Raw genomic sequence first — 50,968 nt, forward strand, 5'->3', positions numbered from 1 at the left:
GGCGTCGGCGACTTCGGGCAGGGGCGTCCAACCCTTGTCGGCGGGCAGCGGTTCGAAGATCGCGTCGATCATCGCGTCGCTCACCTCTTCGAGCGTCGCCGGGTTCCAACGCGGCGCATTGTCCTTGTCGACGATCACCGCCCGCACGCCCTCGACGAAATCGGGGCGGCGGATGACGGCGCAGGCGATGCCATATTCCATCGCCATATTGTCGGCGAAGCTGGACTTGGCCGCGCCTTCGACCAACTGGCGCAGCGCGACCTTGATCGTCTGGGGCGATTTGGTGCGCAGGGTCGATAGCTGCTTTTGCGCCCATTCGCCGCCGTCGGCTTCCAGTGCCGCGACGATCTCCTCGGCGGTGTCGGACGCGAACAGCCGGTCGATGTCGGCGCGCGACGCGACGAGCTTTGACGCTGGCGGCTGGGCGCTGGCGGCATCGAGCACGAGCGTCAGGTCCCACGGATTGGTGAGGATACGCGCCTTGACCGCGTCCAGCGCTTCGGACGGCATATAATGGGTGGCGATGCCTACAGCGGCGCAATCGGCGCCATCGATCCGCGCCCCGGTCGCGGCGAGCCAGGCGCCGACGCGCCCCGGCAGCCGGGGCAGATACCAGCCGCCGCCCACATCGGGGAACAGGCCGATGCCTGTTTCGGGCATGGCGAAGGTCGTGCGTTCGGTCGCCACGCGATAGCGCGCGGGCAGGGACAGGCCAACGCCGCCGCCCATGACGATGCCGTCCATGAAGGCGACGATCGGCTTTTCATAGACGAACAACAGATGGTTCATCCGATATTCGATGCTGAAGAAGCGTTCGGCCTCCACGCAATCCGTCTTCGCGCTGTTGGCGATGAGGGCGATGTCGCCCCCGGCGCAGAAGCCGCGCGACAATTTGGGATCGCCATCGGGCGCGGGCAGATGGTCGATCATGACCGCGACCACGCTGTCGTCCTTCGCCCAGCCGAGCAGCGCGTCGATGATGGCGACGCACATTTCGGGCGTGAGCGCGTGGATCGCCCTGGGCCGGTTCAGCCGGATGCGGCCGACGCCATTTTCGATGAAGGTCAGCACCGGGTCCGTCATGTCGATCTCCTGCTGGTGGGGCGTTGCAGCCATCATCCCTGCCGCAGCATGTCGCGCGCAACGATCATGCGCATCACTTGGTTGGTGCCCTCCAGAATCGAATGGACGCGCAGGTCGCGCCAGAAGCGTTCGACCGGATAGTCCATCAGATAGCCATAGCCGCCATGCAGCTGGAGCGCGCGGTCGACCACCGACGATCCGGTGTCGGTCGCCAGCCGCTTGGCCATGGCGGCAAAGCGCGTCTTGTCGGGCGCATTTTCCGTCACCTTGACGGCAGCCGCATAGAGGAGGGTCCGCGCGGCCTCCAACTCGGTCAGCATGTCGGCCAGCATGAATTGCGTATTCTGGAAATCGGCGATCGCCTGGCCGAACTGCTTGCGTTCCTTGGTATAGCGCACGGCTTCGTCGATGCAGCGCTGCGCCCCGCCCAGCGAGCAGGCGCCGATATTGAGCCGTCCGCCATCCAGCCCCATCATGGCGATGCGAAAACCTTCGCCCTCCGCACCGACGAGATTGTCGACCGGCACGCGCACGCTGTCGAAATTCACCTGCGCCGTGGGTTGCGAATGCCAGCCAAGCTTGCGTTCCTGCGCGCCGAAGCTGACGCCCTCCATATCCTTTTCGATGACGAGGCAACTGATCCCCTTGGGGCCATCCTCACCCGTCCGCACCATGACGACATAGAGTTCGTTCTCGCCGCCGCCCGAAATAAACTGCTTGGACCCGGTGACGACATAATGATCGCCATCGCGCACGGCCTGCGTCTTGAGCGCGGCGGCGTCCGATCCCGATCCCGCTTCGGTCAGGCAATAGCTGCCGATGCGATCCATCGGGATCATCGAGGGCAGATATTTGTCCTTGACCGTCTGGCTGCCGAAGCGGTCGATCATCCACGCCGCCATGTTGTGGATCGAGATGAAGGCGCTGGTCGACGGGCAGCCATAGGCCATCGCTTCCATGATGAGCGCGGCCTCCAGCCGGCCAAGGCCGATGCCGCCCGACGCTTCCGACACATAGATGCCGCCAAAGCCAAGCTCTGCGGCGGATCTGATCGTATCGCGCGGGAAGATATGTTTGTCGTCCCATTCGGCGGCGAAGGGGGTGATGGCGTCGGCCGTGAAGCGCTGCGCCATGTCCTGGATCGCGCGCTGGTCTTCGGTCAGATCAAATTGGGTCATGCTCTCCTAGCTCCGCGCCTGTTCCGTCATGTCGGTCTGCGCGCCATGATCTTCGTCTTTGCCGCCTGTAGCAATGCCGCATCCTTGCCAGCAATGGGGAAGTTGTGCATCAATATGCTGCAAATTTGCCGGGAGTGTCGATGTTCGACTGGGACGATCTGCGCGTGTTCTTGGCGGTCGCCCGTGCGCGCAAGATCGCGCCTGCCGCACGCGCGCTGGGCATCGACGCGACCACGATCGCGCGGCGGCTGTCACGGCTGGAAAAGGCGCTGGGTGCGGACCTGTTCGAAATGGGCGGGGGGGAACGGACGTTGACGGCCAGCGGGCAGGCGTTGCTGCGCCATGCCGAAGGGGCCGAAAGCGCGGCGCTGGCGGCGATGGAGGAGGTGAAGGGGCAGGAACATCGCCTGAGCGGGCAGGTGCGCCTGTCGGTTGCCGAAGGGTTCGGAACATGGGTGCTGGCGCCGGGCATGGGCGCGTTCAACCGGCGGCATCCCGGCATAAGGCTGGACCTGGTGACGGCATCGGGTTTCCTAAACCCATCGAACCGGGAAGCCGACATGGCGGTCATGCTGGCGCGCCCGCAGCGCGGCCGGCTGACGGTGCGGCGGCTGGGCGATTATCGCCTGCACCTTTATGCCGCGCCCGCCTATCTGGACCGGATGGGTTATCCGGCCGCATCGAGCGACCTGCGCCGGCATGTGCTGGTGGGTTATGTGCCCGAATTCATTTTCTCGCCCGAACTGGATTATCTGGACGAGGTGGAGGCGGGGCTGGAGGCGCAATTGCGCGCGACCAGCATCAACATGCAGCAGCGGATGATCGCGGAAGGGGCGGGCATCGGCGTGCTGCCCGATTTCATCGGTCGGCGCGATCCGGCGCTGACCGCGATCATGACCGACACGGTGGAAATCACGCGCAGCTTCTGGCTGGTCATGCATGGCGACCTGCGCCATCTGGCGCGGATCGGCGCGGTCGCCGACTGGTTGCAGGAACGGGTCGACCTGCTGAGCGGGCAGCGTCCTGCGTCATGATCCATCGCCAGCACGGCGAAAGCTGATCGACGCGGGCGCACGACCCCGCTAAGGGAGTCGCGATGGATAGAGAGCGGTCGCATTTCGCCCATGCAGCATAGGTCCAAGCGCAGCCGGGCGATCGCCTTGCCCAACAGCGAGTTGCGTACGCGCGCCACCGAATATCTGGATTTCCTGGCCGCCTGGGTGAAGAAGCCCCGGCAGACCGCCTCGGTCGTGCCGTCCAGCCGCTATCTGGCGCGGCTGATGGTCGAACAGATCGACCCTGCCGGTGGGCGAGTGCTGGAACTGGGCGGCGGAACGGGCGTGTTCACGCGCGCCATATTGGAAACCGGACTGCCGGCGGATCATCTGGAAGTGGTGGAGATCAACCCGGCGTTCGCAAGCGGGTTGCGGCGTCATTTTCCCTCGGTTTCGGTGCTGGAAACGCCAGCGCAGATCGTGTCCACGGCGACGGCCGGCGAGCCGGGCGACTATCAGGTCGTGGTAAGCGGCCTGCCGCTGCTGGCGATGGACCGCCATGTCCATGCCGATATCCTGTCCGAAGCGTTCCGCATGCTGCGGCCGGGCGGCTGTTTCGTGCAGTTCACCTATTCGATGCGCCCGCCGGTCAACCGCGAGATACTCGATACGCTGGGGCTGGATGTGGTGCGCGACGGGCATACCGTCCGTAACTTCCCGCCCGCGACCGTTTTCCGGTTCTTCCGCCGCTGACAATAGGTTGCATAAGGCCATCGGCCTCCTATCTTCGCCGCAACGCGAAAAGGGGGACCGCCTGTCATGGCATCCATTATCGACATAAGCGGCCTGACCAAACGCTATGCGTCGGGCTTCGAGGCGCTCAAGGGCGTCGATCTTTCGATCGAGGAAGGCGAGATTTTCGCGCTGCTCGGCCCCAATGGAGCGGGCAAGACGACGATGATTTCGATCATCTGCGGCATCGCGCGGCCGACCGGCGGGACGGTGCAGGTCGCCGGGCACGACATCGTGCGGGATTATCGCGGCGCGCGCAGTGCGATCGGACTGGTGCCGCAGGAATTGAGCACCGACCAGTTCGAACGGGTGATCGACACCGTGACGTTCAGCCGCGGGCTGTTCGGCAAGCCGCGCAACGACGCCTATGTCGAAAAAATCCTGCGCGACCTGTCCCTGTGGGACAAGCGCCATGCGAAGATATTGGAGTTGTCGGGCGGCATGAAGCGCCGCGTCATGATCGCCAAGGCGCTGAGCCATGAGCCGCGCGTCCTGTTCCTGGACGAACCGACGGCGGGCGTCGATGTCGAATTGCGGCGCGACATGTGGAAGCTGATCGGCGAATTGCGCCAGACCGGCGTCACCATCATCCTGACGACCCATTATATCGAGGAGGCCGAGGAAATGGCCGACCGGGTGGGCGTCATCAACCGGGGCGAATTGATGCTGGTCGAGGAAAAGACCACGCTCATGAAGAAGCTGGGCAAGAAGACGCTGACGATCGTGCTGGTCGATCCCATCGCCGCGCTGCCGCCGGAGCTTTCGGACTGGGACCTCAGCCTCCATGCCGAAGGGCAGGAGATCGAATATGTGTTCGACGCGCAGGCGGAGCGGACGGGCGTGTCGTCGCTGTTGCGGCGTCTGGGCGACCTGGGCCTGGGATACAAGGACCTCAACACGCGCCAGAGCAGTCTGGAGGATATTTTCGTCAGCCTGGTCCATCAGGAGAAGGCCGCATGAGCATCCATAATCTGCGCGCCATCGCCGCCATCTACAAGTTCGAGCTTCACCGGTTCCGCCGCACGCTGCTGACGGGCCTGCTGGTGCCGGTTATCACCACCTCGCTCTATTTCGTGGTGTTCGGCGGGGCGATCGGGTCGCGCATGAACGAGATTGACGGCATCCCCTATGCCGCCTTCATCGTGCCCGGCCTCATCATGATGTCGATGTTCACCGAAAGCATCTTCAACGCCAGTTTCGGCATCTACATGCCCAAATTCACCGGCACCATCTATGAACTCCTGTCCGCGCCGGTGTCCGCCGCCGAAACGATCATCGCCTATGTCGGCGCGGCGGCAACCAAGTCGCTGATCGTGGGAGGGATCATATTCCTGACCGCGCATCTGTTCGTCGACATACAGGTCATGCACCCGCTGGCGATGGTCGCCTTCATGATGCTCATCGCGGTCAGCTTCTGCCTGTTCGGCTTCATCCTTGGGATATGGGCGCAAAGTTTCGAGCAGTTGCAGGTCATTCCACTGCTGCTGATCATGCCGATGACGTTTTTGGGCGGCGCTTTCTATTCGGTCCACATGCTGGCCGAACCATGGCGCACGATCACGCTGTTCAACCCGATCGTCTATCTGATCTCGGGCTTTCGCTGGACCTTTTTCGGCAAGGGCGACGTGGCCATCGAGTTCAGCCTGATCTTCGTCGCGGGGATGCTGGCGCTGTGCCTGGGCATCATCGGCTGGATGTTCCGGTCAGGCTACCGGCTGAAGAAATAAGGGCTGGGGGAGGGGAGCGGCCAATCGCTCCCCTTCGTCGATCGGATCAGGCGGCGGCGCTTTCCGGCGCGACGGCGAACAGGGTGACGCCCTTATATTTGTCATCACCGTCATTATAGAGGCCATACATCGCCTCGAACGTCTCATCGAGCACCTGGATATCCGACAGACCCGCCAACTTGAACGTGCCAAGCTTCAGCTCGCGCGGCGGGCGGCCGTCGCGGTCGGTCGTCACGGCGTCGATATACATCTCGTCATGACGGGTATAAAGAATGTGCGGGGCGAGGGTGACGACCATCTTGTTATAGGTCACCTTCAGGCACTTCTGGAGCGCGATCGCTTCAAAAATCTCGGTCGGGGCTTGCATGATGGGCATTCCCTGACGGATTTTCGCGATTCTTTCAATTGCTTTGTGCGCCGCACCATTTCCTTCCGTGCAATCGTCGCGGCGAACCGTTCAATTCCGGGGCAGGAGGTTCAGCCGTTCGCGCAGGCTCCAGCGCGCGACCAGCAGCACCGCCGCAGCGCAAAGGCCGCTCGCAAGGCCGAGCCAGATGCCGACGCCTTCCATCTTGAAGGGAAAGGCGAGCAGCGTTCCAACGCCAATCCCGACCACCCAATATCCGATCAGCGCAAAGACCATCGGCACGCGCGTGTCCTGCACCCCGCGCAGGACGCCCGCGCCGACAGCCTGCGCCGCGTCGGCCAGCTGAAACAGGGCCGCGATGGCCAGGAAGCTGACGGCCAGGCCTATGGTGCGGGCATTGGCCGGGTCCGACAGGTCGAGGAAGGCGGATACCAGCGTGCGGGGCATCAGGATTAGCAAAGCGGCCGCGCCAAAGGCGAAACCGGTGCCGATCGCCAGCGCCAGCCAGCCCGATCGCCCGACGCCGGCCCGGTCGCCACGTCCATAAGCGATGCCGACGCGCACGGTCGCGGCCTGGCCAATGCCCATCGGCACCATGAAGACGAGCGCGGCGATCTGGATCGCGACCGCATGGGCGGCCAGCGAATCCCGGCCGATCAGTCCCATAAGGAAAGCCGACGCGTTGAACACGCTCGTTTCAAAGCCCAGCGTGATGGCGATGGGCAGCCCCAGCGCCCAGACCTGGCGATGCCGCTCCCGATCCGCGGACCAGAAACGGCCCATCAGCCGATAGCGCCGGAAGCGCCGATCGATCAGGATCACAGCGAGTAGTCCGAGGAACAGGAAGCTGGACGACAGGGTGCTGGCCAGCCCGGCCCCGAACAGGCCAAGCGCCGGCAAGCCCAGATGGCCGAAGATCAGCGCCCAGCCCGCCGCGACATTGAACGGGATCGCCGCCAGCATGATGACAAGGCCCCACACCGGTCGTTCCAGCGCGGCGATGAAGTTGCGCAGCGTGGTGAAGCCCAGGAAGGGAAGCAGCGCCCATTGCAGGCCGCGCATCAAGTCGCCCGCGCCGCGCGCCAGATCCGGCTGCTGCCCCAGCGCCAGCAATATGGCCTCGCAATGCCAGAGGATGACCCAGGAGGGGATCACGAAGAAAAGGGCGGCGCGCAGCGTCTGGTGCACGGTGCGGCGCACGTCGCGCACGCTGTGGCGGCGGCGGCCCCGTTCGCTGGCGATCAGCGGGGAGGCGGCGGTGACAAGGCCCATGCCGAAGATCAGCAGGGCATGGAACAGGTTGATGGCGAGCGCGCCTGCCGCGACGCTTTCCGCACCCCGGCGACCGAGCAGCAGCAGGTCACTGGCGGCGATGGCGGACCAGGCGATATTGCCCGCGATCATCGGCAGGGCCAGCAGGATCAGGGCGCGGGCTTCGGCGCGCCAAGGTTGGGCGGATGTCATGGCGATGTCTGGCGAAGATGCGGGTTTGTCCGCTCAACCCCTCAAAAATATGGCGTCAATGCTTCTTGAACAGGTGCAGCACGGCGACGATGATGCCGCCGACCACAAGCCCGACGATCGCGCCGCCGATGGCGTTGACGATCCAGTCGGCGGCGGCGCCCACGGCGGGAAGCGCATGCGCCGCCGCCTCGGCCAGATGATGGATGGCGCCGGGCACCATATCCAGGTGGAATTCGTGCAGACCATGGACGATCAATCCGCCGCCGACCCATAGCATAGCGGCGGTGCCGACGACGCCGAGCACCGACATGAGCACCGGCATCGCCCGGACAAGGCCCCGGCCCAGCGCCTGCGTGGCGGCCGATGTCCGTTGCGCCAGATGAAGGCCGATATCGTCCATCTTCACGATCAGCCCGACCACGCCATAGACGCCCGCCGTGATGAGCAATGCGACGACGACAAGGACAACAGCCTGCTCCCAGATCGGCTCGCTCGCCACCGTGCCGAGCGAGATGGCCATGATCTCACCCGATAGGATGAAATCGGTGCGAATGGCGCTCGATACCTTCTGCTGTTCCAGTTCGGCGGAACTGTGCGTCTGGATCGCCTCCTGCGCCACGTCATGGCCCTTGCCCATGGCCTCGATCAGCTTTTCGACCGCCTCGAAGCAGAGGAACGCGCCGCCCGCCATCAGAAGCGGGGGCAGCAGCCAGGGCGCAAAAGCCGACAGCAGCAGCGCGGCCGGCAGCAGGAACAGCAATTTGTTACGCAGCGATCCCTTGGCGATCTGCCAGATGATCGGCAGTTCACGATCGGGGCTGAGGCCCATCACATAATTGGGGGTGACGGCGGTGTCGTCGATGACGACACCTGCGGCCTTGGAGCCGGCGCGGCCCGCTGCGCCCGCCACGTCGTCAAGCGAGGTCGCCGCCAGTTTGGCGATGCCCGCCACGTCATCGAGCAGCGCGATCAGACCCGAAGGCATGATGGAAAATCCCCTGTTGCAGGTGGCAAAGTCGCCGCCTGTCCGGCCGCTTCCTTACTGGGCGGCGCGCAGGGGGGCAATGGGCCTCATCGCTTGAGCAGCCGGGTCAGAAATTGCCCGGCGGATCGCTGGCCGGGAAGCTTTCGTCGACTTGCTCGTCGACCTTGTCCCAGCCCGGTTCGCCGCCCTGCGGTCCAGCGTCGCGCACGACGCCCGAGGAGCCGACTGGCCCCCGGTCATCGGCCTCTCCGCCACCCATCCAGTCGCGCCAGCCCTTGACCGCGAAATAGCCCAAGCCCGTGACGATCCCCAGTTTCAACAGCCCCTTCATGATCGTGTCTCCTTTTCGTTATGGACATGAACCCAGTCCGCGCGGTCATGGCTGACGGCATCGGGCGTCAGGCGCATGTCGCCTTCCTCGTCGGTTCCCAGCGGTGGTTCGGTCTCGGACGCCGTCTGCTCCAGCGACCAGCGCTCGCGCAGCGCGGCGTCGATCATCGCCGCCCAGGCCGACCCGTCGCCCGCTTCGCGCATCGTCGCGTCGGGTTCCTTGAGGATCGCGAGGATGCTCGCGGCGTCCTCCACGCGGGCAGGCCAGTTTTCGGGCTGATCCGCCGCCAGATGGCGCGCGAGCCGTTCGATGAGGGGGCGGTTTTCCATGCCTGTCGAACGTCCGGTCGCGGGGGCTGTTCCGAAAGTCGTTTCGCCTGCGCGCACAAATGGGCGCGGAACGCCATGGGGATTAACCTGTCTTGTTGTCATGATGAGCGGCGGCAGGGCCGAACAACAAAAAAGCCGCCCGTCGCCGGGCGGCTCTCTCATTTCGATCCTGTAAGGAAACTCAGGCTTCGGTTTCGGCCGGGGCTTCTTCTTCGGTGTCCGCGGCGATTTCGCCGGGCTCGGCATTGGGATCATAATCTTCGGTGAAGCCGGTTTCGTCCTTTTCGAACATTTCGGCCATCACGTCGACGCCCTGCGCCTGCAACTCGGCCTCTTCGGGCGAGCGCGCGACGTTCACGGTGATCGTCACCGCGACTTCGGGGTGCAGCGCGACCTTGACGTCGAACACGCCCAGCGTCTTGATCGGGCGTTCCAGCACGACCATCGCCTTGGTGACGTTGGTGATGCCGTCGGCATGCAGCGCGTCCACCACGTCACGGACTGCGACCGAGCCGTAGAGCTGGCCCGAGTTGGACGACTGGCGGATGAGCACGATCTGCTTGCCATTGACGCCTTCGGCCGCCTTTTCAGCGTCACTGCGACGGGCGGCGTTTTCAGCTTCGATGCGGGCGCGGTTGGCTTCGAACACGGCCTTGTTGGCGTTGTTCGAGCGCAGGGCCTTCTTGTTGGGCAGCAGGAAGTTACGCGCATAACCGTCCTTGACGGTCACGACGTCGCCGATCGCGCCCAGCTTCTCGATGCGTTCGAGGAGAATGATTTCCATGGGTCTTTCTCCCTTACTTCACGATGTAGGGCAGCAGGCCCAGATGACGGGCGCGCTTGATGGCCGAAGCCAGCTCGCGCTGCTTCTTGGCCGAAACGGCGGTGATGCGGCTGGGGACGATCTTGCCGCGCTCGGACACGAAGCCCTGGAGCAGACGGACGTCCTTGTAATCGATCTTCGGCGCATCCTTGGCGGCGAAGGGGCAGCTCTTGCGGCGGCGGAAAAACGGGCGTGCCATGATCTAGATCTCCTTATTCGCCAGCGTTCGCGTCTTCGCGCTCGCGGCGCGGGCCACGATCGCCATCACGGCCGCCGCGGTCGCCACGCGATCCACGATCGCCACGATCGGAACGTTCCTGCTTGCGCATCATCACCGACGGGCCGGTTTCCAGCTCGTCGACCTTGACGGTCATGTAGCGGATGATGTCTTCGTTGATCTGGGTCTGGCGCTCCAGTTCCGCGACGACGCCGGCAGGGGCGTCGATGTTCAGCATCACATAATGCGCCTTGCGGTTCTTGGCGATCTTGTAGGCCAGGCTGCGCAGGCCCCAGGTTTCTACCTTGGTAACCTTGCCGTCCATGTCCTCGACGATCTTGGTGGCGGTTTCCGCCAAAGCGTCGACCTGCGCTTGTGCCAGATCCTGGCGCGCAAGGAAGACGTGCTCATAAAGAGCCATGTCATTGCCTCATCTGTTGGCCGATCGCTGACGCCCACCCCATGTGGAACGCCCCTCCGGCTGTCGTCTCAAATGCATTCAATCCCGCAGGGCCGAGTCACCCCGGTCCTGTTGGAAGCGGCGCCTATGACGCAAAGGCCGGGGAAAGGCAAGGTGCGTTTATGCAGCCTAACCCTGCCGATATCCGTTCGTCCTGAGTAGCCACTGAGCTTGTCGAAGTGGCGTATCGAAGGATAGATTGGCGCGCGACCCTTCGATACGGGTCTTCGACAGGCTCAGCCCCTACTCAGGGCGAACGGCGTGAGAGTGGGGGAGAGGAAATGCCAATCGCGATCGCAGCCCTGTCACTGATCCTGCTGATGATCGCGGCCTATCGCGGCATGAGCGTCATCGTCATGGCGCCGCTGCTCGCCATGCTGGCGGTGTTGCTGACGGACCCGGCGGCGGTGCCGGCGGCCTTTTCGGGGCTGTTCATGCAGAAGGCGGCAAGTTTCCTGAAACTCTATTTTCCCGTTTTCCTGCTTGGCGCCTTGTTCGGCAAGCTGGTGGAGATTTCGGGCTTTTCCCGCGCCATCGTGACGGCGGTGATCGGGTTCATCGGCGCGGGGCGCGCCATCCCGGCGATCATGATCGTCACGGCCCTGCTGACCTATGGCGGCGTGTCCGTCTTCGTCGCGGTGTTCGCGGTCTACCCGTTCGCTGCGGAAATGTTTCGGCGGGCCGATATCCCCAAGCGCCTGATCCCCGCCACCATCGGCCTTGGCGCGCTGACCTTCACCATGGATGCGCTGCCGGGCACGCCGCAGATCCAGAACATCATTCCGGCCAGCTTCTTTGGTACCACGGCCTGGGCCGCGCCGATATTGGGGCTGATCGGGTCCGCCTGCATCGTCGCGACCGGCCTTGCCTATCTTGGCTGGCGGCGGCGCAGCCTGATGGCGGCGGGGGAGGGCTATGGCGCGCCGGAGCAGCTGGTCAACGAACCCGACCAGCAGGAAGGGGGCGCGAGCGTGCACCCGATGATCGCCCTGCTGCCGCTGCTGGTCGTGGGTGTGGGCAATTTGCTGCTCACCATGGCGATCCCGCGCTGGGCAGGGGGAGACGCGGTGACGCTGGCGCTCCCCGGCATGGCTGATCCGGTATCAGTGCAAGTGGCGCAGATGGCGGCGCTGTGGGCGGTGGAGGGTGCGCTCTTGCTGGGGATCGGCACCATATTGCTCTTCGCCTTCGCTCCGGTGGCGCGCCGTTTTGCCGAAGGATCGAAAGCGGCCGTCGGCGGCGCGCTGCTCGCGGGCATGAACACGGCGGTGGAATATGGATTCGGCGCGGTGATCGCGGCGCTGCCCGGCTTCCTGATGGTCAAGGAAGCGCTGCGCGCGATCCCCAACCCGTTGGTCAACGAAGCCATCACGGTGACGTCGCTGGCAGGTATCACGGGGTCGGCATCGGGCGGCCTGTCGATCGCGCTGGCGGCGATGGCGGATCAGTTCGCCGCAGCCGGGGACGCCGCCGGCATCCCGCGCGAAGTGCTGCACCGGATTGCGTCCATGGCGTCGGGCGGGATGGACAGCCTGCCGCATAATGGCGCGGTCATCACCCTGCTGGCCGTCACCGGCCTGACCCATCGTCAGGCCTATAAGGATATTTTTGCGCTAACGCTCATCAAGACGATGACCGTCTTCGTCGTGATCGCCGTCTATTATCTGACCGGGCTGGTCTAGCCCCGGTGCATTTCGGCCGACCCGATGAAATGCGCGCGGGTCGATGGCCCGGCATGGTCCAGCAGCTTGGCGACCTTGTCCTTCAGCGCTGATGCGGGCTGGAAAGGGTCGTCATAGGCCATGCCCCATTCGCCGAACTCGCGCGCCTCGATCGGCATGTCGCGCAATTTGACGATCGCATTATGCCGCCCGTCACGCGCGACCCGCTGGTAGATGCGCTCGACGGCATCCCTAGGACCTTCCAGAACCTGAAGGAAGCGCTTGCTGTTGAACAGCAGCAGCCCGGTGACGCCGTCGACGCGATTGCGATCCTCGGCATCCTTGGCGATGGCGGCGCATTGCGTGGCCGAAACCGGCCCGGTCGCACTGCTGATATACATGATCTGATGCAAGGACATGATCCTATCTCAAGCAAATGGCCCCCCGACCATCATCCATTTACCGGGAAAACCCTTAAAATTAGGTGTTTGATTTCGATCAGCAAAAAGCCCGGAGGCGGCGACCTCCGGGCCTTCCAAAAAGGGGAAATGGGGGCGAGGGGTTAGCGGATGGCGCCGCCGACAACCGCGCCGATGATGCCGCTGGTGATCGCGATCAGGACGGCGTCATTGCCCGAGCGGACCCACTGATAGCCGCGTGGCGGTGCGCTCAGCCGATAATCGCGATAATTGTTCACGACGCGATAGTTGCTGGCGTAACGGCGATCGAAGCGCTGGCCCTTTGCCCAGCGACGGGCTGGCGTCGCCTTGCGGACCGTCGTCTTCTGTTTGACGACAGTGCGGCCGTTCGGCTTTTGCTTGACGACTTTGCGCGTCACTTCCTGCCGGTGGGGCGCGGCCTGCGCCTGGGCGGTGACGATGGGGCTGGCGACCAGCGTGGTGGTGGCCAGGGCCATGATGATCTTCTTGAACATAGTCTGCTCCTTTGCCTGCAATCGGGCGCCGCGTTCCGGCGTCGAAAACAGATTTAGGAGGCGGTTGTCGCGAAGGTGTGTCGTTGGGCGGGCAACTTTGTCGACAAATGTAACAGCATGAGAAGTAAGCTGAATATCGGTTCATCTGGCGCCATCGACGCCGCTGCGCCTATTCGTGGCGCAGCGCGTCGATGGGGTTGAGCGCGGCGGCCCGGCGGGCGGGGAAATAGCCGAACACCACGCCGATCGCGGCCGAAAAGAGGAAGGCGATAAGGTTCACCTTGACGTCGAAGAGGAAGGGCACCTGCATCAACGGCGCGATGGCGATGGATGCGATCAGCGCCAGCAATAGGCCGATGAGGCCGCCGAGGCACGACAGCACGATCGCTTCGACCAGAAACTGCATCAGCACTTCGCGCGCGACCGCGCCGATGGCGAGGCGAATGCCGATTTCGCGCGTCCGTTCCGTCACTGACACGAGCATGATGTTCATGATGCCGATGCCCCCGACCAGCAGCGAGATGGCCGCCACCGCGCCCACGATCTGCGTCAGGATGGTGGTGGTGCCGGTCAGCGTATCGCTGATCTGCTTGGTGTCGAAGACGTTGAAATTATCCTCCGTGCCCGGTTTGATCTTGCGCCGCTCGCGCATCAGTTCCTCCAGGCTGGCCTGCACGGTCGCCGTGTCATAGGCGTCATCGACCGCGACCATGATCTGGCTGACGTCGCGGTCGCCAGTGAAGCGCCGCTGGACGAAGCGGATCGGCATGACGACGACGTCATCCTGATCGCCAAAGCCGCCCTGGCCGCGCGTCGACAGGACGCCGATCACCTGGCAGGACACGCCCTTGATGCGCATGCGCTTGCCCAGCGGATCATTATTCTGGAACAGGTTGGTGCGTACGGTATTGCCGATGATGCAGACGGGCTTTCCGGCCTCTTCCTCCTCCGGCATGAACAGCCGCCCGTCGGCGACCTTCCATTGCTGGACCTCGGAATAGGCCGATGTCGTGCCATAGACGGTGGTCGACCAGTTATTTCCTTCATAAATGGCGGTGCCGCTCGACTGGACCAGCGGGGCGACTGCGCGCACGCCGGTCAGCTGGTTCTGGATCGCGGTCAGGTCCGCTTCCTTGAAGTCGGGCGGGCGCGGCCCGCCGCCGCCACGGCCAAAGCCCTGACCGGGGCGCAGTTGCAGCACATTGGCGCCCAGCGAGCTGATCTGTTCGCGCACCGCCGCCGTCGCGCCATTGCCCAGCGTCACCATGGTCACGACCGCCGCGACGCCGATGATGATGCCCAGCGTCGTCAGGAAACTGCGCAGCTTGTGCCGGTTGATCGCGCGGAAGGCGAGGATGATGGTGGTGCCCAGCATTATGCGCTTGCTCCTGCGTCCACCCGTTCGACCAGCCCGTCCTTGAAATGAACGATGGTGCGGGCAAAGGCCGCCATGTCCGGCTCGTGCGTCACCATCAGCACGGTGATGCCGCTGATGCGGTTGAGGTCGGTCAGCAATTCCATGATCTCGATCGATCGTTCGGAATCAAGATTGCCGGTCGGTTCGTCCGCCAGCAGTACATCCGGCTGGGTGACGATCGCGCGGGCGATGGCGACGCGCTGCTGCTGGCCGCCGGACAGTTCGGCGGGCGTATGGTCCCACCAGGGTTTGAGGCCCACCTTGTCCAGCGCCGCCATGCCCATGTCATAGCGCGTCTTCTTGTCCTCGCCGCGATAGAGCAGGGGCAGTTCCACATTTTCCAGCGCGGTCGTGCGCGAGAGGAGGTTAAAGCCCTGGAACACGAAGCCGAGATAGCGGCGGCGCAGCAGCGCGCGCTGGTCGCGGTCGAGCGCTTCGACATGGCGGCCCTTGAACAGGAAGGCGCCGCCCGACGGCACGTCCAGGCACCCCAATATGTTCATCGTGGTGGACTTGCCGGACCCCGAAGGCCCCATGACCGCGACGAAATCCCCCTGTTCGATGTCCAGGTCGATGCCCTTGAGCGCCTGAAAGGCAGTTGGCCCTTCGCCATAGATTTTGGTGACGCCGCGCAGCGAGATGATGGGATTGTCCGCCATGACGGGTCAGGTTCCGCTCTGCCGCCCGGTGCCGCGCGTTGCGGCGGGTTCGCTTTGGCCTTGCGCAGGCGCGACCGGTGCGGTTTCGGGCGCGGCATCGCCTGAATTGCCGAGCTTGCCCATGGTCGCCGGGCTGCCATCGGTCGATGGATTGCGCCCTCCTTGGCCCGTCGCCTTGTCCTGTGCGCCTGCGGCGTCGGTCTTCTGGTCTTCGGCCGGCGCTTCCTGGCCCGCCGCCAGTTGCCCGGTAATGACCTTCATCCCCGGTTTCAGGTCGCCGCCGGTGATGACGGTGCGTGATCCGTCGCTGGCGCCGACGACCACCTGGACCGGCTTGGGATTGCCGTCCTCGCCCAGAATATAGACGGTCTGGCTGCTGCCCGCGCCGAAATTGACCTGGCGGCTGCCGCCGCGGCGGAAGCGGCGCGGGCCGGGCAGCACGCTGGTGATGCCGCCGCCGTCCGACGCGCCGCTGCTGGGCTTGAAGCGCAGCGCGCTGTTGGGGACGAGCAGCACGTTGCGCAATTCCTGCGTCACAATGTCCGCCGTCGCGGTCATACCGGGACGCAGGATTTCGTCCTTGTTGTCGACGGATAGGACGGCCGTGTAGGCGACGACGGTGCCGGTGCTGCTGCTGCTCGAACTGCTGGAGGAGGACGATGAGGAGCTGGAACTGCTCGATGCGTTCGACCCGACATTCACGCGCGTGACCGTGGCCGGGAAGCTGCGGCCGGGAAAGGCGTCGACGGCAAAGGTCGCCGACTGGCCTTCCTTCACCTGGCCGACATCGGCCTCGTCCACCGCGACTTCGACCTCCATCTGCGTCAGGTCTTCGGCGATGGTGAAGAGAACGGGCGCGTTCAAGGACGCGGCGACCGTCTGTCCCGGCTCGATATCGCGCGACAGCACGACGCCGGTGACGGGCGACACGATCTGCGCGATCGACAGGTTGGTCTGGGCGCTCGACAGCTGGGCCTGCGATGCCGTGACCTGCGCCTGGGCGGAGCGCAGATTGGCGATCGCGCTCTGATAATCGGCGCGCGCGGCGTCCAGCTCCGTTTTTGCCGGCACGCGGCCGCCCGACAGCTTGAACACATTTTCCTGCCGGTCGAGCGTTGCCTTGGCCAGCGCGACCTGCGCCTGCGCTTGGCCGACGCTGGCCTGAGAGGATGCGACCTGGGCGCGGTTCTGGTTCACCGTGTCGACCAGCCGCCGCGTGTCGAGTTCGGCCAGCTTCTGCCCGCGCGTCACCCGGTCGTTCACATCGACATAGACCTGCGTGATCTTGCCTGACTGTTCGGAGCCGACATCGACCTGATTGATGGGTTTGAGGTTCCCGGTTGCCGACACCGTGACGGTCAGATTGCCCTGCCGCACCTCGCGCGTGGCATAGTTGGGCTTGTCATCGCCCCCGAAGCAGCGAGCAATCAGCAGGACGGCAATCAGCAGCACTATGGCGATGCCGCCGCGTATCACCCATTTGCGCCACGGTTTTTCCGGCTTGGCGCCAAGGAAGTCATTGAGATCCTGATCGGTGGTCATGTCATTGCTCATCGGGGCGGTCGTCCATGCTCTGCCAGCCGCCGCCCAGCGCATTGTAAAGCTGGGCGATGGCAAGGGCTTCGTCGGCTTGCGCGGAAGCCAGGCTGTTGCGGGCGTTCAAAAGCGTGTTTTCGCTGTTCGACAATGTCTGGAAGTCGATCAGCCCCGCCTGATACTGGCTGCGCGCCAGGATCGCGGCATTGTTTGATGCGTCATAGGCGACGGCGAATTCCGCCTTGCGCGCGCGGGCGCTGGCAAGGGAGGCCATGGCGTTTTCGACATCCTCCAGCGCGGTCAGCACGCTTTGCTTGTAAGCGGCGAAGGCGGCGTCGGTCGCGGCCTTTTGGGCGCGGACCTGCGAGTCCAGGCGCCCACCATCGAAGATGGTCTGCGCGACATTGGCAAAGACGCCGCCGGTGATGAGATCGAATAGCTGGCTGAACGCGTTAGACGTGGTGCCGATATTGCCGCTGATGCCGAGCGAGGGATAAAGCTGCGCCTGGGCGACGCCGATCCGCGCGCTCGCGGCCGCGAGCGCGCGCTCGGCGCTGCGCACGTCCGGGCGCTGACGCAGCGTGTCGGCCGGGATGCCGGTCGCGATGTCCGTTGGCGGCTGGGGAATGGGGGCGGGCGTTTCCAGCGTCCGGGTCGCATCGCCCGGCGCTTGTCCCGTCAGCACGGCGATGCGGTTGAGGCTGCCCTTGAGGCTGGGCTCCAGCTGCGGGATGGTGGCGTTGGTCTGGGCCAGCTGCGCGCGGGCCTGCTGTTCGTCGAGCGAGGAGACGAGGCCCGCCTGCAACCGCCAGCTGGCGATCTGATAATTGTCGCGCTGCACCGCCTGCGTTTCGCGCGCTACCTTGAGCTGCGCCTGCGCAAGCCGCGCCTGGACATAATTGTTCACCAGTTCGGATATGACCGTCATGCGCACGGTGGCGAGGTCGAAGCCCGACGCTTCCAGATCGGCGCGCGCCGCTTCGCGCCCGCGCCGCAATTCGCCGAACAGGTCCAGTTGCCAGCTGGCGTTGATGCGGGCCGAATAGCTGCTCGACCAGTTGCCGCCACCGCCGCCGATCGGGTTGCCATTGGCGTCCAGACGACCGCCAGCGTCCTGGCTGCTATAATTGCGCCCGCCCGTCGCGGAACCGCTCAATTGCGGCAGCAGGCTGGCGTTGGACTGGATCAGGCTTTCGCGCGCCTGCCGCAGCCGCGCCTGCGCCTGCACGACGTCCAGATTATTGGCCACCGCCTGGTCGATGAGCGCGCTCAGGGCCGGATCGTCGAGGCGCGTCCACCATTGGCCAAGCTCCGCTTCGCTGAGCGCCGCGCCATCGCCCGCGCTATAGGCGGCCGGCACGCCCAGCGCGCCCATGTGCGGCGCGCGGTAATCCGGGCCGGCGGCGCAGGCGGACAGCGTCAGGGCCGTCCCGCTGATCCATGCTAGGCGATATCGCACCTTTTCCTTGCACTCCGTCGTCGTTAAAGGGGCCGCTTCATGCCGATCCCTTGAGGGACCGGCGACCGCATGCGCCCTGACTGCCGCAGGGGTGTGTACGGCTCAACGACATTTATGTCTCAAAGTGTAACGGCAGTGGGAAACGGCGCTTTTGCGAGCGCTTCGGGCTTCGAGGTGAATGATGCGGGCATTTCTATTTCCGGGACAGGGCAGCCAGTCGGTCGGCATGGGCAAGGCGTTGGCGGATGCCAGCGGCGCGGCGAAGGAACTGTTTCAGGAGGTGGACGAGGCGCTGTCGCAGCATCTGTTCCGCATCATGGTGGAGGGGCCGGACAGCGACCTGACGCTCACGGAAAATGCGCAGCCCGCGATCATGGCCAACGCCATCGCCACGCTGCGCGTCATGCAGAAGGAAGGTGGCTTTTCGCTGGCGGACAAGGGCGATTATGTCGCCGGGCACAGCCTGGGCGAATATAGCGCGCTGTGCGCGGCCGAGGCGTTCGATATCGGCACCACCGCGCGCTTGCTGAAATTGCGGGGCCAGGCGATGCAGGCCGCGGTGCCGGTGGGCGAGGGCGCGATGGCCGCGCTGCTGGGCGCGGATATCGACAAGGCGCAGGCGCTGGCCGACGCTGCCGCGCAGGGCGAGGTCTGCACCATCGCCAATGACAATGATCCCACGCAGGTGGTGATTTCCGGCCATCGCGGCGCGATCGAGCGTGCGGTGGCGATGGTGAAGGATCATGGCATCAAGCGCGGCGTGCTGCTGCCTGTGTCCGCGCCCTTCCACTGCCCGCTGATGCAACCGGCAGCCGAAGCCATGGAGGCGGCGCTGGCAAATGCGGCGATCAACGCGCCGCTGCTGCCGGTCTACGCCAATGTCCTGGCCGCGCCGATCGCCGACACGCAGGAGATCAAGGCGCGCCTGGTCGAGCAGGTTACAGGCCGCGTGCGCTGGCGTGAATCCGTGGCGGCGATGTGGGGCGCGGGCGTCACGGACTTCGTGGAGGTCGGCGGCAAGGTGCTCGGCCCGATGGTCAAGCGCATCGCGCCCGACGCGACCGTGCGCAGCATCGTGACGATGGACGACATCGAAGCGGCTTTGGCTTCGTTCTGATCTTTTTATTCGCGCGGAGGCGCGAAGACGCGGAGGGCTATTGGTCGATATCGATCGCATCAGCGGCGATGTTCTGCACTTGGCTCTGCGCGTTCATCGCGATCTGGGGCCGGGGCTGCTGGAAAGCGTCTATGAAATGATCCTGGCGGCCAAGTTGACCGCCATGGGCTACACTGTCGAGAGGCAACAACCGGTCGATATAGAATATGAGGGTTTGCGGTTTGCCGCTGCGTTCCGCATTGACCTGCTCGTTGAGAATGCCCTGATCGTGGAAATCAAATCGAGGGAGCGGTTCAGTCCCGCGCACGCAAAACAATTGCTGACCTATCTGCGTCTGACCAACCAGCCCGTCGGGCTGCTCATCAACTTCGGCGGCGCCACGCTCAAGGAACGGGTGAAGCGGATAGTCAACGACTATGTCCCCTCCGCGTCTTCGCGCCTCCGCGTGAACCAATTGAAACAAGGAGACTGACATGTTCGACCTGACAGGCATGACCGCGCTGGTGACGGGCGCTTCGGGTGGCATCGGTTCGTCGATCGCCAAGGCGCTGGCGGCGCAGGGCGCGACGCTGGCGCTGTCCGGCAGCAATGAAGACAAGCTCAAGGCCTTCGCCGCGGAACTGGGCGGCGACCACAAGACGGTGGTCTGCGATCTGTCCGATCCGGCGTCGGTCGACGCGCTCGTGCCGCAGGCGGTCGAGGCGCTGGGCGGCAAGATCGACATTCTGGTTAACAATGCCGGCATCACGCGCGACAATCTGATCCTGCGGATGAAGGACGAGGAATGGAGCCAGGTGATCCAGGTCAATCTGGAAGCAGCCTTCCGCCTGTGCCGCGCGGCCGCCAAGCCGATGATGAAGGCGCGCTTTGGCCGCATCATTTCCATCACGTCGGTCGTGGGCGTCACCGGCAATCCCGGCCAGGCCAATTATTGCGCGTCCAAGGCCGGCATCATCGGCATGTCCAAATCGCTGGGTCAGGAACTGGCGAGCCGTGGCATCACCGTCAACTGTGTCGCGCCCGGCTTCATCCGGTCGGCCATGACCGATGCGCTGAACGACGCGCAGAAGGGCGCGATCCTGGCCAAGATTCCGGCCGGCGACCTGGGCGGCGGCGATGATATCGGCGCGGCGGTCGTCTATCTCGCCAGCAAGGAAGCGGGCTATGTCACGGGCCAGACGCTGCATGTAAATGGCGGCATGGCGATGATCTGACCAGGGCGGGGAGGGGGATGGTGAAGCATGTCCCTTCCGCCGATCAGCGGGGAGAGGATCAAGCCTCGATCCCCTCCAGCGCGGTGAAGCGCTGCGACCAGAGCGCGCCATAGACGGCCATCCACTGAACCACGGGGGCCAAGCCCTTGGCGCGCGCGGCGTAAAAGGTTTCGCGGCCCGCCCGGCGGACGGTCACGAGTTCCGCGCGCTTCAGCTTGGCCATGTGGCGCGACACCATCGGCTGCGATACGCCCGACACGGCAGTGAGGGCATGAACGCTCTGTTCCCCTTCACGCACCAGATGTTCCAGCAGGGCGCGGCGGGTGCCGTCCGACAGTGCCTTGAACTGCGCGTCGATGGTCGCGCCACGGTCTTCCCGGTTCGTCTTCGTCATGCCCATTTCATAAGCAAATGGTTATGAAATGGGCAAGTGCGCGTGCGATGGGACGCCTTCCTGTGGCGTTAACCAAAAAAATTTGCCCGCCCTTTCGGGGTGAGTCTTTTGAGTCACACCGCCCGATATGGAGTCCGGCGAGGGGTGAACGACTCAATATCTTGTGGGTCCCCGCTTCGTTCTCCCCATCATTAACGAATAAACGAAGCGCGTAGCCTAAGCTGCTGATCTTGACGCCGGACTCCGCAGGACTCATCGCATGATCCTCAAGGAATATAGGGGGCAAGCAGCATGGGTGTCATGGAACGGGTCGCGGCGCCGCGACGAAAAAAGGCAGTCGCCCCGATCGCGGTGGAAGCAGCGCCGATCCCGGTCGACACCTTGCTGCGTGGCGACTGCATCGCGCAGATGGCGGCGCTGCCCGACAAATGCATCGACATGATTTTCGCCGACCCGCCTTATAATCTGCAACTGGGCGGCGACCTGTTCCGGCCCGAAGGCAGCCGGGTCGATGCGGTCGACAATGACTGGGACAAGTTCGACACGCTGGGGTCCTATGATCGCTTCACCAAGGCGTGGCTGCGCGAGGCGCGCCGGATCCTGAAGCCCAATGGCACCATCTGGGTAATCGGCAGCTATCACAATATCTTCCGCGTCGGCTCTGCGCTCCAGGATGAAGGTTTCTGGATCCTCAACGACATCATCTGGCGCAAGGCCAACCCCATGCCCAATTTCAAGGGCACGCGCTTTACGAACGCGCATGAAACGCTGATCTGGGCCAGCCAGGGCGAGGATGCGAAATATACGTTCAACTACAAGGCGATGAAGACGCTGAACGATGAATTGCAGATGCGGTCCGACTGGGTGCTGCCGATCTGCGGCGGGCAGGAGCGGTTGAAGCGCAACGGGACAAAGGCGCATCCGACGCAAAAGCCGGAGTCGCTGCTCTATCGCGTGCTGCTGTCCTGCACCAAGCCGGGTGACGTGGTGCTCGACCCCTTTTTCGGCACCGGCACCACCGGCGCGGTGGCCAAGCGGCTTGGCCGACGCTGGATCGGCATCGAGCGCGAAGAGGATTATATCGAGGTCGCGCTGGAGCGGATCGCCGATGCGCTGCCGCTTGATGAATCCGCGCTCACCATCATGCAAAGCGCGCGTAGCCAGCCCAAGGTCGCGTTCGGCACGCTGGTGGAAACCGGCTATCTGAAGCCCGGCGCGATCCTTACCGACACCAAGCGCCGCTGGCAGGCGCAGGTGCGCGCCGATGGATCGCTGGCGGTCGGGACCGACAGCGGCTCCATCCACAAAATGGGGGCCACGCTGCAGGGCGCGCCGAGCTGCAATGGCTGGACCTTCTGGCATTTTGAGGCGGAGGGCGGCTTGAAGCCGATCGATGCCCTGCGCCAGACCTATCTGCTGGCGAACGAGCCGTAATTCGCGGACATCCGTTCGCCCTGAGCTTGTCGAAGGGCTTCACTTTTCTTCAAGGAAAGAACGGGGCTTCGACAAGCTCAGCCCGAACGGAGTTTATATGGCTATGCTGCCCACCATCCCCGCCGACGCGCGTCTCTATCTCAAGCCTTCATGGTTCGTGCCGACGCCGATCGGACTGGATGATGGCGCGGCGGCGCGGATGGGCAATGGGCTGATCTGGTTTCAGGGCTATGAGCTGACCGCGTTCAGCGGCGCGCAGCGGATCGCGCGGACAACCATTCCCGTGGCGGATTTCGATGCTGCGGTGGCATCGCTGCCCGACGCGCTGGCCCAGCGCGCGCAGCGGCTGGCCGCCAATATCTCCGCGCCGCGTCCGCCGATGGTCCTGCGCGATCGCACGATCCGGTTCGACGCGCCGCAGGTGATGGCGATCCTCAACATCACGCCGGACAGTTTTTCCGACGGCGGCACGCATATGGGCGACCCCCAGGCGGCGGCCGACGCAGGCTTCGCCATGGCGGCGGCGGGCGCGGCGCTGATCGACGTCGGCGGGGAGTCCACGCGGCCCAAGGCTGCAAAGATATGGGAAGGTGACGAGATCAAGCGGGTCGTGCCCGTCATCGAACGGCTGGCGGCCTCCGGCGTGCCGGTGTCGATCGACACGCGCAAGGCCGCGGTGATGGAGGCGGCGCTTGGCGCCGGGGCGGGCATCGTCAACGATGTGAGCGCGCTGGCGCACGATCCGCGCAGCCTGGAGGTGGTGGCGCGCGCCGGTTGTCCCGTCATCCTGATGCACGCACCATCGGCCGGCGATGACCCGCATCATAATCCGGCCGGCTATGGCGATGTCGTCGCCGACGTCTTCGACCATCTGGAGGCGCGGATTTCAGCCTGCCTGAATGCCGGGATCGCGCCGGATCGGATCATGGTCGATCCCGGGCTGGGCTTTGGCAAGAGCCTGTCGGACAATCTGGCGCTGGTGAACGGCCTTGCGACATTCCAGGGGCTGGGCGTGCCGCTGCTGTTCGCTGGCAGCCGCAAGCGGCTCATCGGCGCGCTGTCCAACGAAGCGCCCGCCGCTGATCGGCTGGGCGGATCGGTCGCGCTCGCCTTTCGCGCGGCGCAACTGGGGGCGCAGATGGTGCGGGTGCATGACGTCAAGGAAAGCGTTCAGGCGCTCCATCTGTGGCGCGGCCTGGCGGACGCGGGCCTTAGCGCCATTTAGCAACGGGTATCATTTTACCCGTCAGCAAAGCCGCGCATTTGCTTGACTTGCGCGTCGAGACTCGTCATTAGCGCCCCACTTCCGGATGTCGGCTTCGATGTCCGGTTTCATTTTTCTTGTTTGGAGATTGGCACCATGAAGGCGCTGATGAAGACCACCAAGCCGGCGACCCCGGCAACGGTCGAAAAGAAGTGGATCCTGATCGACGCGGAAGGCCTCGTCGTCGGCCGCCTCGCTTCGACCGTGGCAAATATCCTGCGCGGCAAGCACAAGCCGTCCTTTACCCCGCATGTCGATTGCGGCGACAATGTCATCATCATCAATGCGGGCAAGGTGAAGTTCACCGGCCGCAAGATGACCGACAAGGTCTATTACAAGCACACCGGCTATGCCGGCGGCATCAAGGAAACCACGCCTGCCAAGATCCTGGAAGGCCGTTTCCCCGAGCGCGTCCTGGAAAAGGCCGTCGAGCGTATGATCCCCCGTGGTCCGCTGGGCCGCCAGCAGATGCGCAACCTGCGCATCTTCGCCGGCGCCGAGCATAATCACGAAGCCCAGAACCCCGAAGTGCTCGATTTCGCATCGCGCAACCGCAAGAACAAGGTGGGTGCATAATGTCCGATAACCGTCAGTCCCTGTCCGACCTCGCGTCGCTGACCGCCAACGCGCCCGCCACCGCCGCGCCGGCCGCCGCCGAAGGTGAAGCGCCCGCCGCTGCGCCGGCTGCGCCCTCGGCTCCGCTGCGCCAGCAGGAAATCGACGCCCAGGGCCGCGCCTATGCGACCGGCCGCCGCAAGGATGCCGTCGCCCGCGTGTGGGTGAAGCCCGGCACCGGCAAGATCACGGTGAATGGCCGCGACCAGGAAATCTACTTCGCGCGTCCGACCCTGCGCCTCGTCATCAACCAGCCCTTCGGCGTGACCGATCGCGTTGGCCAGTATGACGTCGTCTGCACCGTCAAGGGCGGTGGCCTGTCGGGTCAGGCCGGCGCGGTCAAGCATGGCATCGCCCAGGCGCTCAGCAAATATGAGCCGGCGCTGCGCAGCGCGGTCAAGGCCGAAGGCTTCCTGACCCGCGACAGCCGCGTCGTCGAGCGTAAGAAGTACGGCCGCGCCAAGGCACGTCGCAGCTTCCAGTTCTCGAAGCGCTAAGTTTCCAGAACAGAAGAATTTGGGAAGGGGCTGGTTTTCCAGCCCCTTTTTCTATGTTTGCGCCTCTTTCGCTTGAGCAGCCGGGCGCGATGCCATAGCGATGGTGCAACGGGGTTGGGCAAGACGGGATAGACGGGGGCAATGAGATATTTCGGGTGGCTGGCGGCGTCTGCGGCCATGGGCAGCGTTGCGCCAGCATGGGCGGGCGAGACGCCATTATATCAACCCGCGCCGGCCTGGGTCATACCCGCCGCCATGCCCAAGATCGCGCCCGGCGCCGACGCGCCCACGATGCTGATCCTCGACAATCAGTACAGGATCGAAAAGGGCCAGCTGTGGAGCTATGCCGATATCGCCACGCGGGCAGGCTCGGCGGAGGAACTTACCCGCCTGTCGTCGCTCACCCTGCCATGGGCGCCCGACAAGGGTGACCTCATCATCCATCAATTGACGATCCTGCGCGGCGACGAGGTGATTGATGCGCTGGCGGGCGACAGGAAATTCACCGTCCTGCGGCGGGAGGAACGACTTGAGGCGTTGCAGATCAGCGGCATCCTGACCGCCACCATGGCGGTGGAGGGGGTTCGCGTCGGCGACGTGGTGCGTCTGCGTTATTCGGTGACGTCGAAGGACGAAGCGCTCGCCGGCCATGTCCAGAATGTGACCGGCCTGCCGGCCGCGCCGTTTCGGCTGGGCTATGGCCGCCTGCGCGCGCTGTGGACCGATGGCAGCGCCCCGCGCTGGAAATTGCTGGCCAAGGATGTCGAGGCCGCGCCCGTAAAGAAAGGCGGAGTGACGGAACTGACCTTCGCGCTGCCTTTGCCCAAGCAGCCGGAGATGCCCGCCGACGCGCCGACCCGCTTCACGCATCCGCCGCTGCTGGAAATGTCGAGTTTTGGCAGTTGGGCGGACGTGTCCAAAACCATGGCGCCGCTCTATGCGACCGATGGGCTGATTGCCGACGGATCGCCGCTGGCGGCGGAAGTGGCGAAGCTCAAGACCATGGCTGGCTCAGCCAAGAACAAGGCCGCCGCCGCGTTGCAATTGGTCCAGGACAATGTCCGCTATCTGATGGTGGGCATGAATGGCGGCAATTATGTGCCGCAAAAGCCATCCGAAACCTGGGCGCTGCGCTATGGCGACTGCAAGGCGAAGACTTTGCTGTTGCTGGCCATGCTGCGCGGGCTGGGTATCGAGGCTGAGCCGGTGCTCGCCAGCGCGACGATGGGCGATTTCGTGCCCGAACGCCTGCCCAGCGCTGCCGCCTTCGACCATGTGCTGGTGCGCGCCGTGATCGACGGGCAGAGCTACTGGCTCGATGGCACGGGCCTGGGCACACGGCTGGAGGATATTGGCGACACGCCGCAACTGGGCTGGGTGCTGCCGGTGCGCGGCGCAGGCGCCGATCTGATGGCGATTGCCACCCATGCCAATGCGCGCCCCGCCATCGACATAGAGGTCAATGCGGATGAAAGCGGGCACGAACGGCTGCCAAGCCTGTTCGACGCCAAGGCGGTGCTGCGCGGGCCGATTGCGACGATGATCAATGCGGGCCTGGGTCAGATGGACGCCAAACGCCGCGATGAACTGATCCGCGACTTCTTCAACGAACAGATCGGCACGGCCCAATATGCCGATGTCGGCATTGCGACCGATCCGGCGTCCGCCACGGTCAGCTTTACCGCGCGCGGCGTCATCACATCGCCCTGGGAAATGACGGACCGTCGCTATCGCCGGAGTGCAAGCAAATTGATCGACGCGATCAGCTTCTCACCCGATCGCGCGCGACCGGCCTGGCTGGACATTCCGGCGGCCACCAGTGCACCGATCGGCATCCGCTATCATCTGCGCCTGCGCCTGCCCCATGGCGGGAAGGGCTATAGTGTGGAGGGCGATCAAAATCTAAGCCGAACCGTGGCAGGCTATGATCTCCATCGGACCGTGCGGTTGGACGGCGGGATGCTGGAGGTTGACGAGCGCACCGACGCCACCGGCGTTGAAATCCCGGCGGATCGCCTGCCCGACGAGCGGGATGCGCTGGCGACGGTGCAAGCCGGTTCGCCGCGCGTGATTGGCTCGGCGAAACCGACCTATTTGTGGGATTACAGCCCGGAAACCATCGCATCCTGGCCGCAGTCGAAGGCGGTCGAAGCGATCTTCGCCAAAGCGATCGCAGCCGATGAGGAGGAATCCGCCGGCTATTCCAGCCGCGCCAATTTCCGCTGGGGCATTGGCGATTATAAAAATGGCCTGGCCGATCTCGACAAGGCCATCGCCATCGAACCCAGCGTGTCCCTCTATCTGCAACGCGCCTATCGGCGGTTCCAGACTGGTGATGTGGCGGGCGCTCTAGCCGACGGCCGCATGGCGCGCCAGCTTGACCCCGCCTCCAGTGGCGCGGTCGCGACGGTCGCAAGCTATCTGGCCGAAAGCGGAAAGCTGGATGACGCCTTGGCGATCGTCGACGCTAAGATTGCCATTGGCGGGGAGCAGCGCGACGGTTATCGCAATTACAAGGCCAATCTGCTCGGCACCTATGGCGACGCGACCAAGGCGCTTGAGATCATCAACGCCCAATTGGCGGAAAAGCCGGGCACGACCAGCCTTTATAATGACCTGTGCTGGATCAAGGGCACCCGCAATATCGATCTGGAAAGCGCGACGCAGGATTGCACGAAAGCGGTCGAACTGAGTTCGGGCAGCATGGCGGCGATCGACAGCCGGGCGATGCTCTGGTTCCGCATGGGCCGGTTCGATGAGGCGCTGCGCGATCTGGACGTGGTCGTTGCGCAGGAGCCGGGCAAGGCGCCCAGTCGCTTCATGCGCGGGATCGTGCTCAAACGACTTGGCCGGACAAGCGATGGTGAGGCCGAACTGACGGTCGCGCGCCGCATCGACCCGCGCATCTACGCCACCTATGCGCGCTTTGGGATCGCGCCCTGAAATATTCGTGACGTATCCGTTCCGAGGGAAACCTTCCGTCCCGTTCGCTGGTTGAAAGAGCGTTATTACAGAGAAGCTCTTTTGAAAGGAGAAGTCACATGGGCGAACTGACCGATAAGGCGAAGGCCGTGGCGAACAAGGCTGCCGGCGCGACCAAGGAAGCGATCGGCAAGGCGACCGACAATGAACGTCTGGAAGCCGAAGGCAAGGCGCAGCAGACCAAGGGCACGGCGCAGGACGTGTCGGGATCGGTAAAGGGCGCGTTCGGCGACAAGGTCTGAGCCGCGCTACCGATTTGAAGATGAACCCCGCCTCGAAAGAGGCGGGGTTTTTTTATGTCGCTCCGTCTTGCCGATGCGCCAGATAGTCTTTGACATCGCGCCGTAGTTCGCCTGCGCAAAGATACAGCGCGATGACATTGGGGATCGCCATCAGGAAGAAGCTGCTGTCGACAATGCCGACCACGCGGCCCAGGTCGATGGCAGCGGCGGGCGGCAGGGCGACGATGTAGAGGATCTTGTAGGTCCATTGCGCTTTCGGCCCGTTGCCGAACAGATAGCCCCAGGCCTGCAAACCGTAAAAGCCCCAGGCGACGAGCGTGGAATAGGCGAAGAGGAACACGACCACCGCCAGCAGCCAGGGGAACCAGGGCGACACCTGCGCGAACGCGGAGGAGGTGATCGCGATGCCTTCCAGCCCGCCGTTCCATGTGCCCGCAACCACCAACGCCAGGCCGCCCAGCGCGCAGACGATCATCGTGCCCAGCAGCGGTTCCAGCAACGCCACCAGCCCTTCGGACACCGGATGCTGGGTCCGCGCGAGGCTGTGCGCCATCACCGCAGACCCCACGCCCGCCTCGCTGGCGAAAACAGCGCGGCGCATCCCCGCGACGAATGCGCCGACCGCGCCGCCGGTCGCTGCGTCGCCCGACCATGCCCCGTTCCAGATCAGCGCCAGCGCGGCGGGGATATCCGCAACATGCAGGATCAATATCGCAAAGACGCCGCCTAGATAGACAGCAACCTTGAGCGGGGTAAGGCGCTTGGACACTTCGCCCAGCCAGGCCGCGCCGCCCAGCGTCACCAGGGCAACCGCTCCGGCGATGAAGACGCCATAGGCCCAGCCATTGGTCATGCCGGTGACGACCTGAACCTGCGCGAAGCTCTGGTTCACCTGCACCATCGGGATAGCGCCGAACAGCGCGAAAAAGGCATAGGAGCCGCCCAACGCCAGCCCGACCCTGGGCCACCCGCGCGCGGCGCCAACGGCTTTCAGAACATACATCGGCCCGCCATGCACATGGCCGCGATCGTCGAACACGCGATATTTGAGGCCCAGCGTGACCTCCGCCATCTTCACCGTCATGGCGAACCAGCCGATGATGAACATCCACAGGATCGCGCCAGGCCCGCCCATGGTCAGCGCGACCGCGACCCCGGCAATATTGCCAAGGCCGATCGTGCCCGACAGGGCGGTGGATAGTGCGCCCCACTGGCTGACATCGCCCTTCGCCTCGCCCTCCTGTGGCTGGGTCCGCAGGATACGAACCGCGCGGCCGACCTGTCTGATGTTGGGAAAGCCGAGCCAGAGGGTGAAGAACAGCATCGGCAGCGCCAGATAGAGCACGATGAGTTCGATCTGCGTGCCCAGCAATGGCACCTTGAAAAACACGGCACCCGACAGGCCGTCGACGAAGGCATTGAAATTTTCCATCGCGTCCGGATGCCGCCGGGCGGGTGGAATGTCGATCAAAGATTGCTATGGGCGGGTAAGGATGGACTCCGCGCGTGCGGCCCCAAGCGACGAGGGACAAGTGAGCAGGCAATATTTTGGCACCGACGGCATACGCGGACGGACCAACCAATGGCCGATGACCCCGGACCTGGCGATGAAGGTCGGCATGGCGGCGGGCACCCATTTCCAGCGCGGCAGCCATCGCCACCGCGTGGTGATCGGCAAGGATACGCGCCTGTCGGGCTATATGGTGGAAAATGCGCTGGTGGCGGGTTTCACGGCCGTCGGCATGGACGTGGTGCAGTTCGGCCCGATCCCGACGCCCGCTGTCGCCTTGCTCGCCCATTCGATGCGCGCCGATCTGGGGGTCATGATATCGGCCAGCCACAACCCCTTTTACGACAATGGCATCAAGCTGTTCGGGCCGGACGGCTACAAGCTGTCGGACGAGGATGAACTGAAAATCGAGGCGCTGCTGGATCAGACGATCGAACTGGCGGCGTCCAAGGATATTGGCCGCGCCCGCCGCGTGGAGGATGCACGCGGGCGCTATATTCACGCGGTCAAGTCCAGCTTTCCCGCCGACCTGCGGCTCGACGGGCTCAAGATCGTGGTCGATTGCGCCAATGGCGCCGCCTATCAGGTCGCGCCGTCGGCCTTTTGGGAATTGGGTGCGACCGTCGTCGCGATCGGCGTCTCGCCCAATGGCACCAACATCAATGACAGTTGCGGTTCGACATCGCCGATGCTGTTGCAGGAAACCGTCGTGTCATCGGGCGCCGACATCGGGATCGCGCTGGATGGCGATGCGGACCGGTTGATCGTCGTGGATGAAAAGGGGCGGCTGGTGGATGGCGACCAGATCATGGCGCTGATCGCCGCCAATTTCGCTGCCGCGGGCACGTTGCGCGGCGGCGGGCTGGTCGCGACGGTGATGTCGAACCTCGGCCTCGAGCGGTTTCTGGCGGACAAAGGCATCGCGCTGGAGCGCACCAAGGTCGGCGATCGTTATGTGCTGGAGCGGATGCGTGAGGGCGGCTTCAATGTCGGAGGCGAACAGTCCGGGCATATGATCCTGTCCGACTATGCGACGACGGGCGACGGCACGGTCGCGGCGCTTCAGGTGCTGGCCGCGCTGGTGCGATCGGGCAAGCCCGCGAGCGAGACGCTCCATAAATTCGATCCCGTGCCGCAATTGCTCAAGAACGTGCGCTTCGCCGGTGGCAAGCCGCTGGAGCATGACGATGTGCAGCACGTCATCGAGCAGGCGGAAGCTGAACTGGCGGGCGTCGGGCGTCTTGTCATCCGCCCGTCCGGCACGGAACCTGTTATTCGCGTGATGGCGGAGGGGGATAGCGAGGACCAGGTGCGCGATGTCGTCGACCGCATCTGCGCCGCCGTGGAAAAGGCTGCTGCCTGATGCTTGAGATGCGGCCCGATTGCGAGCGGTGCGGCGTGGATTTGCCGGCCGATGCGCCGGGCGCGTTCATCTGCTCGTTCGAATGCACATATTGCGCCGCCTGTGCGGAGGCGCTGGATGACCGATGCCCCAATTGTGGTGGTGAATTGATGGATCGCCCGACGCGCACCGGCAAGGCGCTGGCCGATCACCCCGCCGCGCAGGAGCGCCGCCACAGGTCATGAAACCCGCCCGCATCCTCATCATCGCCGGGTCAGACAGCGGCGGCGGCGCCGGCATCCAGGCCGACCTCAAGACCGTGACCCTGCTGGGCGGATTTGGCATGACGGCGATCACAGCGATCACTGCGCAGAACACGCTGGGCGTACAGGCCGTTCATCTAGTGCCGACCGACTTGGTGCTGGCGCAGATGGAAAGCTGCATCAGCGATATTGGCGTCGATGCGGTGAAGATCGGCATGATCGGATCGGCGGAGACGGCGCTCGCGGTCGCGGACCGGCTGGAAGCGCTGCGGGACGTGCCGATCGTGTTCGATCCGGTGATGGTGGCGACCAGCGGGTCCTTGCTGGCGGATGACGCCACCATCGCCGCGTTCGAGAGGCTGATGGCTCTGGCGACGCTCATCACGCCCAATATTCCCGAATTGGCGGCGCTGGGTGGAGAGGATATTGCCGCGCGCTTTGGCACCCATGTTCTCGCCAAGGGCGGCCATGGCGAAGGACCGATGCTGACGGATCGGCTGCTGGCGCCGGACCGGGTGCTCAAGGCCTGGAGCAACCGGAAAATCGAAACAGTGCACACGCACGGGACCGGCTGCACGCTGGCGAGCGCGGTCGCGACGGGGCTGGGGCAGGGGATGAGCCTGGTTAACGCTATCGAGCGCGCGCGCAAATATGTGCGCGAGGCATTGGCGCTCGCGCCGGGGTATGGCAGCGGCCATGGCCCGATGGGCGCACCCATTGGGTTTCACGCCCATGCCTGATTTTTCGCATGAACTGCGCCATCATCCCGGCCTGGTCGCCGGTGTGGATGAGGCGGGCAGGGGCCCATTGGCCGGGCCGGTCGTCGCCGCCGCCGTGATCCTGCACGCGGACGATTGTCCGGAGGGGCTCAACGATTCCAAGCAGCTGACCCCCAAAAGACGGGCGGAACTGGAAAGGCAGGTGAAGGCGCGCGCGTTGTGCTGGGGCATCGGTGTCGCGAGCGTCGAGGAGATAGACCACCTCAATATCCTGTGGGCGACGATGCTGGCGATGACGCGCGGGGTCGAGGCGCTGAGCGCGGATTGCGCGCATGTGCTGGTAGACGGCAATCGCTGCCCCCAATGGCGCTGGGCGTCGACGGCGGTGGTGGAGGGCGATGCCAAATGCCTGTCGATCGCAGCGGCCTCCATCCTGGCGAAGGAGGAGCGGGACCGCATGATGATCGCGGCGGCCGCCGATCACCCGCATTATGGGTGGGAGAGCAACAAGGGCTATGGCAGCGCGCGCCATCTTGCCGCGCTGCGCGAACATGGGCCGACTCCGCTCCATCGCCGCAGCTTCGCCCCGGTGGCACAACGGCTGCTTCTCTGAGCCCAAGCTGTGCCTTGCCGGGACGGTTGCAATCGCCTGATCTGACGGGGTGGCAATGCGGCGTCACATGGTTAATAAAAGCTTATGCGCGCGCATCGGCTGCTTCCCTTCCTGTTTTTGTTACTTATCGGCGTGCCCGCCCATGCGCCTGCCCAAGATTTGACCCAACATCTGACACAGAATCTGGCGCTCTCACCGGGCGGCTATCGCTGGCTGGAAGATGGCGGCGATGGACCGCTCTACATGATCATCAGCATCGAAAAGCAGCGCGTCCATGTCTATCGTGGGGATCGGTTGATCGGCGCCGCCAGCGTCTCGACAGGCATGAAGGGGCATCGGACGCCGACCGGCGACTATCCCATTTTGCAAAAGCGGCAGTGGCATCGCTCCAATCTTTACAGCAATGCGCCCATGCCCTTCATGCAGCGGCTGACCTGGGATGGCATCGCGCTGCACGCCGGGCATAATCCCGGCTATCCCGCAAGCCATGGCTGTATCCGCCTGCCTTATGCCTTTGCGCGGCAGCTGTTTGCGCTGACGCGGATCGGAACGCCGGTGGAGGTGACGCAAGCCCGGCTGAACCCTGCGATCCAGCTAGACGAACTCGTCATCGCCGATCCGGGCAGCACCATGGTCAGTTTCGATTCCCGGCCTCCGACCGGCGTGAGCGGTTTTGCGGCCATCCCCACAGCTATCCCGCAACTGGAGGTCGATCCGGCTATCTTCCTACCGCGCCTCACGCGCTGACGCCCCTATTTGCCTTGGCGGGACTTTGTCCGCACAAGGAGGGCGAACCGAAAAAAACGATGAGGCGCCGATGCAGGCCAGTGGCATGTCCAACCGATCTCTGGCCGTGGCGATCCTGTCGACCATCGTCGAATGGTATGATTTCACCCTTTATCTCTATATCGCAACGCTGCTGTCCCGCATCTTCTATGGCGGCGGGGCGAGCGGCCTGGGGGAAGTGTTGGCCGGCTTTGCCCTTGCCTATGCGATGCGGCCGTTGGGTGCGATCGTCTTTGGCCATATCGGGGATCGCTATGGCAGGCGGCTGACGATGCTGCTCTCCATGAGCATGATGACCGCAGCGATGCTGGCGACGGCGTTGCTACCCACCTATGCGCAGATTGGTTCGGCGGCCGGATGGATGCTGCTGGCGCTGCGCTGCCTGATGGCCTTTTCGGTCGGGGGCGAATATACCGGGGTCGTCGCCTATCTGCTGGAAGGGGCGCGGGCCGGACGGCGCGGTTTCGTGACCTCTCTGGCATCGGCCGCGAGTGAGATCGGGGCGCTGCTGGCGGCGGGCATTGCGGCGGCGACGGTCGCGCTGCTGGACGATGCTGCGCTGATGGCGTGGGGCTGGCGCATTCCCTTCTTTGCCGGGGCGGCGATGGCTGGGGTGATCGTGCTTGCGCGCTCCACGATCGAGGAATCGCCCGACTTTCTGCGACAGCAGCGCGAACGGAAAGTGCCGGGCAATCCGCTGCGGGACAGCCTGACCCATCAGCGGATGGCGATCATGCGCGGCTTTGCCATATCGGCGCTGGGATCGATCACCTATTATGTCGGGATCACCTATGTGCCGAGCTTCCTGACTGGCACGGGCGCGATGCGGGAGGGGGCGGCGCTCTGGCTATCGACGGCTGCGGCGCTGGTGGTGATCCTGGTTACTCCCTTCGTCGGCGCTCTGGCTGACCGCGTCGGTCGACGGCTGGTTCTGCTCGTGCTGGCGCTGGCCGGTGCCGTGCTGCCCGTGCCGATGTTCTTCCTGATGGCGCAGGCCGGAGGCGGGGCGCTGCTCGGGGCGGTGCTGCTCGCCGCTCTGGGCGGCGGAGTGAGCGCAGTCGGCGCAGTGACGACGGCTGAGCAGTTCCCCGGCGAAGGGCGGCTGACCGGCCTTGCGCTGGGCGCGACGACCGCGACCGCGATATTCGGCGGGCTGACGCCCTGGATCGCGCATCTGCTGATCGCGCGCACGGGGTGGACGCTGGCCCCAGGCGCCATGATCGCGCTGGTCGCCCTGTTCGTGCTGCCGGTGCTGGCCCGCCTGCCCGAGACTGCGCCAGCGCGCTTGCGGTCCTGACTCCGTCTTGCTGGAAGCGGACGCTATTCTGCAGTCCAGCGCCATTCCTGACTTAGCTCTTGTTTGCGGCATATATGTATGAGTATAACTGGTAGCGTTAACACAATGGTGAACCGGTTTCATCCGGCGCGACGCAACGAGAGGTGCTGAAAAATGCAAGATAGTCGTATGAACCTATCCAGGCGCGCTCTGCTGGGCGCTGCGGCGGCGTTGGCTCTTGTTGCGCCGGTGGGGTCGGTGGCTGCAGCTCCTGAGGTCGCGACTCGTTTTTCGTTTGTCACCGGCGGCAGACCGGTCAACATCCTCATCGACAGCGCTGCCGATCCAGCCGTCGAGCATGTAGCCAACAGCTTCGCGGCCGACCTGGAGTTGATAAGCGGCTCTACGCCCGCGCTGATGAAGGATGCCGTTGGAGCGACACAAGGTCCCATCGTCCTGATCGCAGTCAAGGGTCAAAGCGCCTTGCTGGATCGACTGGTCGCGAACGGTAAAATCAGGACCGATGATCTGGACGGCCAATGGGAGGCCTTTCGCAGGGTCGTCGTCCGCCAGCCCTTTGCTGGCATTTCCCAGGCGTTGGTTGTCATAGGCTCAGATCGACGCGGCGCCATATTCGGCACCTATGACTTGTCTCAAAGATTGGGTGTCTCCCCCTGGTACTGGTTCGCGGACGTGCCAGTTGTGCGACGCGCCAACGCGACGATCGCCATTCCCCAACGTCTTGAAAAACCAAAGGTGCGGTATCGGGGTTTCTTCATCAACGATGAAGACCCCTGTCTGAGCGGCTGGGCCAAAAAGAAGTTCGGCGGCGTCAATTCAGCCATGTACGCCCGTGTCTTTGAATTGTTGCTAAGGATGAAGGGCAATTATCTGTGGCCAGCCATGTGGGGCAAGGCGTTCGCCCTGGACGATCCGAAGAACATTCCTTTGGCGGATGCGATGGGCGTGGTGATGGGCAATTCCCATCACGAACCGATGCTCCGCGCGCAGGCGGAATGGCATCGTGGCGCGGAAAGCGGAGCCAAAGGCGGTGCGTGGAATTATGAAACCAACGCCGAAAATCTTCGCGAGTTCTGGCGCGGCGGTATCGAGCGCATGATGGCGAAGGGCGACGGGAAAGGGTATGAGTCCGTTGTCACCGTCGGTATGCGGGGCGATGGCGATGAGGCCATGGCGGAGGGAACCGCCACCGAATTGCTGGAACGTATCGTTCATGACCAGCGCGCCATCATCGCCGATGTGACGGGCCGCCCGGCGTCGCAACAGCCCCAGGTCTGGGCGCTCTACAAAGAGGTACAGGACTATTATGACCAGGGCATGCAGGTGCCCGACGACGTCATTCTGCTGTTCGCTGACGACAATTGGGGGCAGATTCGACGCCTTCCGGCAAATGGTGCGCCTGACCGCGCCGGCGGTCATGGTGTCTATTATCACTTTGATTATGTTGGCGTTCCACGCAACTATAAATGGATCAACACCAATCAGATCGAAAAGATCTGGCAGCAGATGGACCTTGCCTATCGCCGCAATGCGCGAGCGATGTGGATATTCAACGTCGGCGATATCAAGCCGATGGAATATCCGCTAAGCTTTGCGATGGCGATGGCCTGGGACCCTGAAGCGTTAACGCCAGCCGCCTTGGCAGCGTACCCGCAGGACTGGGCGAAGGCGACCTTCGGTGTCGACCTGGCGGCCCCTATCGGCCAGATGGTCACGACCTACAGCAAATATGCCGCGCGCCGTAAACCCGAACTGATCGATCAGGACAGCTTTGGGTTGGGAGGCATTCGGGACAATGGCCTGGACGGAGGCGAATTTGGTGGCCTTGTCGCGCAATGGGATGAATTGGAAGCGCGCATGCTGGATGTCCGCAACCGTTTGAGGGCGGATCAGCGCGACGCCTATTTCCAAATCGTCGAATTCCCCATCACTGCCCTGGCCAATCTGTATCGTCTTTATTACGCAGCGGCCTGGAACAAGGCGCTGGCGGCGCGCAACGACGCGCGCGCCAATTATTTTGCCGATCAGGTCGAAGAGACATTCCGTCGAGACAAGGATCTGACGGATCAATATCACAGCCTGAATGGCGGCAAGTGGGACGGCATGATGGCGCAGGTCCACATGAGCTATGTGATCTGGAATGATCCCACGCAGCAAACGATGCCCAGCATCACGCGCGTCGCCGCCGATACGCCCGCCGACCGTCGCAATCAAAAGCCGGTATTCGTGCCCGGGCCGGCGATCGATGACGCCATCATTCCTATCGAAGCGGTTGATTTTACCCGCGCGAATGACGCCAATGGACTGCATTGGACCACCATCGCCAATCTAGGACGCACGAAGGGAGCCGTCGTCGCTCTGCCGCAGGGACAGGCTGCCACTCGCCAGTCCGACCAGGTGCGGATCGATTATGAAATCGATGTCAAACGTGCCGGACCGGCGGAGGTGACGCTGTATCTGGCGCCGACACTTGATACGCTGGGCGGGGAGGGCAACCGGATTGGTGTTTCCATCGACGATGGTCCCGTGCAGATGCTGCAATTCGGATTGGAGGCGACTGGGGGCGCCCAGGACACCCCTGCAAAAATGGCATGGGCGGACGCTGTGCGCGATAATGTCATGCAGATGAGCGCGCCCTTGGGACAAGTGACTGCCGGACGTCATCGAATTCACGTCTGGCGGATAGACGATAACATGGCGTTGCAGAGGCTGGTTTTCGCCACCAAGCCGGTGGCCAAATCCTATCTGGGCCCTGCCACGCTAGGCCGAGGATAGAGGCAGGCTGCATGATTCCGTGAAATTAATCGATTTGTCTGGATCGGATCGATTTTCTCAGTTTCTTAATTTGTATCAGGGTGTTTTTCGACGCACTTAATTCTAAATCAATCACCAGAAGCCATAAACGCCTCAACTTAGGGGTCGTTTATGGGTTTTCTGGCGCGTTTACGCGATAATCAGGCGGGTAATGTGCTGGTCCTCGTTGCGGCGGGGTTCATTCCGCTTCTCGGCTTTATCGGCGGCGGCGTCGATATGGCGCGCATCTATCTGGTCAAGACCCGGTTGCAACATGCCTGCGACGCCGGCGCTTTGGCGGGGCGCAAGCAGATGGGTGGCGGCGCGTGGAACGCCGGCAACAACAAGGCGCGCACCACCGCTGACGGTATTTTCAATATCAATTATGTGCCCGGCTCCTACGGTTCCAGCAACCTCACCAAATCCTTCACGGAACTGAAAGGCAAGGTCACCGGATCGGCGTCCGTCACGATCCCCATGACGATCATGGTCATATTCGGCTATTCGACCAAGACCGTGGGCGTCACGTGCGACGCGGAAATGCGCATCCCCAATACCGACGTGATGTTCGTGCTCGACACCACCGGTTCCATGGGCTCCATCAATCCGGGGGACAGCGACACGAAGCTCAACGGCCTCAAGAAGGCAGTCAAATGTTTTTACGAGGCTTTGGCCAAGATCAACACGACCGCTGATTGCGGCAGCAACCCGTCCGGCGCGCAAAACAATAATGTTCAGCTGCGCTTCGGCTTCGTGCCCTATTCGTCCAACGTCAATGTCGGCCGCCTGCTGCGCAATGACTGGATGGTGAGCGGCGCATCTTACCAGTCCCGCAAGGCCAAGACGACCGGCAACACTGACGTGGATGGTTTCAAGGAGGGCAAGGCGGAAGTCACCTCCAGCGAGCAAATCCCCTACAACATGAACTGGAGCGCGTGGGAAAATCATGGCGCGGCCAGCGGGACCAGTTGTGCCGGCAAGGTGCCAGCAGACGGGATCGAAATGACCGGTACCGAAAGCGCGCCCTATAATCAGCAGTCGACCGTGACCGGGCAGAACCGCGTCGTGACCTGGTCGACCAATCAGGACGGCCACTATTATACCCATCAGGGCGTGATCGTAAGCGGCAAATGCCAGATCCAGCGGCGATACATTTCGGGCTATCTCAAACGAAACTATACGCGGTCGGACGCAAGCGGGTTCAAGGAATATGAATATGATCAGCTGACGTTCGATGTGTCGGGTCTGAAAGCTGGGGGGAGCAGCTGGAACAACAGCATCACCGCCCCCGTCGGCCCCTATGGGCAAAGTGCGACGGTGACCTGGAATGGCTGTATCGAGGAACGGCAGACCTACCAGCTGACAAATGACGATCCGGTGGGCAAATTCTCGCCTGTTCCGGCAAGCGCTTTTGACATGGATATCGACATGGTGCCGAGCAACGATGCCTCGCGCTGGCGTCCACTGCTGCCCGATCTTGTCTGGGGGCGCTATGACGCCCTTGGCAATTGGACCACGGCGAAGGTCAAGACGACGACCGACCTTGCGCGCAACTACACCTATGCCTGCCCCAGCGCCGCGTCGAAGCTGAAGGCTTATCCAGCGGCCAACGCCTTTGAATCCTATGTCAACACGCTGGTCGCGAACGGCAACACCTATCACGACATCGGCCTGTTATGGGGCGCGCGCCTGATGTCTCCGACGGGGCTCTTTGCATCGGAAAATGCCTTCACTCCCGCTGGCGGCGAAATTGAGCGGCATATCGTCTTCATGACGGATGGCGATACCGTCACCGCCAATCAGGGCTATACCGCCCATGGCATCGCCTGGTGGGACAGGCGGCAAACGCGCAGTAACGCCGGCCCCAGCAACACGCTGCTGAACGGCATCGTCAATGAGCGCACCAAAGCGCTGTGTTCGGCCATCAAGTCGAAAAACATCACCTTGTGGGTGGTGTCCTTCGGCACGGGTGTCAGTTCCAGCGCGCAGGCATTGCTGCAATCCTGTGCGTCGCCCAATCGCTTTTACGTCGCGGCCAACAGCGCCACGCTGATTTCGAACTTTCAGCAAATCGCCGACGAAATTTCGCAGCTAAGGCTGACCCGATGAGGCGGGATAAGCGCGCCCGCGAGACGTTGGCGGCTGACCAGGCCGGCGCGACGATCGTCGAATTCGGCCTTATTTCGACGGTCCTGTTTTCCACCCTGCTTGGCTTCATGGATCTCGCCCACAGTCTCTATATGCAGTCGGTCCTTCAGGGCGCGGTGCAGAAGAGCGCGCGCGATTCCACGCTTGAAAGCGGCAAGGCCGAAGCGCAGCAGCAATTGCTGGATGACGCTGTACGGAAAAAAGTCCAGCATCTGGCGGCCAATTCCAAAGTGGATTTTTCTCGTCGCTACTTTCGGGATTTTACCAAGGCGGCGCAGGCGACGGCCGAAGCCTTTCAGGACATCAACGGCAACGGACGCTGCGACAATGACGAGCCGTTTCAGGACAATAATAACAACAGCATATGGGACCGCGATGGAGGCGACAGGGGGCAAGGCGGCGCGAAGGACGATGTCGTCTACACGGTGACCATCACCTATCCCCGGCTGTTCCCGATGGCAGAACTCATCGGCTTGTCCAAGGACGTGACGGTCGAAGCGCGCACCGTGCTGGAAAATCAGCCCTTTGGCGAACAGGGCGAATATGGCGCACCGACCGTGGGGCATTGCAAATGAGCCTGCGCGTGCGCTTTCGCCGCTTCCTGCTGGATCGCCGCGCGGTGGCCGCCGTGGAATTCGGGCTTGCACTACCGCTGATGACGGCGGTCGCGCTCACCGGCGCGGAATTGACCAATTTCGTGACCACCAAGATGCGGATCAGCCAGTTGGCGTTGCATGTCGCGGACAATGCGGCGCGGATCGGAACGGGTACTGTCCTGGCGAACAAGCAGATCACCGAAGCCCAGATCAATGACCTTCTGACCGGCGCTGGCCTGCAGGCCGGGCGGCTGAATGTCTATGGGCACGGTCGGGTGATTTTGAGCAGCATCGAACCGGTGGCCAATCCCAATCCCACCAATCGCTACCGCATTCGGTGGCAAAGATGCCGCGGGTCCAAATCCTGGCCTTCTTCGCATGGCAAGGCGGGGGACACCAATTTGACGGGCGTCACCGTCAAGGGGCAGACCGCCACGGCACCGGATGATGGCGCATTGATGTTCGTGGAAGTCGCCTATGACTATCAGCCGCTGATCGCACGCATCTTCATTCCGCAGGACCGGATTTCCGCCGTCGCGGCCATGACTGTCCGCGATCAGCGCGATTATGGCGGGGGTACGAACGGCATTTACAATAATGAAAATGTCGTTCCTTCGACATGCTGAAAAGGACCTTGGCTCGTGGATAAATCTCTCCTCTTCGCACTGGGCGTTGGCGTGATGATCGTGGCCGCCGTCGATCAGGGCGGTGAGAGCGAGGCCGGGGGAACTGTGACCGAGGCAGGGCAGGATGATCCGCAGCACCTTGTTCCCCAAGGAAGCGGCGCGGCCGGCATGGGTTGGTCTGTCGACGCCGACCGCGCCGACACCGGTCCGGCAGCATTACCGCCCCCGGTCAATCCCATTCCACGCGCAGAGGATCTTGGCGGCAAGGTCATCAGCGACCGCTTCCAGGCGGATGGCTGACGCGGCGGCCCGCCAGCCCCTTTCCCTGCCCACACCAGGACCATCATCGTGCGACCAGCCCGACCCGCCCTTGCCCACGAACCCGCGTTGACTGACGGTCAGGCGCAGCGGCTGCTCACCAAATATGAGGGGAGCGGCAAGGGCTGGTTCTGGGAAACGGGCGTCGATGGCGCATTATCCTATGTCAGCCCTAACATCCTGTCGGCCAAGGAACGCCACGGGCGGATGCCCGTCAGTCTACCGGACCTGATCGACAATGACGCGAGCCTGGCTGAGCGAGCATCCGAACGCAGCCTCAGCTTCTACCTGACCTCGCGATTGCCATTTGAGGGACTTGTGCTCAAGGCACAGGGACATGACGACCTCTGGTGGTCCCTGACGGGTGAGCCTGTCTATGATGACGCCGGGCGGTACAAAGGCTTTGTTGGCTTTGCCGTCGACCTGACGGACCAGAAGAAATCGGAAATCAAGCTGTTGCAGCTGGCCCGATATGATTCGCTGACGACTTTGCCGAACCGCGACACGATGCGGGAAACGTTGGAAAACAGCCTCGTGTCGTCGATGCACCGCCGCCAAAGATGCGCGACGATGATGCTAGACCTCGACCGATTCAAGCTGGTCAATGACACGCTGGGACATCCTGTCGGGGATCAGCTGCTGAAGGAGGTGGCCGGTCGCCTGGTCAAGATCGTCGCGGGCAGGGGCAAGGTCGGTCGCTTGGGCGGGGACGAATTCCAGCTCGTCTTTGCCGACATATGTGATGGTGCCGCTTTGTCCGCCATAGCCAACGACATCATTCATGCCCTCTCGCAGCCCTATCTGATTCAGTCCCATCTCGTGTCCATTGGCGCGTCGGTCGGCATTGCGACATCCGACTATGACGATCGGTCGGCGGTTGACATTGTCCGGGACGCGGACCTGGCGCTGTATGCGGCAAAGGCCGCTGGGAAGGGCACTTACCGCTTTTTCGCACCTGACATGCATGAGCAGGCGCGCGTCCGGCAACAGATAGAGGAGGACATGCAGCGGGCGCTGGAACGCGGAGAGTTCCACGTCGCCTATCAGCCTGTGGTTCATACGGTAAGCGGCGCTCTTACGGGGGTTGAAGCGCTTGTGCGCTGGACGCATCCCACCAGAGGAGCCGTGTCGCCCGCCATTTTCATTCCCGTAGCCGAAGAGGCCGGCCTGATTGCCGAGATCGGGGAGTGGGTGTTGCGCACTGCCTGCATGGAGGCGGCGAAATGGCCCGCTCCCATCAGCGTGGCGGTCAACATATCGCCGATCCAGTTCGCGCATCAGGCGCTTCCTTCTCTCGTCGCCAGCGCCCTTGCCTATGCCGGGCTTCCTGCCGACAGGCTGGAACTGGAGATTACCGAGGGAGCCTTGCTCAACGAAACCGCAAAGACCCGGGCGGCGATCGACACACTCAAGGGGCTTGGAGTGAAGATCGCCCTGGACGATTTTGGCACCGGCTATTCGAGCCTGAGCTATCTCAAATCCATTCCCTTCGACAAGATCAAGATTGACCAGTCTTTCATCAAGGGGGCCACGTTGCCGGGAAACAACAATGCGCCGATTATCAAGGCCATTGTCGGCCTGGCCGCCGACCTGGGCATGATCACCACGGCGGAAGGGGTGGAAACGGATGACCAACTGGCCCTGGTCCGTTCGCTGGGCTGCACGCTGATCCAGGGGTATATTTACGGCCGGCCGCTTGATCCGCAATCGGCGCTGGAGAGAAGCCGGCAGTCGAGCGCGCAGGCGGTGGGGCATCGGCGGGAACGGGCGGAACGGCGGCGGATCATGCGCACTGGCCAGATCATGGCGCAGTCGGCGAGCCAGGCGGTGCGGTTGCGCAACATGTCCCGCACCGGGGCGATGATCGAGACTGGCCTGACCCTTGAGGTGGGGGAGCGGATCGCGCTGGATATTGGCCTTGCTGCCCCGCTGGATGCCGAGGTGCGGTGGGTGAAGAACGGGCAGGCGGGCGTGCAGTTTGCGCAGGCCATCGACCTTGATGCCGTGCTGCTGACCAAGCCGCGGCGGGCGTTCAGCACCTTTGTGCCGACCTATCTTTCCGCCGAAAGCGACCAGCTGTTCGCCGACAAGCAGCGGCTGGACCCCAAGAGTTTCGGGCGGGACTGACGCGCCGGGCCGTCAGGCCGGGGTGTCGGGGGTCGCGGTATCGGTGGCGATGGCGGCGAGTTCGGCTTCGCGGCGGGCGCGGTTGCGGTCGCCCAGGTCCTGGCGCTGGGCCATGGCGAGGAAGGCGGCGGCCGAGCGCAGGCAGCGGTCGCGCACATTGTCGAGCTGGGCGGCGTCCGCTTCGGCCTGGGCCTTGTCAGCGAGCGCGCGATAGTCGGGATTGGCCACGGAAAATTGTCCTTCGCATCCCTGGGCGGAAAAGGGCCGGGCGTCATGGGATGGACGCCCGGCCGGCCCGCGCTGCCCGTGCGGCGCGAGCGCCGGCGGGCAGGGGCCTTTCGCAGTGGCGCGGGCGGACGGCGACGCGCGCGATCCGCCCGGACGCCTTATTCGGCGTGGGTGAGGTTCACCGCGGCCATCTTGCCGCGACGGTCCTGCTCCAGATCATAGGAGACGCGGTCCTTTTCGCGCAGCGTGGCAAGGCCCGCGCGCTCGACGGCGGTGATGTGGACGAAGGCGTCCGGGCTGCCGTCATCGGGGGCGATGAAGCCATAGCCCTTGTCGGCGTTGAAGAATTTGACGGTTCCAGTGATGCTCATGATGAGTCCTTCTTTCGTTGCGGCCCGCCCTGTGTGAACGGGTCAAGGGCTAAAGGGGCAGGGAAAGAAGGAAGTAGGTGCCGCAAAGCGCCGAAGACCGTCGATTTGCGACTGTAGCGTCCCCCAAGTAGGGCATGGGGGGCGAAATAGCAAATCGCAGGCGCGGTCAGGGTGGCGCGCGGGGTGGCAAGGCCCCCCAGGATCAGGTCGGTGGGGCCTCCGCGTGGGCCGCGCGGCCTGCGTCGGCGGGGTCGGGCGCGTCATGGGCATCAGTTGCCGCCGCGTCGAAGCCGAAATAGGCGTCGCGGGCGCGGATCGCCGCTTCCTTATAGGGCAGATATTCCGCCTCCAGCTGCCGGGCGACGGCTTGTTCCTCGTCGATGGTCAATTCGCGCTGATAATCGTCGGGATCATACATCTCGTCGGATTCCTCGCCGGTGAAATCGGGCGGCGGGGGGAAATCGGTGCGCCAGGCATTGTAGAGCGTGTCCCACCACACGCCGCGCAGCCCGGCGGCGGCCTCCTCAGGCGGCAGGTCCATGAGGTGGGGAAAGGCCTCAGCCGAGCGAAGTTCACACCGTTCATGCGCGGCGGAAACGGGCGGGTTTAGCCCGGTTTCGCCATGGCCGACCGGTCCGAGCGCACCGCCCCGCGCGGTGGTGGACAGAAGGTTGCGGCGCACCGCGATGAACATGGCGACGGAGGCGGCGGACGTGACCAAAGCGGCGGCATCGCCCTCGACCGGTTCGGGATCGTCCGGCCGTTCGCCCAGCCAGGTCTGCGCGTCGGCGCTGGTGCGGGCGGACGGCTCCCGCCCCGCAAGGGGCAGATCGTCGCGCGCCACTTCGTCCAGCATGACCGCATAGGGGCAGATCATGTCGCAATAGGCGGTGAAATCCTGCGCGACGACGCGGGCGAGCGCGGCGTCGGAGCCTTCGGCCGGGGCGTCGGCCATGCGATCGAGCCGGGAGAGCATCGACATGGCGAGGCGATTGTCATGGCGGTGGCGGCGGATTTCGTGATTGTCGGGATCGTTGCGGATGACCTCCTCCTGCCCGGTGAGCGCGCGGGCGAGCAGATCGGTCGCGAGCCTGTCGCGCGCGATCAGGATCGCCGCGTCCCAGCCCAGGCGAAAGGCCGCGCCGTCATGGCGGATGCGGAGGTTATAGGCGCTGCGCTGGGTGATGCGGACGCTTCCGCAGGCGAGCATGATAACGCCGGTGGCGGCGAGCGTTTCGAGGAAACGCCGTTGCCGCGCGGGCGTCCACCCATCGGCGCGGGTCGCGTCGGCGGGGGTGGGCAGGTCGTGCGGGAGCGAGGGGACGGGCGGCACAATTGCGGTCATGGCAAGGCTCCTGTTTCCAGAAATGAGGCTTTGCCGGAGGGTAGGCAGATCGGGCGCGTGTAGGACAGAGCAATAGGATTTTGGGAAGGTGGCGCGGTGCCGCCTTTTTATGCCCGGCTCACCGATTGCGGGGGGCCGGGCAGGATCGCGGGCGATTATTGCGTGAACATATTCTTGTCGGTGACGATCAGATTGGTGACGCCGCAATAATCGACCGGGCTGTCAAATTCGCTGGCGTCGGCAAAGACGATGCGGGTCTGCACCTCACAGCGTTCGTCCCCTTCGAAGAATTTGAGCGAGCGGCTGGTGGCGGGCTTGACCGGCATTTTGAGCCAGTCCTTCGACCAAGTACCATCCTTGCGCTTGGTGAAGAACTGGATGGCGTCGACGGTCGATTTGTTGACGAGAACGAAGGCGTTGTCGTCGCCATCATCGGCCTGGGCGGCAGGCGCGGCGATCAGCAAGGCGGCGCAGAGCGCAACAGTGGCGGCAAATGATTTCATGAAAGTCCCCCCTTTTACGGCGCGCGACGAGTGTCGGGGCCGTGGGACAAGGGGTTAGCGGGCGTTGCGGGTGGGCGCTAGGGATATTGCTGGCGGGTGTGCTTGACGGCGAGGATTTCGATGGCGTCAGCGCCGACGCGGTATACAAGGCCATAGTTGGGGTGAACCACGCCAGACGACTGGCAACATCAGGCGGTCTTGCGCCGATTAATGATGGCCTGCATTTGGGCCATGACCTGTTCATGAGGAATGCCTGGGCGCGGATCGGCAAGGGCGCGTTCGACGGCGGCGCGGAGCCATGCGTCATATTCGGCAGGGTCTTCGGGCGCCATGAGATGCGGCGGCGGATCGAAATCCGAGGGGGTGAACCCATCAAAATCTGGCGGATCGTCGGGCATGAAGGGACTATAGCGAAACCGTCGCTGGTCTGGTAGGCTCATACCATGACCCTTGCAGGTTTTCCCCGTATCACCGTCGATCCCGCCGTTTGCGGCGGTCGGCCGATCGTGGCTGGAACGCGATTGCGGGTGAGCGACATATTTGAGATGCTGGCCGGTGGGGTGAGCGTGGACGAGATTGTCGCGGATTTTCCGTGTCTGAGCGGGGATGATGTGCGGGCGGCCTTGGGTTATGCGGCGGCCATGGCCGGCCATCCCGTGGTGCTTGCCGCCGAATGAAATTTCTTGTCAACGCGCAATTGCCGCGTCCTGTGACCCACTACCCGATCTTTTTAGCCTGAATGATATATTCAAATGGTGAAGCGGTTTTCCTTTTTTGACGTAGCCCGAGAGCAGTTTCTACGGAAAAAGCCGGAGCAAATGCCGCCAACGCCTGCCAAGCGGCAGACACCAGCGGCAAACCTGTAGCTACGCCATGCAAGGCTACACCCGCGCCTGCCACGATGGACGGATTTGTAGCAAGTTCATTCCATTGAAACTTTACTTCAAGAGAAGCCAATCTTTTCAAAAAATTTGTCTCTCTTGAGACGCAAACATGATCTGCAAGTGCCTGCTGAAACTTCTCAAAAGCTACTGTTTCGGCAAGGCCACCAAATCCCGATTTTCCTATCTCTATCGCCAAATCATCTAAGTAGTGCCTTAAAGCCAAAAGTTCTGCCTTTCGACGATCTTTGAATATGAGGATATCTTCATATGGCACAGATATATCCGGTATGGGCAATGCATTTTCAAGTTTGATACGAAATGCTTTTTCGGGCGTGAAGACAGATGCGTGCAAGCCCTGCACATGCGGGCCACGAGCCAAAGACCAGCAGTCATTGTCCCGATCATTCAATGCGATAAAGCTTTGCGAAAGCACTTCTTGAAAGATATCAACAGTTAGTCTTCCGCTCAATTCAATTCTAGTTTGCTGGATTCCAGGCCATTCCTCCAAGCCACTTGGTAATGATGGATCGACATTAAAAAAATTATTCGTCGGGCAATCGAGTCTATCAAATAGCAATAAGGCAGACCGCACAACATCTAAATTGAAATCACCGTTACCTCGAGTGATTATTCCAGAGCCAGATTTATTTGCTTCAACTGTCTTTTCCGACAATATCAATGCTCCACGCTCACCTGAATCCAAGCCAGCAGGAGGTAAAATAACACGATCTAACCAAAGACCTTCACGTTGAGGAGAATCGGTAACTTTGGATGCATCCAACCGCGGGATGTCTGAAATTTCTCGATTTGCACTCCAGCCTCTAGGCCGGCCGCTGGGCCAATGTCCCTTCATAACTCGCTACCTCCAAATAGTGGGAAGGAATCACTCCGCCGCCACAGCTTCCAGCCCAAGCAACGGCGCAAGATACCGCCCCGTAAAGCTCCGCGGCTCCTTCACGACCTTCTCCGGGGTGCCTTCCGCAACCACCTCGCCGCCCTTGACCCCGCCTTCCGGCCCCATGTCGATGATCCAGTCCGCCGTCTTGATGACATCGAGATTATGCTCGATCACGACCACGCTGTTGCCCTGGTCGACCAGGGCGTGGAGGACTTCGAGGAGTTTGCGGACGTCCTCGAAATGGAGGCCGGTGGTGGGTTCGTCCAATATGTAGAGGGTGTTGCCGGTGGCGCGGCGGGAGAGTTCCTTGGCGAGCTTGACGCGCTGGGCCTCGCCGCCCGAGAGGGTCGTCGCCTGCTGGCCGACCTTGATATAGCCAAGGCCCACTTCGGCGAGCATCGCCATCTTGTCGCGGATGGGGGGGACGGCCTTGAAGAACTCCACCGCGTCCTCCACCGTCATGTCGAGCACGTCGGCGATCGACTTGCCCTTGAACTTCACATCCAGCGTTTCGCGATTGTAGCGCGCGCCGTGGCACACGTCGCAGGTGACATAGACGTCGGGGAGGAAGTGCATCTCGATCTTGAGCACGCCGTCGCCCTGGCAGGCTTCGCAGCGGCCGCCCTTGACGTTGAAGCTGAAGCGGCCGGGCTTGTAGCCGCGCGCCTGGGCTTCGGGGAGGCCGGCGAACCAGTCGCGGATGTTGGTGAAGGCGCCGGTGTAGGTCGCCGGGTTGGAGCGCGGGGTGCGGCCGATGGGCGACTGGTCGATGTCGATCACCTTGTCGCAATGTTCGAGGCCCGTCACCTTGTCATGCGGGCCGGCGATGATGCGCGCGCCGTTGAGCGCACGGGCCGACGCGGCGTAGAGCGTGTCGATGGTGAAGCTGGACTTGCCGGAGCCTGACACGCCGGTGATGCAGGTGAAGGTGCCCAAGGGGATCGACGCGGTGACGCCGGTGAGGTTGTTGGCGCGGGCGTTGTGGACGGTGAGCTTCTTGCCGGTGCCCTTGCGGCGCTTGGCGGGGACTTCGATGCGGCGGGTGCCGTTGAGATAATCGGCGGTGAGGCTTTTCTTGTTCTTGAGCAGTTGCTTGAGCGTGCCCTCCGCAACGATGGTGCCGCCATGGACGCCCGCGCCCGGCCCCATGTCGACGATATAGTCTGCGGCGCGGATCGCATCCTCGTCATGTTCGACGACGATGACGCTGTTGCCGAGGTCGCGCAGGCGCTTCAAGGTGACGAGCAGGCGGTCATTGTCGCGCTGGTGCAGGCCGATCGAGGGTTCGTCGAGGACGTAGAGGACGCCCGAAAGGCCGCTGCCGATCTGGCTGGCGAGGCGGATGCGCTGGCTTTCGCCGCCCGACAGGGTGCCACTGGTGCGGTCGAGGTTCAGATAGTCGAGGCCGACATTGTTGAGGAAGCCCAAGCGCTCGACGATTTCCTTGAGGATGGCGCGGGCGATCTGGTTCTGCTGATCGTTCAGTTGCGCGGGGAGGGTGGAGAAGAAGCCCAGCGCGTCCACCACCGAGCGGCGGGTGGAGATGGAAATGTCCTCGCCCGCGATCTTCACGGCCAGCGCCTCGGGCTTCAACCGCGCGCCGTGGCAGGTTTCGCAGGGCTGGGCGCGCTGATATTTGGAAAGCTCCTCGCGCATCCAGGCGCTGTCGGTCTGGAGCAGGCGGCGGTTGAGGTTGCCGATGACGCCCTCGAACGCCTTCTTGACCTCATAGCTTTTGCGGCCGTCCTGGAAGCGGAGTGTGACGGGCTTGCCCCCGGTGCCGTGGAGGATGATGAGCTTCACCTCGCCGGGGAGGTCGGCCCAGGGAGTGTCGAGGGAGAAGCCGAATTCCTTGGCGAGGGAGCCGAGCACCTGCATATAATAAGGCGAGGGCGGGTTGGATTTCGCCCAGGGGACGACCGCGCCTTTCTTCAAGGACAGGGCTTCGTTGGGGACGACGAGTTCGGGGTCGAACTCCTGCCGCTCGCCAAGGCCATCGCAGGCGGGGCAGGCGCCCATCGGGGCGTTGAAGGAGAAGAGGCGCGGCTCGATCTCGGGAATGGTGAAGCCGCTGACGGGGCAAGCAAATTTTTCGGAGAAGACGATGCGGTTGGCGGGGACGCCCGCGCCCTTCATCTTGCCTTTTTCACCGCCGCCGTTCGTGTCGAGCGCAGTCGAGACACGATGCCCCAAAGGCTTCTCGACTTCGCTCGAAGCGAACGGAGTTTGGTTTTTCTGAGCCTCCGCAACAGTAGTGTCCGCCAAATCGACATAAGCGAGGCCGTCGGCGAGTTTGAGCGCCTGTTCAAAGCTGTCGGCGAGACGCGTGCCCATGTCTGCGTCGACGGCGAGGCGGTCGACGACGACTTCGATGTCATGCTTGTATTTCTTGTCGAGCGCGGGGGCGTCTTCGATCAGATACATTTCGCCGTCGATGCGGACGCGGGTGTAGCCCGCCTTCTGCCACTCCGCGAGTTCCTTGCGATATTCGCCCTTGCGGCCGCGCACCACGGGGGCGAGCAGGTAGAAGCGCGTGCCTTCGGGCAACAGCATCACGCGGTCGACCATCTGGCTGACCGTCTGGGCGCTGATCGGTTCGCCGGTCACGGGCGAATAGGGGATGCCGACCCGCGCCCAGAGCAGGCGCATATAGTCGTAGATTTCGGTGACGGTCGCGACGGTCGAGCGCGGGTTGCGGCTGGTCGTCTTCTGCTCGATGGAGATGGCGGGGGAGAGGCCCTCGATATGCTCGACATCGGGCTTCTGCATCATCTCCAGGAACTGGCGCGCATAGGCGGAGAGCGATTCCACATAGCGGCGCTGCCCCTCGGCATAGATGGTGTCGAAGGCGAGGCTCGACTTCCCCGATCCCGACAGACCGGTGATGACGATAAGGGAGTCGCGGGGCAGATCGACGTCCACGCCCTTCAAATTATGCTCGCGCGCGCCGCGGACGCTAATGTGGGTCAGCATTCGCTAAAGCTCTGCTTTGGGATGTGGGTAAGGCTCATGGGGTGGATTGTTCCAGATTTGTTCTGTTCGGGCAAGGTGCTTGGCAGATGGCGATCCAAGGTGGGTTCGACAAGGTTTAACCGAGAGGCAGCGCTCATGCTTCGTCCAAGCAGATGACAGTAATTGTCATGGCCATCGGATTTTAGAGCAAAGAAAAATGCTTGCCGAACCGAACCTTAATCTGCTCTTTGCCCTTGGGGTGCCACGAAAAGAGTCGTGGTCAAATGACAGGGGTTTTTCATGGCCATTGCCGACACGACGAAACCGGTTCTGACGTCGCTGGACTTTGCCAGCACCGTGGATGTCACGACCGGCGGCAAGTATGTGACGTTTACGGCAGGTGCGACCGACACCGGTCTGGGCGTTTCCTACGTCAGCGTGATCTTCGATCATAGCTGGCAGGGCCAATATGG

General features: G+C 63.4%; 52 protein-coding genes (1 of these 52 running past the window's edge). 27 read left to right on the forward strand and 25 right to left on the reverse strand.

The features are described from left to right. Together RLDS_RS37125 and RLDS_RS37130 are read right to left on the reverse strand one after the other, a co-directional pair. Positions 1 to 1,083, reverse strand: partial view of an enoyl-CoA hydratase/isomerase family protein gene (locus RLDS_RS37125; RefSeq protein ID WP_031297833.1) — the 5' portion only. The gene continues 3 nt to the left of window position 1, outside the view; 1,083 of the gene's 1,086 nt are visible here — the first part of the coding sequence; its start codon is at positions 1,081 to 1,083; the stop codon falls past the left edge of the window. 32 nt (positions 1,084 to 1,115) lie between these two features. Next, positions 1,116 to 2,261: an acyl-CoA dehydrogenase family protein gene (locus RLDS_RS37130; protein ID WP_021225537.1), complete on the reverse strand. Its 1,146-nt coding sequence runs from the start codon at positions 2,259 to 2,261 to the stop codon at positions 1,116 to 1,118. A gap of 140 nt (positions 2,262 to 2,401) precedes the next feature. On the opposite strand from RLDS_RS37130, the gene RLDS_RS37135 reads away from it, so the two are divergent. The 4 genes from RLDS_RS37135 (at position 2,402) to RLDS_RS37150 (ending at position 5,775) form a co-directional block, all read left to right on the forward strand. Then, positions 2,402 to 3,295, forward strand: a complete 894-nt coding sequence (locus RLDS_RS37135; RefSeq protein WP_021225538.1) for a LysR family transcriptional regulator — start codon at positions 2,402 to 2,404, stop codon at positions 3,293 to 3,295. 90 nt (positions 3,296 to 3,385) lie between these two features. After that, on the forward strand, positions 3,386 to 4,009 hold the full coding sequence (locus RLDS_RS37140) for a class I SAM-dependent methyltransferase (RefSeq protein WP_021225539.1): 624 nt from the start codon (positions 3,386 to 3,388) through the stop codon (positions 4,007 to 4,009). 66 nt (positions 4,010 to 4,075) lie between these two features. Further along, positions 4,076 to 5,008, forward strand: coding sequence for an ABC transporter ATP-binding protein (locus RLDS_RS37145; protein ID WP_021225540.1), 933 nt, complete (start codon positions 4,076 to 4,078; stop codon positions 5,006 to 5,008). Further along, the gene (locus tag RLDS_RS37150; protein ID WP_021225541.1) at positions 5,005 to 5,775 is read left to right on the forward strand and encodes an ABC transporter permease; all 771 of its coding nucleotides are present in this window, start codon (positions 5,005 to 5,007) and stop codon (positions 5,773 to 5,775) included. Before RLDS_RS37145 ends, RLDS_RS37150 begins: the two co-directional genes overlap by 4 nt. 46 nt (positions 5,776 to 5,821) lie before the next feature. Here the strand turns inward: RLDS_RS37150 and RLDS_RS37155 are convergent, their stop codons facing one another. The 8 genes from RLDS_RS37155 to rpsF form a co-directional block, all read right to left on the reverse strand. After that, positions 5,822 to 6,142 (reverse strand): WYL domain-containing protein, encoded by a 321-nt coding sequence (locus tag RLDS_RS37155; RefSeq protein ID WP_031297835.1) that lies wholly within the window; start codon positions 6,140 to 6,142, stop codon positions 5,822 to 5,824. 90 nt (positions 6,143 to 6,232) lie between these two features. Next, positions 6,233 to 7,606: an MATE family efflux transporter gene (locus tag RLDS_RS37160; protein ID WP_021225543.1), complete on the reverse strand. Its 1,374-nt coding sequence runs from the start codon at positions 7,604 to 7,606 to the stop codon at positions 6,233 to 6,235. Between the two features lie 55 nt (positions 7,607 to 7,661). Beyond that, positions 7,662 to 8,591 (reverse strand): DUF808 domain-containing protein, encoded by a 930-nt coding sequence (locus tag RLDS_RS37165; RefSeq protein WP_021225544.1) that lies wholly within the window; start codon positions 8,589 to 8,591, stop codon positions 7,662 to 7,664. A 106-nt stretch (positions 8,592 to 8,697) separates the two neighbouring features. Continuing rightward, the gene (locus RLDS_RS37170) at positions 8,698 to 8,922 is read right to left on the reverse strand and encodes a hypothetical protein (RefSeq protein WP_021225545.1); all 225 of its coding nucleotides are present in this window, start codon (positions 8,920 to 8,922) and stop codon (positions 8,698 to 8,700) included. Continuing rightward, positions 8,919 to 9,251 carry a hypothetical protein gene (locus RLDS_RS37175; RefSeq protein ID WP_021225546.1) on the reverse strand — a complete coding sequence of 111 codons (333 nt, stop codon included), beginning with the start codon at positions 9,249 to 9,251 and terminating at the stop codon, positions 8,919 to 8,921. The genes RLDS_RS37170 and RLDS_RS37175 overlap by 4 nt, the downstream gene beginning before the upstream one ends. A 181-nt stretch (positions 9,252 to 9,432) precedes the next feature. Next, the gene (gene rplI, locus RLDS_RS37180; protein WP_021225547.1) at positions 9,433 to 10,035 is read right to left on the reverse strand and encodes a 50S ribosomal protein L9; all 603 of its coding nucleotides are present in this window, start codon (positions 10,033 to 10,035) and stop codon (positions 9,433 to 9,435) included. Positions 10,036 to 10,048: 13 nt separating this feature from the next. Beyond that, positions 10,049 to 10,273 carry a 30S ribosomal protein S18 gene (gene rpsR / locus RLDS_RS37185; protein ID WP_009821298.1) on the reverse strand — a complete coding sequence of 75 codons (225 nt, stop codon included), beginning with the start codon at positions 10,271 to 10,273 and terminating at the stop codon, positions 10,049 to 10,051. Between the two features lie 13 nt (positions 10,274 to 10,286). Further along, positions 10,287 to 10,712 carry a 30S ribosomal protein S6 gene (gene rpsF / locus RLDS_RS37190; RefSeq protein ID WP_009821299.1) on the reverse strand — a complete coding sequence of 142 codons (426 nt, stop codon included), beginning with the start codon at positions 10,710 to 10,712 and terminating at the stop codon, positions 10,287 to 10,289. Positions 10,713 to 11,032: 320 nt separating this feature from the next. Here rpsF and RLDS_RS37195 point away from each other — a divergent pair, with 320 nt between their 5' ends. Further along, complete coding sequence (locus RLDS_RS37195) at positions 11,033 to 12,433, forward strand: GntP family permease (RefSeq protein ID WP_021225548.1); 1,401 nt, start codon at positions 11,033 to 11,035, stop codon at positions 12,431 to 12,433. Here RLDS_RS37195 and RLDS_RS37200 read toward each other — a convergent pair. The 6 genes from RLDS_RS37200 to RLDS_RS37225 all read right to left on the reverse strand — a co-directional run bounded on the left by RLDS_RS37200 (position 12,430) and on the right by RLDS_RS37225 (position 18,417). Next, positions 12,430 to 12,831 (reverse strand): BLUF domain-containing protein, encoded by a 402-nt coding sequence (locus tag RLDS_RS37200; RefSeq protein ID WP_021225549.1) that lies wholly within the window; start codon positions 12,829 to 12,831, stop codon positions 12,430 to 12,432. The genes RLDS_RS37195 and RLDS_RS37200 overlap by 4 nt on opposite strands. Before the next feature lie 143 nt (positions 12,832 to 12,974). After that, the gene (locus RLDS_RS37205; protein WP_021225550.1) at positions 12,975 to 13,346 is read right to left on the reverse strand and encodes an RcnB family protein; all 372 of its coding nucleotides are present in this window, start codon (positions 13,344 to 13,346) and stop codon (positions 12,975 to 12,977) included. 169 nt (positions 13,347 to 13,515) lie between these two features. Next, positions 13,516 to 14,721: an ABC transporter permease gene (locus RLDS_RS37210; protein WP_021225551.1), complete on the reverse strand. Its 1,206-nt coding sequence runs from the start codon at positions 14,719 to 14,721 to the stop codon at positions 13,516 to 13,518. Beyond that, positions 14,721 to 15,422 carry an ABC transporter ATP-binding protein gene (locus tag RLDS_RS37215; RefSeq protein WP_021225552.1) on the reverse strand — a complete coding sequence of 234 codons (702 nt, stop codon included), beginning with the start codon at positions 15,420 to 15,422 and terminating at the stop codon, positions 14,721 to 14,723. Before RLDS_RS37215 ends, RLDS_RS37210 begins: the two co-directional genes overlap by 1 nt. Positions 15,423 to 15,428: 6 nt before the next feature. After that, positions 15,429 to 16,976: an efflux RND transporter periplasmic adaptor subunit gene (locus tag RLDS_RS37220; protein ID WP_021225553.1), complete on the reverse strand. Its 1,548-nt coding sequence runs from the start codon at positions 16,974 to 16,976 to the stop codon at positions 15,429 to 15,431. Beyond that, positions 16,966 to 18,417: an efflux transporter outer membrane subunit gene (locus RLDS_RS37225; protein ID WP_021225554.1), complete on the reverse strand. Its 1,452-nt coding sequence runs from the start codon at positions 18,415 to 18,417 to the stop codon at positions 16,966 to 16,968. Before RLDS_RS37225 ends, RLDS_RS37220 begins: the two co-directional genes overlap by 11 nt. Before the next feature lie 181 nt (positions 18,418 to 18,598). On the opposite strand from RLDS_RS37225, the gene fabD reads away from it, so the two are divergent. Genes fabD through fabG form a run of 3 tightly spaced genes read left to right on the forward strand, consistent with a single transcriptional unit; the run spans position 18,599 to position 20,748 of the window. Further along, a complete protein-coding gene (fabD, locus tag RLDS_RS37230; RefSeq protein WP_031297841.1) occupies positions 18,599 to 19,534 on the forward strand; it encodes an ACP S-malonyltransferase in 936 nt (311 codons plus the stop codon). A gap of 40 nt (positions 19,535 to 19,574) precedes the next feature. Further along, the gene (locus RLDS_RS37235) at positions 19,575 to 20,006 is read left to right on the forward strand and encodes a GxxExxY protein (RefSeq protein ID WP_021225556.1); all 432 of its coding nucleotides are present in this window, start codon (positions 19,575 to 19,577) and stop codon (positions 20,004 to 20,006) included. Between the two features lies 1 nt (position 20,007). Further along, a complete protein-coding gene (gene fabG, locus RLDS_RS37240; RefSeq protein WP_021225557.1) occupies positions 20,008 to 20,748 on the forward strand; it encodes a 3-oxoacyl-[acyl-carrier-protein] reductase in 741 nt (246 codons plus the stop codon). 58 nt (positions 20,749 to 20,806) lie between these two features. Here fabG and RLDS_RS37245 read toward each other — a convergent pair whose 3' ends face one another. Then, positions 20,807 to 21,142 (reverse strand): ArsR/SmtB family transcription factor, encoded by a 336-nt coding sequence (locus RLDS_RS37245; RefSeq protein WP_021225558.1) that lies wholly within the window; start codon positions 21,140 to 21,142, stop codon positions 20,807 to 20,809. 291 nt (positions 21,143 to 21,433) lie between these two features. Here RLDS_RS37245 and RLDS_RS37250 point away from each other — a divergent pair, with 291 nt between their 5' ends. The 6 genes from RLDS_RS37250 to RLDS_RS37275 all read left to right on the forward strand — a co-directional run bounded on the left by RLDS_RS37250 (position 21,434) and on the right by RLDS_RS37275 (position 28,176). Beyond that, complete coding sequence (locus RLDS_RS37250) at positions 21,434 to 22,576, forward strand: site-specific DNA-methyltransferase (RefSeq protein ID WP_031297846.1); 1,143 nt, start codon at positions 21,434 to 21,436, stop codon at positions 22,574 to 22,576. Between the two features lie 103 nt (positions 22,577 to 22,679). Next, on the forward strand, positions 22,680 to 23,801 hold the full coding sequence (folP, locus tag RLDS_RS37255) for a dihydropteroate synthase (protein WP_021225560.1): 1,122 nt from the start codon (positions 22,680 to 22,682) through the stop codon (positions 23,799 to 23,801). Between the two features lie 135 nt (positions 23,802 to 23,936). Then, a complete protein-coding gene (rplM, locus tag RLDS_RS37260) occupies positions 23,937 to 24,416 on the forward strand; it encodes a 50S ribosomal protein L13 (RefSeq protein ID WP_009821313.1) in 480 nt (159 codons plus the stop codon). Then, complete coding sequence (gene rpsI / locus RLDS_RS37265; RefSeq protein WP_021225561.1) at positions 24,416 to 24,952, forward strand: 30S ribosomal protein S9; 537 nt, start codon at positions 24,416 to 24,418, stop codon at positions 24,950 to 24,952. The genes rplM and rpsI overlap by 1 nt, the downstream gene beginning before the upstream one ends. Positions 24,953 to 25,093: 141 nt before the next feature. Further along, complete coding sequence (locus tag RLDS_RS37270) at positions 25,094 to 27,895, forward strand: DUF3857 domain-containing protein (protein WP_236616830.1); 2,802 nt, start codon at positions 25,094 to 25,096, stop codon at positions 27,893 to 27,895. Positions 27,896 to 27,993: 98 nt separating this feature from the next. Next, the gene (locus tag RLDS_RS37275; RefSeq protein WP_021225563.1) at positions 27,994 to 28,176 is read left to right on the forward strand and encodes a CsbD family protein; all 183 of its coding nucleotides are present in this window, start codon (positions 27,994 to 27,996) and stop codon (positions 28,174 to 28,176) included. 52 nt (positions 28,177 to 28,228) lie between these two features. Here the strand turns inward: RLDS_RS37275 and RLDS_RS37280 are convergent, their stop codons facing one another. Continuing rightward, the gene (locus tag RLDS_RS37280; RefSeq protein ID WP_031297851.1) at positions 28,229 to 29,608 is read right to left on the reverse strand and encodes an alanine/glycine:cation symporter family protein; all 1,380 of its coding nucleotides are present in this window, start codon (positions 29,606 to 29,608) and stop codon (positions 28,229 to 28,231) included. A gap of 100 nt (positions 29,609 to 29,708) precedes the next feature. On the opposite strand from RLDS_RS37280, the gene glmM reads away from it, so the two are divergent. The 12 genes from glmM (at position 29,709) to RLDS_RS37340 (ending at position 43,314) form a co-directional block, all read left to right on the forward strand. After that, positions 29,709 to 31,049: a phosphoglucosamine mutase gene (gene glmM / locus RLDS_RS37285; protein ID WP_031297853.1), complete on the forward strand. Its 1,341-nt coding sequence runs from the start codon at positions 29,709 to 29,711 to the stop codon at positions 31,047 to 31,049. Further along, on the forward strand, positions 31,049 to 31,273 hold the full coding sequence (locus RLDS_RS37290; protein WP_021225566.1) for a DUF1272 domain-containing protein: 225 nt from the start codon (positions 31,049 to 31,051) through the stop codon (positions 31,271 to 31,273). Before glmM ends, RLDS_RS37290 begins: the two co-directional genes overlap by 1 nt. Further along, complete coding sequence (thiD, locus tag RLDS_RS37295) at positions 31,270 to 32,031, forward strand: bifunctional hydroxymethylpyrimidine kinase/phosphomethylpyrimidine kinase (protein WP_021225567.1); 762 nt, start codon at positions 31,270 to 31,272, stop codon at positions 32,029 to 32,031. Before RLDS_RS37290 ends, thiD begins: the two co-directional genes overlap by 4 nt. After that, positions 32,024 to 32,623 (forward strand): ribonuclease HII, encoded by a 600-nt coding sequence (locus RLDS_RS37300; protein WP_021225568.1) that lies wholly within the window; start codon positions 32,024 to 32,026, stop codon positions 32,621 to 32,623. Before thiD ends, RLDS_RS37300 begins: the two co-directional genes overlap by 8 nt. Positions 32,624 to 32,707: 84 nt before the next feature. Beyond that, positions 32,708 to 33,370 (forward strand): L,D-transpeptidase family protein, encoded by a 663-nt coding sequence (locus tag RLDS_RS37305; RefSeq protein ID WP_021225569.1) that lies wholly within the window; start codon positions 32,708 to 32,710, stop codon positions 33,368 to 33,370. A gap of 85 nt (positions 33,371 to 33,455) precedes the next feature. Continuing rightward, entirely contained in the window at positions 33,456 to 34,706 is a 1,251-nt protein-coding gene (locus tag RLDS_RS37310) for an MFS transporter (protein ID WP_201767464.1), read from the forward strand. Between the two features lie 168 nt (positions 34,707 to 34,874). Further along, positions 34,875 to 37,481, forward strand: a complete 2,607-nt coding sequence (locus RLDS_RS37315; protein WP_021225571.1) for a glycosyl hydrolase 115 family protein — start codon at positions 34,875 to 34,877, stop codon at positions 37,479 to 37,481. A gap of 150 nt (positions 37,482 to 37,631) precedes the next feature. Further along, positions 37,632 to 39,608: a pilus assembly protein gene (locus RLDS_RS37320; protein ID WP_021225572.1), complete on the forward strand. Its 1,977-nt coding sequence runs from the start codon at positions 37,632 to 37,634 to the stop codon at positions 39,606 to 39,608. Beyond that, the gene (locus RLDS_RS37325; RefSeq protein ID WP_021225573.1) at positions 39,605 to 40,222 is read left to right on the forward strand and encodes a TadE/TadG family type IV pilus assembly protein; all 618 of its coding nucleotides are present in this window, start codon (positions 39,605 to 39,607) and stop codon (positions 40,220 to 40,222) included. Before RLDS_RS37320 ends, RLDS_RS37325 begins: the two co-directional genes overlap by 4 nt. Then, positions 40,219 to 40,869, forward strand: a complete 651-nt coding sequence (locus RLDS_RS37330) for a TadE/TadG family type IV pilus assembly protein (protein ID WP_021225574.1) — start codon at positions 40,219 to 40,221, stop codon at positions 40,867 to 40,869. The genes RLDS_RS37325 and RLDS_RS37330 overlap by 4 nt, the downstream gene beginning before the upstream one ends. Positions 40,870 to 40,884: 15 nt before the next feature. After that, positions 40,885 to 41,169, forward strand: coding sequence for a hypothetical protein (locus tag RLDS_RS37335; protein WP_021225575.1), 285 nt, complete (start codon positions 40,885 to 40,887; stop codon positions 41,167 to 41,169). Between the two features lie 48 nt (positions 41,170 to 41,217). Next, positions 41,218 to 43,314 carry an EAL domain-containing protein gene (locus RLDS_RS37340; RefSeq protein ID WP_152528024.1) on the forward strand — a complete coding sequence of 699 codons (2,097 nt, stop codon included), beginning with the start codon at positions 41,218 to 41,220 and terminating at the stop codon, positions 43,312 to 43,314. Between the two features lie 12 nt (positions 43,315 to 43,326). On the opposite strand, the gene RLDS_RS37345 is transcribed toward RLDS_RS37340, so the two are convergent. From RLDS_RS37345 to relB, 5 genes are all read right to left on the reverse strand, one after another. Further along, positions 43,327 to 43,542, reverse strand: a complete 216-nt coding sequence (locus tag RLDS_RS37345; RefSeq protein WP_021225577.1) for a hypothetical protein — start codon at positions 43,540 to 43,542, stop codon at positions 43,327 to 43,329. Between the two features lie 158 nt (positions 43,543 to 43,700). Further along, positions 43,701 to 43,913, reverse strand: a complete 213-nt coding sequence (locus RLDS_RS37350) for a cold-shock protein (RefSeq protein ID WP_021225578.1) — start codon at positions 43,911 to 43,913, stop codon at positions 43,701 to 43,703. Positions 43,914 to 44,115: 202 nt separating this feature from the next. Beyond that, positions 44,116 to 45,258: a hypothetical protein gene (locus tag RLDS_RS37355; protein WP_021225579.1), complete on the reverse strand. Its 1,143-nt coding sequence runs from the start codon at positions 45,256 to 45,258 to the stop codon at positions 44,116 to 44,118. 155 nt (positions 45,259 to 45,413) lie between these two features. Continuing rightward, entirely contained in the window at positions 45,414 to 45,761 is a 348-nt protein-coding gene (locus RLDS_RS56490) for a hypothetical protein (RefSeq protein WP_021225580.1), read from the reverse strand. 188 nt (positions 45,762 to 45,949) lie between these two features. Next, a complete protein-coding gene (relB, locus tag RLDS_RS57270) occupies positions 45,950 to 46,201 on the reverse strand; it encodes a type II toxin-antitoxin system RelB family antitoxin (RefSeq protein ID WP_021225581.1) in 252 nt (83 codons plus the stop codon). 3 nt (positions 46,202 to 46,204) lie between these two features. Here relB and RLDS_RS37370 point away from each other — a divergent pair, with 3 nt between their 5' ends. After that, a complete protein-coding gene (locus RLDS_RS37370; protein WP_021225582.1) occupies positions 46,205 to 46,438 on the forward strand; it encodes a DUF433 domain-containing protein in 234 nt (77 codons plus the stop codon). A 40-nt stretch (positions 46,439 to 46,478) separates the two neighbouring features. Here RLDS_RS37370 and RLDS_RS55905 read toward each other — a convergent pair whose 3' ends face one another. After that, complete coding sequence (locus RLDS_RS55905; protein WP_152528025.1) at positions 46,479 to 47,498, reverse strand: DUF6236 family protein; 1,020 nt, start codon at positions 47,496 to 47,498, stop codon at positions 46,479 to 46,481. Between the two features lie 30 nt (positions 47,499 to 47,528). Further along, the gene (gene uvrA, locus RLDS_RS37375; protein ID WP_021225584.1) at positions 47,529 to 50,516 is read right to left on the reverse strand and encodes an excinuclease ABC subunit UvrA; all 2,988 of its coding nucleotides are present in this window, start codon (positions 50,514 to 50,516) and stop codon (positions 47,529 to 47,531) included. Positions 50,517 to 50,968: the final 452 nt, after the last annotated feature.

It is taken from the genome of Sphingobium lactosutens DS20 (genome assembly GCF_000445105.1).
GTDB lineage: Bacteria > Pseudomonadota > Alphaproteobacteria > Sphingomonadales > Sphingomonadaceae > Sphingobium > Sphingobium lactosutens.

What these genes read in the sequence shown, in the direction of transcription:
- rpsR (WP_009821298.1), bottom strand. Translation starts at nt 10,273, where the DNA reads ATGGCACGCCCGTTTTTCCGCCGCCGCAAGAGCTGCCCCTTCGCCGCC.
- RLDS_RS37350 (WP_021225578.1), bottom strand. Translation starts at nt 43,913, where the DNA reads ATGAGCATCACTGGAACCGTCAAATTCTTCAACGCCGACAAGGGCTAT.
- RLDS_RS37275 (WP_021225563.1), top strand. Translation starts at nt 27,994, where the DNA reads ATGGGCGAACTGACCGATAAGGCGAAGGCCGTGGCGAACAAGGCTGCC.
- rplM (WP_009821313.1), top strand. Translation starts at nt 23,937, where the DNA reads ATGAAGGCGCTGATGAAGACCACCAAGCCGGCGACCCCGGCAACGGTC.
- RLDS_RS37320 (WP_021225572.1), top strand. Translation starts at nt 37,632, where the DNA reads ATGGGTTTTCTGGCGCGTTTACGCGATAATCAGGCGGGTAATGTGCTG.
- RLDS_RS37370 (WP_021225582.1), top strand. Translation starts at nt 46,205, where the DNA reads ATGACCCTTGCAGGTTTTCCCCGTATCACCGTCGATCCCGCCGTTTGC.
- fabG (WP_021225557.1), top strand. Translation starts at nt 20,008, where the DNA reads ATGTTCGACCTGACAGGCATGACCGCGCTGGTGACGGGCGCTTCGGGT.
- RLDS_RS37315 (WP_021225571.1), top strand. Translation starts at nt 34,875, where the DNA reads ATGAACCTATCCAGGCGCGCTCTGCTGGGCGCTGCGGCGGCGTTGGCT.
- RLDS_RS37135 (WP_021225538.1), top strand. Translation starts at nt 2,402, where the DNA reads ATGTTCGACTGGGACGATCTGCGCGTGTTCTTGGCGGTCGCCCGTGCG.
- RLDS_RS37175 (WP_021225546.1), bottom strand. Translation starts at nt 9,251, where the DNA reads ATGGAAAACCGCCCCCTCATCGAACGGCTCGCGCGCCATCTGGCGGCG.
- RLDS_RS37220 (WP_021225553.1), bottom strand. Translation starts at nt 16,976, where the DNA reads ATGAGCAATGACATGACCACCGATCAGGATCTCAATGACTTCCTTGGC.
- RLDS_RS37290 (WP_021225566.1), top strand. Translation starts at nt 31,049, where the DNA reads ATGCTTGAGATGCGGCCCGATTGCGAGCGGTGCGGCGTGGATTTGCCG.
- thiD (WP_021225567.1), top strand. Translation starts at nt 31,270, where the DNA reads ATGAAACCCGCCCGCATCCTCATCATCGCCGGGTCAGACAGCGGCGGC.
- RLDS_RS37300 (WP_021225568.1), top strand. Translation starts at nt 32,024, where the DNA reads ATGCCTGATTTTTCGCATGAACTGCGCCATCATCCCGGCCTGGTCGCC.
- RLDS_RS37355 (WP_021225579.1), bottom strand. Translation starts at nt 45,258, where the DNA reads ATGACCGCAATTGTGCCGCCCGTCCCCTCGCTCCCGCACGACCTGCCC.
- RLDS_RS37215 (WP_021225552.1), bottom strand. Translation starts at nt 15,422, where the DNA reads ATGGCGGACAATCCCATCATCTCGCTGCGCGGCGTCACCAAAATCTAT.
- folP (WP_021225560.1), top strand. Translation starts at nt 22,680, where the DNA reads ATGCTGCCCACCATCCCCGCCGACGCGCGTCTCTATCTCAAGCCTTCA.
- relB (WP_021225581.1), bottom strand. Translation starts at nt 46,201, where the DNA reads ATGAGCCTACCAGACCAGCGACGGTTTCGCTATAGTCCCTTCATGCCC.
- RLDS_RS37170 (WP_021225545.1), bottom strand. Translation starts at nt 8,922, where the DNA reads ATGAAGGGGCTGTTGAAACTGGGGATCGTCACGGGCTTGGGCTATTTC.
- RLDS_RS37160 (WP_021225543.1), bottom strand. Translation starts at nt 7,606, where the DNA reads ATGACATCCGCCCAACCTTGGCGCGCCGAAGCCCGCGCCCTGATCCTG.
- RLDS_RS37270 (WP_236616830.1), top strand. Translation starts at nt 25,094, where the DNA reads ATGAGATATTTCGGGTGGCTGGCGGCGTCTGCGGCCATGGGCAGCGTT.
- RLDS_RS37140 (WP_021225539.1), top strand. Translation starts at nt 3,386, where the DNA reads ATGCAGCATAGGTCCAAGCGCAGCCGGGCGATCGCCTTGCCCAACAGC.
- RLDS_RS56490 (WP_021225580.1), bottom strand. Translation starts at nt 45,761, where the DNA reads ATGAAATCATTTGCCGCCACTGTTGCGCTCTGCGCCGCCTTGCTGATC.
- RLDS_RS37250 (WP_031297846.1), top strand. Translation starts at nt 21,434, where the DNA reads ATGGGTGTCATGGAACGGGTCGCGGCGCCGCGACGAAAAAAGGCAGTC.
- RLDS_RS37130 (WP_021225537.1), bottom strand. Translation starts at nt 2,261, where the DNA reads ATGACCCAATTTGATCTGACCGAAGACCAGCGCGCGATCCAGGACATG.
- RLDS_RS37195 (WP_021225548.1), top strand. Translation starts at nt 11,033, where the DNA reads ATGCCAATCGCGATCGCAGCCCTGTCACTGATCCTGCTGATGATCGCG.
- rpsI (WP_021225561.1), top strand. Translation starts at nt 24,416, where the DNA reads ATGTCCGATAACCGTCAGTCCCTGTCCGACCTCGCGTCGCTGACCGCC.
- RLDS_RS55905 (WP_152528025.1), bottom strand. Translation starts at nt 47,498, where the DNA reads ATGAAGGGACATTGGCCCAGCGGCCGGCCTAGAGGCTGGAGTGCAAAT.
- RLDS_RS37165 (WP_021225544.1), bottom strand. Translation starts at nt 8,591, where the DNA reads ATGCCTTCGGGTCTGATCGCGCTGCTCGATGACGTGGCGGGCATCGCC.
- RLDS_RS37330 (WP_021225574.1), top strand. Translation starts at nt 40,219, where the DNA reads ATGAGCCTGCGCGTGCGCTTTCGCCGCTTCCTGCTGGATCGCCGCGCG.
- RLDS_RS37280 (WP_031297851.1), bottom strand. Translation starts at nt 29,608, where the DNA reads ATGGAAAATTTCAATGCCTTCGTCGACGGCCTGTCGGGTGCCGTGTTT.
- uvrA (WP_021225584.1), bottom strand. Translation starts at nt 50,516, where the DNA reads ATGCTGACCCACATTAGCGTCCGCGGCGCGCGCGAGCATAATTTGAAG.
- RLDS_RS37325 (WP_021225573.1), top strand. Translation starts at nt 39,605, where the DNA reads ATGAGGCGGGATAAGCGCGCCCGCGAGACGTTGGCGGCTGACCAGGCC.
- RLDS_RS37155 (WP_031297835.1), bottom strand. Translation starts at nt 6,142, where the DNA reads ATGCAAGCCCCGACCGAGATTTTTGAAGCGATCGCGCTCCAGAAGTGC.
- RLDS_RS37150 (WP_021225541.1), top strand. Translation starts at nt 5,005, where the DNA reads ATGAGCATCCATAATCTGCGCGCCATCGCCGCCATCTACAAGTTCGAG.
- RLDS_RS37205 (WP_021225550.1), bottom strand. Translation starts at nt 13,346, where the DNA reads ATGTTCAAGAAGATCATCATGGCCCTGGCCACCACCACGCTGGTCGCC.
- RLDS_RS37200 (WP_021225549.1), bottom strand. Translation starts at nt 12,831, where the DNA reads ATGTCCTTGCATCAGATCATGTATATCAGCAGTGCGACCGGGCCGGTT.
- RLDS_RS37145 (WP_021225540.1), top strand. Translation starts at nt 4,076, where the DNA reads ATGGCATCCATTATCGACATAAGCGGCCTGACCAAACGCTATGCGTCG.
- RLDS_RS37245 (WP_021225558.1), bottom strand. Translation starts at nt 21,142, where the DNA reads ATGACGAAGACGAACCGGGAAGACCGTGGCGCGACCATCGACGCGCAG.
- fabD (WP_031297841.1), top strand. Translation starts at nt 18,599, where the DNA reads ATGCGGGCATTTCTATTTCCGGGACAGGGCAGCCAGTCGGTCGGCATG.
- RLDS_RS37305 (WP_021225569.1), top strand. Translation starts at nt 32,708, where the DNA reads ATGCGCGCGCATCGGCTGCTTCCCTTCCTGTTTTTGTTACTTATCGGC.
- rplI (WP_021225547.1), bottom strand. Translation starts at nt 10,035, where the DNA reads ATGGAAATCATTCTCCTCGAACGCATCGAGAAGCTGGGCGCGATCGGC.
- rpsF (WP_009821299.1), bottom strand. Translation starts at nt 10,712, where the DNA reads ATGGCTCTTTATGAGCACGTCTTCCTTGCGCGCCAGGATCTGGCACAA.
- RLDS_RS37310 (WP_201767464.1), top strand. Translation starts at nt 33,456, where the DNA reads ATGTCCAACCGATCTCTGGCCGTGGCGATCCTGTCGACCATCGTCGAA.
- RLDS_RS37210 (WP_021225551.1), bottom strand. Translation starts at nt 14,721, where the DNA reads ATGCTGGGCACCACCATCATCCTCGCCTTCCGCGCGATCAACCGGCAC.